The sequence below is a fragment of the Bacillus cereus group sp. MYBK222-1 genome (assembly GCF_051916425.1).
GTDB lineage: Bacteria > Bacillota > Bacilli > Bacillales > Bacillaceae_G > Bacillus_A > Bacillus_A paranthracis.
On sequence record NZ_JBQAGP010000003.1, the window covers coordinates 1 to 56026 of the forward strand.

Here is a 56026-nt window from a genome sequence, read left to right on the forward strand (position 1 = left end):
GTATTAGGCACGCCGCCAGCGTTCATCCTGAGCCAGGATCAAACTCTCCAATAAAGTTAGTTTGTCTAGCATCTAAAATAAAAATTGACGTTTCACGTTGTTTGTTTCGTTCAGTTTTCAAAGAACTACTTGGTCACTCATTTGCGACTCCCTTATGTTAACATCTTCGTTTTTCGATGTCAACTAAGTTTTTCAATTTCTTTTTTGTCGTTTTCTGCGTTTCCGCATCAGCGACGGTTATTAATATATCATGCAGAAAAATGAAATGCAACACCTTTTATAAACTTTTTTTAAATTAACTACATTTCTTTTTTAATATCATATACTTAAACGAAATATCTCTTTCATTTCTAAGAGATTCCTACATATATTCTATATAAAGTCACTCTATCCAAAAACGTTTCTTTCTATAATAAACGTTTTATTTATATACGATACCATACAAGGAGGAATATATATGGACTATACCGATTTATTAATCAAACTAGGTCTCTCGGCTATTTTAGGGTTCGCCATCGGTTTAGAGCGCGAATTAAAACGTAAACCACTTGGTTTAAAAACGTGTTTAGTTATTTCTATCATTAGTTGCCTCCTGACCATTGTTTCTATTAAAGCAGCTTATAATTTACCACATACTGATCATATGAATATGGACCCACTTCGACTTGCCGCTCAAATTGTATCAGGGATTGGTTTTTTAGGTGCCGGTGTTATTTTACGTAGAGGAAACGATAGTATTGCCGGATTAACAACTGCTGCTATGATTTGGGGCGCATCTGGTATTGGTATTGCTGTTGGAGCTGGATTCTATATCGAAGCGATTTTCGGAATGTGTTTCCTTATGATTAGCGTTGAACTTATACCATTAACAATGAAATTTGTAGGGCCTAGATCATTTCGTCAACGTGATATCGCAGTAAAACTTGTTGTGCGAAATATGGACAATATCCCGGTTGTAATTGAAGAAATAAAAGAAATGGATATAAAAGTGAAGAATATGAAGCTTAAAACATTGGAGAATGGCTCGCACTATTTGCACCTTAAATTATGTATCGATCAAAAAAGACATACTGCTGATGTTTACTATGCTCTCCAGCATCTTGAAAGTGTTCAACAAACTGAAGTGGAAAGTATATAACGTAAAACAAACTCTCTTTTAAATTAGAGAGTTTTTCTTTTTTCTATAATGGCAACAATGAATGTAGTCCTGCAAAGTAAGGAGGAATAGGCAATTGAAATCCCGTCCGAATTTAGTAGATACATTTCGTGATTCCATTATTTTTCGTTTAATTTGCTTTATTGTTATACTTACTGCTTTTTCCGGCTTTCTTATACATAGATTAGAACCATCACACTTTACCACATGGTTTGATGGAATTTGGTGGTCAATCGTTACAATTTTCACTGTTGGCTATGGTGACTTTGCCCCTCATACACTAATCGGGAAACTTATCGGTATGAGTATTATTTTATTAGGAACTGGATTTTGCTCTTATTATATGGTGCTGTTTGCTACTGAAATGATTAATAAACAATATATGAAAATTAAAGGAGAAGAAGCTGCGACTTCTAACGGTCATATGATTATTGTCGGCTGGAATGAACGAGCAAAACATGTTGTAAAACAAATGCACGTACTACAACCAAACCTTGATATCGTTTTAATTGATGAAACACTTTCTTTACTGCCAAAACCATTTCATCATTTAGAATTTATAAAGGGGTGCCCCCATCACGACCAAACGTTATTAAAAGCTAATATTACAACGGCACACACCATATTAATAACAGCCGATAAAGAAAAAAATGAAAGCTTAGCGGATACACAGTCCATTTTAAATATTTTAACTGCAAAAGGGCTCAACCCAAACATTCACTGCATCGCTGAACTTCTTACTTCTGAACAAATACAAAATGCAACGAGAGCTGGCGTGTCAGAAATTATAGAAGGAAATAAATTAACGAGCTATGTATTTACCGCTTCTCTTTTATTCCCTTCCATTTCAGGTGTACTATTTTCACTTTACGACGAAATCTCTGATAATAAATTACAACTGATGGAGCTTCCTATGTCCTGCACCGGACAAACTTTTGCGAATTGTAGCTATACTCTTTTAAAGCAAAACATTCTCTTACTAGGTATAAAGCGCGACGAACAATATATGATTAATCCAGTTCATTCCTTTGTTCTCATTGAAAGCGACATACTCATTGTTATTCACCATTAGTAAAATGACGCTCTAATTCTTGCATGAGCACTTTCCCAATATTGATATATTTTCTTTTTACATCTCCATCTGGATCTTTCGGCTCAGCAAATTGATCCATTCCACTCGTTCCAGCTGTTAAAGTATTTACATGATCATCTAGTTCGTCTTGATATACGTGCGAAAGAATATACGGCGTTCCAAGACGAACTATTACGCCTGGTACATCTAGTTCTCCATCAATAGCTGTAAATGGCACTCGCAGAAATTGATAGCCATCTTCTTCATCAATTTTATAATCAAAGCATCCTTTATCATAATCCCAATTGCCACCAATGCTATATCCGAGTGGCTTCATTATTTCTTCTAACTTATATAACGCATATGTACGTCCTTCTAAATTTGAATGAATCGGAATCAAGTCCATCCCTCCTAGACTTTTTCTTTAGCATACCCACTCTAGTTTGAATATACTGATGGACTTTTCGATGAAATAATAAAAAGCGGCCGGATCCGGCCGCTTTTTATTATTTTAAACGCTCTTCTAATTCTGCTTTTAATTCTTCAAATCCTGGTTTACCAAGTAAAGCAAACATGTTTTTCTTGTATGCTTCTACTCCTGGTTGGTCAAATGGATTTACGCCTAATAAGTAGCCGCTCATCGCACATGCTTTTTCGAAGAAGTATACAAGGTAACCAAATGTGTACTCATTTAATTCAGGAATATTTACGATTAAGTTTGGTACTCCGCCATCGCTATGTGCAAGTAGTGTACCTTCGTATGCTTTCGTGTTTACGAAGTCTACAGTTTCACCAGCAAGGTAATTTAATCCATCTAAATCGTTTTCTTCTGATTCGATTGTTAGTTCATGTGTAGGTTTACCTACTTTTAGCACTGTTTCAAATAAGTCACGACGACCTTCTTGAACGTATTGACCTAATGAATGTAAGTCAGTTGAGAAGTTTGCTGAAGATGGGAAAATACCTTTTTGATCTTTTCCTTCACTTTCACCAAATAACTGTTTCCACCACTCAGCGAAGTATTGAAGTGCTGGCTCATAGTTAACAAGCATTTCAATTGTTTTTCCTTTATTGTATAGAGCGTTACGAACTACTGCGTATTGGTAAGCTGGGTTTTCTTCTAGTTCTGATGTACCGAAGTCCTCACGACCAGCAGCTGCACCTTTCATCATCTCTTCAATATTTAAGCCACTCACTGCGATTGGCAATAAACCAACTGGCGTTAATACAGAGAAACGTCCTCCAACATCATCTGGAATAACGAACGTTTCGTAACCTTCATTATCAGCTAATGTTTTTAATGCACCACGCGCTTTATCTGTCGTTGCATAAATACGTTTGCGAGCTTCTTCTTTTCCATACTTTTCTTCTAATAACTTACGGAAAATACGGAATGCTAGTGCTGGCTCTGTTGTTGTACCTGATTTGGAAATAACGTTAATAGAGAAGTCTTTACCTTCTAGTACATCCATTAAATCTTTCATGTAAGTGGAGCTAATGTTTTGTCCAACAAATAGCACTTGTGGAGTTTTACGTTGTTCTTTAGAAAGTGTGTTGTAGAAAGAATGGTTTAACATTTCAATTGCTGCACGTGCTCCTAGGTAAGAACCACCGATACCTACAACAAGTAAAATGTCAGAGTCATTTTTAATTTTTTCTGCGCATTTTTGAATGCGAGCAAATTCTTCTTTGTCATATTGAAGCGGAAGGTCTACCCACCCAAGGAAATCGTTCCCAGCTCCAGTTTTTTCGTGGATTGCGTGATGTGTTACTTTCACTGCATCACGTAAATAAGTGATTTCATGTTCACCGATGAAGGATAACGCTTTAGAATAGTCGAACGTTACATGTGTACTCATCTTTTTCCCTCCAATTATGGATATGTATTTCTGTATTCACTTTAGCGAAACTGAAGTTGTAAATCAAGCGATTCACCCCTTGTAAACGTAACCAATATATATTTTTTAAAAAAAGTTCATTTTTTGCATAAAAATTCGCATTTTTCGGTATAGATGTATATACATCCTATTTCGAACATTTTTTATGTATAAAAACAACATAACTACCCCATTCTATAAAAGAGTTAATTAACTCATCACTTGCTCATGCTTCACAATTAAGGGGGGCTTTTTCATGAGTACTTTGCAACGTATCGCATTAGTCTTTACTGTAATTGGCGCTGTAAACTGGGGATTAATTGGGTTCTTCCAGTTTGACTTAGTGGCAGCCATTTTCGGTGGACAAAACTCAGCTCTTGCACGTATTATTTACGGCATCGTCGGTATTTCTGGGCTGATCAATCTTGGTTTACTCTTTAAACCATCAGAAAATCTTGGTACTCACCCAGAAACGAACGAAATTCGCTAGTCAGTATGTCCTTACTCACCTTCGACATACGAATATGATTGCATGCAATCATATTTGCAAATATATATCATAAGAAAAAGTAAAAGAGGAACGCTCATATGCGCTCCTCTTTTACTTTGTTAACTCAGACTCTTCAATCCATTCTGTTAGCTTTTCTCGCAGCGTATTAAATCCGTCCTTAGATGGATTCGGTATAAGAATCCGTCCTTGTTTTCTTTTCGCCGCTTTTAACGATAAACTCATTTTTCTGTGTTCTTCATCAATTGAAAGTACTTTTACTTCTACTGTATCGCCGACTTTTAAAAAGTCATGAATATCCTTTACATATCCATTTGTAATTTCAGATATATGCACAAGTCCTTGTGTTTCTGCATCTAACGCTACAAATGCACCGTAATCTTGAATCCCAGTCACTTTCCCTGTTACAACCACTCCTGTTGTATATTGTTCTGACATATGAAACACTCCCATACGTTTACCATTTTCTCTACAATTGTAGATAGCAAAGCAGATGATTTATTGTTAAATATCCGATTAGTTAATACGTACCGTAAGTAAAGCTACTCAGGATACGCATACCTTATATTAGTAAATTATACCACTATGACAGAGCTCATTCAAAATTCATGAAAAAATTTCCTTAAGTAAGTATAATTCTCCAATATTAGGATAGAATACTAACACATGGCTTTCTAGTATTCCCCCCCTTTTATGGACAAAACGTATTGTGTTTTGTCCTTTTTTTATTCTCTATAAACCGTTCCATTCTCTTCATTGCTTCCATAAGCTGTTCAAGCGATGTTGCATACGAACAACGAATAAACCCTTCGCCACTTTCGCCAAATACACTTCCAGGTACAACAGCCACTTTTTCTTCTAATAATAACTGTTCTGCAAATTCCGCTGAAGATAGTCCAGTTGAAGAGATTGAAGGAAAGACATAAAATGCTCCGCCCGGCACGTGACACGTTAATCCCATTTCATTGAAAGATGTCGTCATAAAATTACGGCGTTTCTTATAGCTATCTCTCATCCGAATTACTTCATCATTCCCGGCACGTAACGCTTCAAGTGCTGCGAACTGAGACATCGTTGGGGCACACATCATAGAATATTGGTGAATTTTGAGCATTAATTCTGAAAAATGAACAGGAGCTGCAATCATACCAAGACGCCATCCTGTCATTGCAAATCCTTTTGAAAATCCCGAAATTAAAATCGTATGCTCGCGCATATTTTTAATACTCGCGAAACTTGTATATGCTTCGTCGTATACAAGTTCTGCATAAATTTCATCAGATAATACGATTAAATTGTACTTCTCAACAATCACTGCTATTTCTTCAAGCTCGGACTTGTTTAACATTGCACCTGTTGGGTTATTTGGTGAACAAAGTAAAATTGCCTTTGTCTTCGCTGTAATAGCTGCCTCAATTTGTTCTGGTTGTACTTTAAATTCATTTTCTAAAGTAGTCGCCACAGGAACTGGAACGCCTCCAGCTAATGTCACAAGCGGGGCATAAGAAACGAAACTTGGCTCAATAATGAGTACTTCATCATCAGGATTTATAATGGCGCGCATCGCTACATCTAACGCCTGACTTGCTCCAACTGTAACAATGATTTCATCGTTTGGATCATAAGAAACTGCAAATTGTTTTTTTAGATACTTTGCTATTTCTTGACGGAGCTCCAATAATCCTGCATTTGCTGTATATGACGTATATCCTTGTTCTAAAGAACGGATACATGCTTGCCTCACATTCCAAGGTGTAACGAAATCAGGCTCTCCTACTCCAAGCGAAATAACACCTTTCATATTTGCTGCTAAATCGAAAAACTTTCGAATACCAGATGGTTGTAAAGATTCCGCTGCTCTAGATAGTTCAAATTGCTTCATGGTGTCACCACAATTCGCTTATCATCATCGTTTTTTTCATAAATAATTCCCTCATGTTTATACTTCTTCAAAATAAAATGCGTTGTCGTAGAAACGACAGATTCAATTGTTGCTAATTTCTCAGAAACAAACATCGCCACTTCTCCCATTGTCTTTCCTTCTAATGTAATAGAAAGGTCATATGTCCCTGACATTAAATACACAGATTTCACTTCTGAATAACGATAAATTTGCTCAGCAACCGCATCGAACCCAACGCCGTGCTTTGGCGTAACTTTCACATCAATCATTGCCGTTAAACCTGTATGTTCTTTCACCTTCGTCCAATCGATATGTGTTACATAATCCACGATAATCTTTTCCGCTTCTAATTTTTCAACCATTTTCTTTACTTCTTCTACTTCTATATTTAACAGCTTCGCTAATGTATCTACAGATAATCGACTACTTTTTTCAAGACAAGCTAATAATTCTAATTCTTTTTCTGTCACCATATAAATCATCCTTCCTTTTCGTTTGTGTCTAAATTATACAAATAGCCTTTCCAGTTTGAAAAGAAGATTTTTTTAGTGAATTATGTCAAAATAAAGTGAAACTTTAATCCATGGAAAGGTTCACCCCATGGATTATTAGCCCGCTCCAATCGGGCTTTTACGAGCAGTTGATCTCCCACCTCACTTCTTTGTCTCAACCCTCTTTTTAGGTGGGAGTCTTACTGCTCGTTAAAGCGGGGTGAAGTGAAACTTTACTCAGTAGAAAAATGCATGATAAAGCGAAAGGGGATGGAATCGTGAAACCAAAAGTTTATATTGCTGAACCAGTTCCAACATTTGTAGAAAACTATTTATCAGAACACTGTGATTATGAAAAATGGGAGCAAAATGAGAAGGTACCTCGTGATGTTCTACTAGAGAAAATACAAGATAAAGATGGTTTATTAAATTTCGGATCTGCTATTAATGAAGAATTATTGGAGGCGGCTCCTAACTTAAAAGTAGTAAGCAACATTTCTGTCGGTTACGATAATTTTGATTTACAAGCGATGGAAAAGCGCAATGTCATCGGAACAAATACACCTTACGTACTAGATGATACAGTAGCTGACCTCGTTTTTGCTCTTATGTTATCTGCTGGTCGTCGTGTTTGTGAACTCGACTCCTACGTAAAAAATGGTAAATGGAATGCGGAAATTGGAAAAGAGCACTTTGGGCTAGATGTACACCATAGTACAATCGGCATTATCGGTATGGGCCGAATTGGTGAAGCTGTTGCAAAACGAGCGAAATTCGGATTTGATATGGATGTTCTTTATTATAACCGTCGCCGAAAAGAAGAAGCTGAACAAAAATTCGATGCTACATATTGTGATTTACAGACGCTTCTAAAGCAGTCTGACTTTATCGTTCTTCTTACTCCATTAACAGATGAAACGTACCATCTTATCGGAGAAAAGGAATTTTCATTCATGAAAGAAACAGCTATCTTCATTAATGCTTCTCGCGGGAAAACAGTAGATGAAGAAGCGTTAATCGATGCGTTAACAGAAAAGAAAATCTTTGCAGCAGGCATCGATACTTTTACACAAGAGCCGATTCAAAAAGACAATCCGCTCTTATCCTTACAAAATGTTGTGACCTTACCACATATCGGATCTGCAACATTAAAAACTAGGCAACAAATGGCTATGACCGCCGCTGAAAATTTAGTTGCAGCGTTACAAGGAAAAACACCGCCTAATATTGTTCGCGGGTAATACTGAATATACGAAAGGCAAGATGACATCGTCATCTTGCCTTTTTTTGTTAACATATTTTTTTCTGCCTTGGAAATGATATGAACAAAAATCAATGGAGTGACAAAAAATGAATCACGAATCTACTTGTCCTTATTTCACTTTTTCCACTCGCGGCACTACTGTTCATTACGAATTGTATGAACATGAAAATAAAACAGAACGTCCTACTTTCGTACTCGTTCACGGCTTTTTATCTTCCTCATTCAGCTACCGCCGTCTTATTCCTTTATTATCGAAAGAAGGAACAGTCATTGCTCTTGATTTACCACCGTTCGGGAAGAGTGATAAGTCTCATCTATTTAAGTATTCTTATCATAATTTAGCAACGATTATAATCGATTTAATTGAACACTTATCTCTCTCAAACATTGTGCTAGTTGGACATTCTATGGGCGGTCAAATTTCACTTTACGTAAACCGTATACGTCCTGAATTAATTTCAAAGACAATTTTACTATGTAGCTCTAGCTATTTAGCACGCGCAACTTTACCTTTACTGTACTCTTCTTATTTACCGTTCTTTCATTTATACGTAAAGAATTGGATTATACGGCGCGGCATTGTTCATAACTTAATGAATGTCGTTCATGATCATTCATTAATTGACGATGAAATGAAGGCAGGTTACTCTGCTCCTTTTTATGACAACCGTATATTCCCCGCTTTAACTCGTATGATACGAGATCGTGAAGGTGACTTATCTTCAACTGAATTACAAAAAATCGAAACACCTACTCTACTCATTTGGGGTGAAAAAGATCGGGTCGTCCCTGTACATGTAGGTCATCGTCTGCACAAAGATTTACCGAATTCGAAATTTATTTCTTACGAAAACACAGGACATTTACTACCTGAAGAAAAACCGGAACATGTTTATGAAGAAATTATGGCTTTTTCTGCGCAGTAATATAAAAAGGCTGTCGGAAATTCCGACAGCCTACAATGAACAACTTCCGCCTTCTTTTATTATAAGTAATTCCACAGCTAACTTCTCACATTTTTCAAGCGCAGGTACTTCCTCAAAAGACATAAAGTATATATGTTGAATCTTCTTTGCGATGTATTTTGAATCATCAAACACACTTGCGACGTTCACAACATCGCTCGCTTCTGTTTCATAAAACTCCGGTCCCATTTGAAACGGATCCCAATTCTTCACAACCTCTATCATCTTTTCATATGTACCCATTCGCTTCCCGCCTTTTCACTTTTTAATACTTTTCTTTATCCTATCACATCAGCTATTCTATAAGAAGAGAGAGAACTTTCATAACTTAACGGTTTTACAGAAGAAGGGGGCAAACTTATGCAACTATTTCATAAAGCAGTCAATCGCCGTGGAACTCATAGTACAAAATGGGATACATATAAAAACGAAGAACTTATCCACGCGTGGATTGCTGATATGGATTTTGAAGTACCACAACCAATTCAAGCTGCTTTAAAGAAACGTATCGAGCATCCTATTTTCGGCTATACACTTCCTCCCGAAAATATTGGCGATATTATTTGTAACTGGACAAAAAAACAGTACAACTGGGATATTCAAAAAGAGTGGATTGTCTTTAGCGCCGGAATCGTTCCAGCTCTTAGTACGAGCATACAGGCCTTCACAAAGGAAAACGAATCCGTTCTCGTACAACCACCTATTTATCCCCCATTTTTCGAAATGGTCACAACAAACAATAGACAATTATGCGTAAGTCCATTACAGAAACAAAATGATACATATGCGATAGACTTCGAGCATTTAGAAAAGCAATTTCAACAAGGCGTCAAACTTATGCTTCTTTGCAGTCCTCACAACCCGATAGGTCGTGTTTGGACGAAAGAGGAATTAACAAAGCTTGGATCTTTATGTACAAAATATAATGTAATCGTTGTCGCAGATGAAATTCATTCCGATATTATTTATGCAAATCATACACATACACCGTTCGCTTCTTTATCTGAAGAACTAGCAGCGCGCACGATAACTTGTATGGCTCCAAGTAAAACATTTAATATCGCTGGATTACAAGCATCGATTATTATCATTCCAAATGAAAAACTCCGTCAAGCCTTTACATCTATCCAATATAGACAAGGCTTCCACGGATTAAATACATTTGCCTATACAGCGATGGTAAGTGCCTATACAGAATGTAATGATTGGCTAAATGAAATTCGATTATATATAGAAGATAATGCTCAATTTGCTTGTAAATATCTGAAAGATCACATACCTACTCTTTCCGTAACGAAGCCAGAAGGTAGCTTTTTATTATGGATTGATTGCTCTCGCCTACAGCTTTCTCAAAATGAGCGCACTAAATTGCTCGAAGAAAAAGGAAAAATTATTGTTGAGCCTGGTGAGAAATACGGATTAGGCGGCGAAGAACATATTCGAATTAACATCGGCTGTCCAAGGTCTGTTTTAGAAGAAATTTTAAATAGGCTGCGCCATACGTTTTCATAATAAGAAAGGAGACTGTTTGGGACAGCCTCCTTTGTCAACTTTTGTCGGTAAGTCGATATATTTTAAAAATCGCCGATATATTTTGAGTTACGGTCGATATATTCCAATAATCGCCGATATATTTTAAGTTACAGTCGATATATTCCAATAATCGCTGATATATTTTCACTTACACTACACAAAAAAGCTACCGCGCACGGTAGCTTTTACTTTTTCTTCATATCCGACGCTTTTTTTACAATAACACCACAAGCAATTCGATCACCTGATTTACCTGTCGGTTGTGTCATGCCATCATCAGCGTTTTCTGTAATAATAATAGACGCTCCATCTTTTCTATGAATCGTCGTTTTTCCTTCTTCAAGCGTTATATGCGGCGCATCAATTTCTGCTTTAATCTTTCCAGAACCATCTGCAATTACGTTCGGTAAATCACCGTTTTCTGCACCCTTCGGATTGAGTAGTCCATGCTTTTTATCATCTGGATTAAAATGATTTCCAGCTGATTCAAAACGAGGTGCTTTACACTCTCCAATTTCGTGTACATGTAGTCCGTGCGGGCCAGGTGCGAAACCTTCCCCTTTAATCGTAATTTTCACTCCGCTTGTTTGCTGAGTTACTTTTGCAGTCCCCACTTCATCACCTGAAGCATTATGTAATTTCACTTCAATTTCTTTCGGCTTTCCTTGGTCACAACCTGCCATCAGAAATAGTAAACAACAACTGAAAAAAAGCCGTTTTTTCATTTTATTCCCTCCAAAATACATTCTGCCCTTAGATTGTCCGAGCATAGAGGGAAACATACAAAAATGAGTTACTGTTTCTTTTCAGCTAACAGCTTTTCTTCAACTTTCTGTAATCGCTCTGCTTCTCGTTTTGATACACGAACGAACATACGCCACGTAGCAATCGCACCGATAATAAATAGAACACAAACAATCCCTGGAATAATATATTCTGTTTTATCTTCCGGAAAGTATAAAGGCATCATAACGAACACTCCTTAATTATAGGATTCGAAAAACATCAGAATTTTCTGTTATATACATTTAAATTATAGTTGAACCTATCCATATTCTCAAGGGGCGTTCCGAAAGCGAATGATTTCTTTGACTCCTTCTCCTACTTTCCTTACTATAAACTTGAGGTGAAAAATATGAGAGAAACATTTGAAATTGGCGAAATCGTTACTGGTATTTATAAAACGGGAAAATACATTGGCGAGGTTACAAATAGCCGCCCTGGCAGTTACGTCGTAAAAGTATTAGCTGTTTTAAAACATCCGGTGCAAGGTGACTTACATAACGTAAAACAAGCTGACGTACCATTTTTCCACGAAAGACGTGCTTTAGCTTTTCGTGAACAGACGAACATTCCAGAGCAAATGGTGAAGAAATATGAAGGAGAAATTCCAGATTACACAGATTCACTCAAATTAGCATTAGAAACTCAAATGAATTCATTTTCTGAAGATGATTCACCTTTTGCGGTTCGTAGTCTAGAAACATTAGAACAGTTAAAAAAGGACTACAAACTTTAAAAAAACAAAACGACCAAATTACATACTGTGCAATTTGGTCGTTACTGTGTACTCACTTTCTTTAACACTTTTGAAAAATCAACGAGTTCCCCTAATGTTGGAGGTGCTGGTTTCACTAAATACTCTTTATCTTTTTCTACTAATTTAAAAATATTATACGTCGTCATCGCATCATCTAGCGCACAATGATGCTTACCCGTCCCTACTTTTCCATACGCTTCAATCGCTTTCCACAATCCTGTTTGATTTCTCTCACCAAAAAACTTCTTATACTCAAGTGATAAATCACGACACTGTCCTTGGAAAGGAAAATCTACTCCCGCTTTTTCACAATTATGCTTCAACACTTTCATATCCATATTTCCCCACGTAACAATGGTCGGTTTACATCTCTTTTCATATTCTGCAAGTTTTTCAACGAGTTCTGGAAACGAAATTCCTTTATCTACGACTTCTTGTTTAATCCCTAAAAACTTCTTACATCGATCCGTTAAAGAAGGAAAAGTCTTCGGCCTAACATGAGCTGAATACGTATCTTCTACCTTACAGCCAACAACCGAAACGAGTCCTACCTCAATAATCTCCGGGAAAAATCCTTTTGGTTTTTTTCTGTGCTGGGGCATCGTAAACTCAAAATCCAAAAATAAAAATTGTTGTTCATTCATACGATCCCTTCCTTATCATCTTTGTCATTCCTTTCTATTTGACACTCCTACACGAACAAGCTCGAATGCTAATTCCATTTTAAATATTCAGATTGGATGTATCTTATATATATGTCAAATGCCCGCAAATATTTTTAAAAATAAGAAAAAGTAACCTTTGCAGAAAATATAACAAAATAAACCCTTTCATTTACATCCGACATTTTTCTACTTTATAATGACGTTATGTGTGTTTCATCTAGTTAATTTTTGACACACTAAGAAAAGTGAATGAAAGGAGATGAGAGTTTTGCACGAAACAACGCAAGAGCTCGCAAACTGGCAGTATTATTTTGCTATCGCAGTCTTTTTAATTACATATGCCATTATTATTTCTGAAAAAATTAATCGCGCTGTCATCGCACTTCTTGGCGCAGCACTCATGGTAATTATGGGGGTCGTTGATTTACACAACGCCTTTACGAAACATATTGAATGGGGGACGATTACACTACTCATCGGTATGATGATTTTGGTGAACATTACGAGTAAATCGGGTGTCTTCCAATACGTTGCCATTAAAGCGGCAAAAGGAGCGCAAGGAAATCCAATTAAAATTTTAATTTCCCTTTCCTTACTTACTGCGCTTGGTTCCGCGTTTTTAGATAACGTTACAACTGTACTTCTTGTTGTTCCAGTTACTTTATCTATTACGCGCATACTGCAAGTAAATCCTGTCCCTTATTTACTTTCTGAAATTATTTTTTCAAACATTGGGGGAACAGCAACATTAATTGGTGATCCACCTAACATTATGATTGGTTCTGCCAATAAGCATTTAGATTTCAATGCTTTCTTACTAAACTTAGCGCCAATCGTAATTATTATCATTGGTGTGACAGCGACAATACTTTACTTCATGTACCGCAAACAATTAATCGCTGATCCTGTACAAGTTAAAAAATTAATGAGTTTAGATGAAAAGCAATACATTAAAGATCCAGTATTAATGAAAAAATCTTTAACAGTACTTGGACTTACAATTGTAGGTTTCATGACTCATTCCATTTTCCACGTTGATGCAGCTATCATCGCTTTAACTGGTGCTACTGTACTTATGTTAATCGGTGTGAAAGAACATGAAATTGAAGAAGTATTCGCAAGTGTAGAATGGGTAACAATCTTCTTCTTCGCAGGACTATTCGTACTCGTTGGAGGACTTATCGACATCGGTCTTATTAAAATGTTAGCTCAAAAAGTAATTGGCATAACAGGCGGAGATATTTCTTACGCATCTATCCTTATTTTATGGGTATCTGGTATCGCCTCTGCAACAATTGATAACATTCCATTCGTTGCAACAATGATTCCTCTTATTAACGATATGGCTGTCGGATTAGGTTTATCACCTGCTGACGCACAAATCGACGTATTATGGTGGGCATTAGCATTAGGTGCTTGTCTGGGCGGAAACGGAACATTAATCGGCGCTTCTGCTAACGTAATTGTCGCAGGTATCGCAAGCCGCGAAGGACATAAATTTAGCTACATGGACTTCTTAAAAGTCGGTTTCCCAATTATGATCGTTTCATTAATCATTTCTCATATTTATATTTATGTACGCTACCTTATGTAGCACAAAAAGCGCTCTGATAACCAGGGCGCTTTTTTCATTACACATATTTAAATTAAACTTACTCATTATACCTCACCGGCTCATTTCGAATGATAAACAAGTGAATCGGCAAGAACACTGAAAATGTAATTACATGAATAATCGTAAATAATATAGAGTTCGTTCCATATCTGTCTAAAATAGCGTAGATAAGATAAATAGACAACACAATGGATACAGCTGTTGCTATTAAATATAAAATTGGTACGAAATTAAAAATGAAACATGCGACATATATGCCGAATACTTTCCATCCTGCTTCTTCTTTCAAGAAATCGGGTAATTTATCTTTCGCTAAATCACCCCATATTTTACTATTTAAAAAAGGAATAAATGCTAGAACTCCATCCGTTGCACCGTCATTTTTCGCCATCGTATACAGTGCAAAAGCCGTTAACAAATACGCAATAACTGCCCAAATCAATATAACAAGAATAAACGCAAAACTAAGAGCAAAGAAACCTGCTAGTAAGCCTTGATCTTCCATCTTATCCTCTCCTCTCTACTCTCAACATATTTCATTGCATTGCAAGTTATGTTTTAAAATTCAACCAAACTCTCTGTATAATAATAGGAGTAAGATAATAAGAGAGGAGAACAACCGATGCATCCATTTGTAAAAACATTACAAGAGCATTTCATAGCTCACAAAAATCCGGAAAAAGCAGAACCGATGGCACGTTATATGAAAAATCACTTCCCATTTCTCGGTATTCAAACACCTGAAAGAAGACAATTATTAAAAGACGTCATCCAAATACATACTCTCCCAGATCCAAAAGACTTCCAAATTATCGTACGTGAGCTGTGGGATTTACCAGAACGAGAATTTCAGGCAGCCGCACTCGATATGATGCAAAAATATAAAAAGTATATAAACGAAACGCATATTCCCTTCTTAGAAGAACTTATTGTAACAAAATCTTGGTGGGACACTGTCGATAGCATCGTCCCTACATTTTTAGGCGATATTTTTTTACAACATCCCGGATTGATTTCTGCCTATATTCCAAAATGGATTGCATCAGATAACATATGGTTACAACGCGCCGCTATTTTATTCCAGCTAAAATATAAACAAAAGATGGATGAAGAACTTCTTTTTTGGGTTATTGGACAACTACATTCTTCGAAAGAATTTTTCATTCAAAAAGCGATTGGATGGGTCCTTCGTGAATATGCAAAAACAAAGCCCGATGTCGTTTGGGAATACGTGCAAAATAACGAGCTTGCTCCACTCAGCAGGCGTGAAGCAATTAAGCACATTAAAGAAAATTACGGAATAAATAACGAAAAAATAGGCGAGACTCTATCATAGATAGACGCGTTCCTCTATTGAGATTTAAAAAAGAACGTGTTAGAATATGTTCATTATTATTAATATAAGTAGCGATGACGGACTTATAAGTACTTGCACAAAAAGCGATTCAGGGATAGTGAAAGCCTGAAGCCGCAAGGAAACGGCAGTCTCGAGCAATACGTGATAAAGTGGATGCACCTTTTGTGTATCAACTAGGGTGGAACCGCGGGCAAACGCTCGTCCCTAGGCAATTAAGCCTTGGGATGAGCGTTTTTTTATGTTTTTCAAAGCATATACTGCTCGTTTCACAAGTTACCTGAGCACGTCATCGCCAATACGTTAACTTTCAAAAGGAGGATTTTATTATGTATTCAATGGAACAAGTAGTAAACTTAGCGAAACATCGCGGTTTTGTTTTCCCTGGTTCTGAAATTTACGGTGGTCTTGCAAACACTTGGGATTACGGTCCACTTGGAATCGAATTAAAAAATAACGTTAAAAAAGCTTGGTGGAAAAAATTCATTCAAGAATCTCCATACAACGTTGGTTTAGACGCAGCTATTTTAATGAACCCAAAAACTTGGATTGCTTCTGGTCACGTTGGTAACTTCAACGATCCAATGATCGACTGTAAAAAATGTAAAGCGCGTCACCGTGCTGACAAATTAATTGAAGATGCATTAGATGCAAAAGGCATCGAAATGGTTGTTGATGGTCTTACTTTCGACCAAATGGCTGACTTAATGAAAGAACATGAAGTAAAATGTCCTGATTGCGGTAGTGAAGAATTCACTGAAATCCGTCAGTTCAACTTAATGTTCAAAACATTCCAAGGTGTTACAGAGTCTAGCACAAACGAAATCTTCCTTCGTCCAGAAACAGCACAAGGTATTTTCGTAAACTTCAAAAACGTACAACGCTCTATGCGTAAAAAACTTCCATTTGGTATTGGCCAAATCGGTAAGAGCTTCCGTAACGAAATCACGCCTGGTAACTTCACATTCCGTACACGTGAATTCGAACAAATGGAACTTGAATTCTTCTGTAAGCCTGGTGAAGATTTAGAGTGGTTCGCATTCTGGCGTGAAACTTGTAAGAACTGGTTACTTTCACTTGGTATGACTGAAGAAAGCATGCGTCTTCGTGACCACGGTGAAGAGGAATTATCTCATTACAGTAACGCAACAACTGACATTGAATTCAAATTCCCATTCGGTTGGGGCGAACTATGGGGCGTTGCATCTCGTACAGACTTCGATTTAAAACGTCACATGGAACACTCTAACGAAGACTTTAACTATATTGATCCACAAACGAATGAGCGTTACGTACCGTACTGCATCGAGCCATCTTTAGGTGCTGACCGCGTAACATTAGCGTTCTTATGTGATGCATATGAAGAAGAGCAATTAGAAAACGATTCTCGTACAGTTCTTCGTTTCCACCCTGCTTTAGCACCATACAAAGCAGCGATCTTACCATTATCTAAAAAGCTATCTGAAGGTGCTACTGAAGTATTTGCAGAACTAGCTAAAGACTTCATGGTAGACTTTGACGAAACTGGTTCTATCGGTAAACGTTACCGTCGTCAAGACGAAATCGGTACACCATTCTGTATCACTTATGACTTCGACTCAGTTGAAGACAAAGCTGTTACAGTACGTGACCGTGACACAATGGAACAAGTGCGTATGCCAATTAGCGAACTAAAAGGTTTCTTAGAGAAGAAAATCCAGTTCTAATTATAAGAAAAAGAGGCTGCTCATTAGAGCAGCCTCTTTTTTTACTTTTCACGTTTTTCTTTAATTGCTACTGTACATCTTGAAATACATAATAAATCGTCATTCTCATCAATGATACGTACATCCCAAACCATCGTTGAGTTTCCTCTATGTATCGGTGTTCCGATTGCTGTTACAATTCCATCTTTCTTTGAGCGAATATGGTTTGCATTAATTTCTAGACCGAAGCAAATACATTTCTCTTGATCAATTAAATTGTATGAACCGACGCTTGCTACTGTTTCCGCCAACGCAAGAGATGCACCACCATGTAAAAAACCAAACGGCTGATGTGTACGTTCATCAACAGGCATCGTAGCAACTACCTTATCTTCTGTCATCTCTAACAACTCAATTCCAAGCGAATCCATTAAAGTTTTTGCCATATCGTTTCCCCCTTCTCTCACTTTAATTAAATGTATAATTTTACCTATTTACTTTCAAACTACGTATAACACTTATATAAGGAGGTTTCACCTAAATGAAACAGAAATTTTTTATACTATCGCTTATGTTCTCCTTGCTGACTATTGTACCAAATTGTGCACTAGCAGCCAAAGCATCCAACCTGACAATCGATGTTCAGACTGTCACGCAAAAAGGTAAGAAACCTTATATAGAATATCAAATCAATAGGCCTTCGTTTCATAACTTTTCCGATTCTAAGTTTCAAAATAAGCTAAATTCCTATTACAAAAAATCTACTGATAAATTTAAAACAAAATTAGAAAAAGACGCAAAAAAATATTATAAAGAAACAGAAGGATCTAGTACACCATTTCATCCGTACGTGGCGAATGTTGATTATAAAGTCTCCTTAAATAAATCACCTTTGCTCAGCCTATATTTGAATTACTATCAATATACAGGCGGAGCACACGGTCTTTATACGTGGAAGGCTAACACATTTGATTTAAAAGAAAAAAAGTTACTACACTTAGACGATTTATTTCAACAAGAAGATACATATAAAGACGTAATTCGTGCTGAGATTGTAAGACAAATTAAACAAAATGAAAGTATTTATTTTCCTGATGCAACTGAAAAAGTCATGAGCACGAAAAAGTTTCACTTCTTTTTAGAACCGAACAATCTCGTCATTTATTTCCCTTTATATGAAATTGCGCCTTATTCAAGCGGCATTCCACAATTTCGTATTCCATATACGTTGCTAAGAGAGTATTTGAAGCCTTCTTATCAAAATATTTTAATTGACAACAAGTAAATCGCTACGATAATGTTAACTTAAAAACAACAGGAGGTTAACATTATGAGGAGATTTCATGTTTTAGATTTAGCATTAGCCGCCATGTTCGTCGCTCTTATGGCCATTGGTGCAAATATTGTATCTTGGGCACCATTCCTGCAAGTAGCGGGCATCCCATTATCTATGCAACCATTTTTCGCAATTTTAGCAGGGCTTCTTCTTGGAAGTAGACTTGGTGCATTATCAATGACTGTTTACATGCTAGTTGGAGTAGCAGGTGCACCAATCTTCGCTAACTTCAAAGCTGGATTTGGAGCACTTTTAGATCCTACTGGTGGCTTTATTATCGCATTTATTATCGTTGCTTACGTATCAGGAAAACTCGTAGAACAAAAGGAAAAACCAACATTTCGTACATTTGCAACTGCCTCTTTCACAGGAATCATTTTAACTTATATTATCGGTACTACTTACATGTACGGGGCAGTCAATCTCTTTATGGGCGGTAATATGAGCTATAAAGCTGCTTGGATGATTATGATGTGGTTTGCAGTAAAAGATATTGCATTTACAATTATCGGTGCTATTATCGCACCTCGCATATACTATGCTGTGCGTCGTTCTGCTTATCAGCATTCTCATTCGACGATTTCATAAGAAAAAGGAGTTGTTCCTACTGGAACAACTCCTTTTTTATATTAAGACTCTTGATTCGTTTGTTCTTCTAAAATTTTCTTCATCATTACGACCATGTCATCACGTAATTCTGGGTGTTGCAGTGCCATTTCGATTGTCGTTTGAACAAATCCTAACTTTTCACCTACGTCATAGCGCTTTCCTTCGAAGTCGTAAGCGAATACACGTTGAATTTCGTTTAAACTTTGGATAGCATCTGTTAACTGAATTTCGCCACCAGCACCAACATGTTGCTGTTCTAAGAACATAAAGATTTCAGGCGTTAAAATGTAACGTCCCATAATCGCTAAGTTTGAAGGTGCTGTACCTTGCGCTGGCTTCTCGACGAAATTGCGAACTTGGTAACGACGACCTTCTTGTTCTAATGGATCAATAATTCCATAGCGATGTGTTTCCGACTCTGGAACAGTTTGTACACCAATAACAGAAGAAAGTGTTTTTTCATACTCATCCATTAATTGACGTAAACATGGTTTCTCAGCTTGGACAATATCATCACCTAGTAGCACTGCAAACGGCTCATCACCAATGAATTTACGTGCACACCAAACAGCATGTCCTAGCCCTTTCGGTTCTTTTTGACGGATGTAATGAATATCTACCATTTTTGAAGAAGCTTGTACTTTTTCAAGCAACTCATATTTTTTCTTCTCCAATAAGTTTTGTTCTAGTTCAAATGCGTTATCAAAATGATCTTCGATAGAACGCTTTGTTTTACCAGTAACGATAATAATATCTTCGATACCCGATTTCACTGCTTCTTCTACAATGTATTGGATCGTTGGTTTATCTACTATCGGTAACATTTCTTTCGGCATTGCTTTCGTTGCTGGTAAAAAACGTGTTCCTAATCCAGCTGCTGGGATTATCGCTTTTCTTACTTTTTTCATCACAAAATACCCTCTCTCCTGTCGGAATCAATAGCAATCATTTCCTACATAAAACAAAAGGGAGATTTCGCTCCCTTTTGTTCCTTACTACTTAAAATTACTTTGTATTATAAACGATTCATAATGTCTTCTTTAATAGTAAGTAACTTTTGTTCACTATTTTGTAAAGAACTATCTTTTACACCAAAGTAGAACTTAATCTTCGGTTCAGTTCCAGATGGACGTAGGCAGAACCATGAACCATCCTCTAATTGATATTTTAACACATTTGATTTCGGTAAGTGAATCTCTTCTTTATGTCCATCTTGTAAAGATGTAACGATGCTTGCTTTATAGTCTTCAACTGCCACGACTGTTAAGCCCGCTACTTCTTTCGGAGGATTTTCACGGAACGTTGCCATCATCTCTTGGATTTTTTCCGCTCCATCTTTTCCTTTTAGCGTTAACGACACAAGGTCTTCACGGAAGAAGCCGTACTTCTCAAATACTTCTAATAGACCATCGTATAACGTTTTACCTTGTGATTTGTAGTATGCAGCTACTTCACATGCGAATAGGACAGATTGTACTGCATCTTTATCACGGCAGAATGGGCGGATTAAATAACCATAGCTTTCCTCATAACCGAATTGGAATTCATATTGTCCGCTTTCTTCATACTGTCTAATTTTCTCACCGATAAATTTAAATCCAGTTAACGTATCAACTGTATCTAAACCGTATGTTTTCGCGATTGTACGACCGATTTCAGACGTTACGATTGTTTTTAATACGACACCGTTCTCTGGTAGCGTTCCGTTTTCTTTCTTTTGAGATAATAAGTAATCAAGCATTAATGCACCTGTTTGGTTACCAGTTAATACTTGGAACTCACCATCGTGATTACGAACTGCTACACCAAGGCGATCTGCGTCAGGATCTGTTGCGATTAATACATCCGCTCCTACCTTCTCACCGTCACGAATTGCATATTCAAATGCTGCATGCTCTTCTGGGTTCGGTGATTTTACTGTAGAGAAGTTCGGATCTGGTAACTCTTGCTCTTTTACAACTGTTACATCTGTAAATCCAACTTCTTTTAAACCACGGCGTACAGAAATATTTGATGTTCCGTGTAGTGGTGTGAAGACGATTTTCAAATCTTTGCCGGCCTTTTCCACCATTTCTTTATTAATAATGACATTGTTCAATTCTGCAGCATATGCATCATCGACTTCTTGTCCAATAATATGTAATAAACCGTCAGCTTTTAATTGCTCCACATTAGCAACCTCAACTGTTAACTCGTCTTCTACTGCGTTTACGTAGCTAATTAATTCATCAGCTTCTTTCGGAGGCAACTGTCCACCATCTTCACCGTATACTTTATAACCATTATATTCAGGCGGATTATGACTTGCAGTAAGAACGATTCCACTCACTGTATGTAAATGACGAACTGCGAAAGAAAGCACTGGCGTTGGACGTAAGCTTTCAAACACATATGTTGTAATGCCGTGTGCACCTAGTGTAGCAGCAACTTCCATTGCGAACTCAGGTGATTTATGACGAGAATCATAGGCTACAACAACACCGCGTTTTTTCGCTTCCTCACCTAACTTTTCGATAAAGCTTGCTAATCCTTTTGTCGCTTTACGAACTGTATATACGTTTAAACGGTTCGTACCAGCACCAAGTTCACCACGCATACCACCTGTGCCAAACTCTAGATTTTTATAAAAGCTATCCTCGATTTTCTTCTCATCTTGCTTCATATTTTCTAGCTGTTCTTTTAATTCTGCATCTAATTGTGCGTAAGAAAGCCAGCGACTAAATTCTTGTTTCCAATTCATTCTTCTCTCTCCTCTCGCTCGTCATACCTTTATTATATGAAAAAAACATGCTGTATCTCAATATTTTATAAAATCTAGCAGGATTTTACTAGGAATATTTGTATACACTATTGTTAAATACTCCACTAAAGGGAATGAGGATTATGCGCGAATGGGGCTTGTCAGAAGAGCTCAAAATACAAACAAAGCAAATGATTGAAATTGCTGAAAAAGAACTATCGATTATGAGGAGCGCAATCGATAAAGAAGACGAATGTATTTTATGCAAAATGGAAGATATTCATCATATGTTAGCAAATGTACAAACATTGGCAGCTACATACTATATTCAAGCATATTTATCACCTTATACGGAAAGTTCATCTTTTATTACGACAGCTATCCAACATTTAAGCGCCCGAAAACATGGCGCTCTTATCGTTGTGGAACGAAACGAGACGCTTGAAGCTTTCATTCAAACTGGAACGACATTAAACGCTCATTTAACCGCACCATTACTCGAATCAATATTTTATCCAGGTAACCCTCTTCATGATGGAGCCGTTCTCGTTAAAAATAATCATATTGTCTCAGCTGCCAATATTCTTCCGCTCACGAAAAGCACAGAAGTTGATCCTGAACTAGGAACACGTCACAGAGCTGCAATTGGCTTATCAGAAAAAAGCGATGCCCTTATTTTAGTTGTCTCTGAAGAAACGGGCCGCACTTCCTTTGCTTTAAACGGGACTTTATATACAATTTCTCTATAAAGTAAAATTACATCGGCCGTAACACCATATATCAATAAAAAAGGCTGTTCCAAAATGTAGGAACAGCCCTCTCTTACGATCTTATTCTTCGCCGAAACGTTCAACAAGCGTTGCAAGTGTACGTACCATTGCACCTGTTGCTCCAGCTGGACCTAAATCATGTGCTCCTGATGATTCAGATGTTCCAGCGATGTCTAAGTGTACCCAAGGTGTATCTTCAGCAAATTCACCTAGGAATGTACCAGCCATAACCGCATGTCCTTCGCGGCCTGGTGAGTTATTTAAATCAGCAAACTTACTGTTTCTCACGCGTTCTTTATCACGATCAAAAATCGGTAATTGCCAAATCGATTCATCTGTTTCCATAGATGCTTCTAGCACTTGCTCAAACAACTCTTCATTGTTTGTCATTGCACCCGTCGTATGATTTCCAAGTGCAACAATTACACCACCTGTTAATGTCGCAACATCAATTAAATAGTTTGCACCTAATTTTTTCGCATACGTAATACCGTCAGCTAATGCTAAGCGACCTTCTGCATCTGTATTTAATACTTCAATTGTTTTTCCGCTCATAGATGTGATTACATCGTCTGGCTTAAATGCGGTACCACTTACAACGTTATCTGTTGATGGAATAACAGCGATCACATTTTGCTCTGGGCGAAGTTCACCGATAATTTCCATCGCACCTAATACAGCAGCCGCACCGCCCATATCACCTTTCATACCGACCATACCTTCACGTGGTTTTAAAGAATAACCACCTGTATCGTATGTGATTCCTTTTCCAACGAATCCAATAACATCTGTCCACTCTTCTTTTCCTTTATAAATAAGAGCGATCATTTTTGGTGGCTCTACACTACCTTGGTTTACTGCAAGTAACGCACCCATACCAAGCTCTTCCATCTCTTCTTTCTCAAGAACTTTATAATCCATATCATACTTCTCCGCTAACTCAACAGCATACTCAGCAAGCTTCGTCGCTGTTAATACGTTTGGCGGCATATTTACAAGTGTACGAGCTGAATTTGTTGCACGTCCATGTACGTAGCCAACTGTTAATGCCGCTTCAATTTCCTGTGCATCTTCCGCTGTAATAGCCGTAAACTTCTCTAACTCTACACGATCCTTTTTATCTGATTTATACGTTTGTAACTCATATGTACCAAGGCCTTGTACTTCTGCCGCAATATGAGCGACATCAATCGCGTCTAATTTCTCTGTTACGAAAGAATCAAGTAAGATTGCTGCATCTTGTACTTTTGCTGCTTGCAGTGTTTTAAACGTCTTACCAAGAGCCGAACGTAATGTTTCTGTCGTATAAGATTCTTTCTTGCCTAAACCAACGAAATAATAACGTTTCACTTCTGTTTTTCCTAAACTATGTACTTTTGAAATAGCTTTCTTCTTCGTAGAAAGTTCTTTCTCTTCTAATAAAACTTGTAATTGTCCTTCAAACGCTTTGTCCAGCTCTTGTACAAAGCTACTCGTTTCCTCTTCTTCAAATAAGGCAACAATCACCGCTTCATGGCTTGCTAATTCTTTTTGTACTTGGAACATGTTCAGACCCCCTAAATTTCTCTACTCTACCTTTATTATAACTTTATTTTCGATAAAATGCGACAATTCTAACTTCTGTTATACCCTATATAAAATAAAAAAAGTCTAGCGTACTTACCACTAGACTATCTTTGTTTTAAATATTGACCACGAAACACTTGCATCGTCTCATCCTGGTTTAACATCGTTAACTCTTCTTCTGAAAACTTACCATTTCCTATCTTAACTACATATACATTTACTTTTTTCTTACCCCATTGGCTATAAACATCTTTCACTGTATCATAGTACAAATCAAGACGGTTTCCTTTTATTGCACCGCCCTTATCAGCTACTACACCATACCCATAACCTGGTACGAATAAGATTGTTCCAATTGGGAATACGCGTAAGTCCGCTGCAATTGTGGAATATAAATCCCGTTTCGCCTTAACACCTGAATATGTAATACCATACTCCGGATGTCCCGGCCTCTTACCAGTTGACTCAATTCCCGACGTATAACCTGTTGCAGTCATTTCAATTGAACGATATTTAGACCAGTCGTTTGCCTGCTCTAAAGCATTTATCACTTCGTTACTCGGAGCAACATTTCTTTTAACTTCTGCTGCATGTACTTCTTTTGCACTCGTTCCCTCATATTTCTTTACAATCTCTAATAAAGAAACTCCTGTGAAAGCATTCCATGTTACGCATAATGCAATTGCAAGTAAACAAGTCATCATAATGCGAATACAATATCGTTTTAACATTTTTATATGCCACACTCCTTCATCGTTAATCATTCCCTATACGATGAAAGAATATGCAAAAAAATAATCTCCAATTGCATTGGAGATTAAAACATTTGATATCCGCTTTTCCGAAGTTTCTTAATAACGATTCCCGCTAAAGCAGCACCAATCAATCCAGTAGATAAAATAAACACATCTGCTTGTCCTAAATGCGATACACTTGTCCCAAATGAAGAGAATGTTTCTTTTGGCTTTGAAAAATAATCCCACATACTCGCCTTATTAATAATAAGCATACAAACAATCGGATATACAATAACCATTACCCATGTCGCTCGCAATATCATGTTGAGTAAAAATCCAATTCCAAAAAACAAAATGAAAAATAACATCATTGAAATAAGTAATACCGGTATACTCACTCTTTCTCCCTCTCCTTCGTATGTGCCGTAAATACGTGATAGGCTGTATAACCAAACTGCTCTCCTGGATTTAATGTTTTGTCCATTTCAAGATGTAATTCTGATTGTCTTTCTAACAAATATGTAATAAGTACAGACGTATTTGGATCGTCCGCAATCGTATCTGGATGTAGAAACGCTACTTCAGACAATTCCTTCTCCTGTACAATAATCTCTTCCCCTTCAGGCTCCAAAAGGAAAATAATCATATTATCACTAATCTCATTGCGAATTACGCCCGATCTAACACCAATGATCCCCTTCACATGAGCGACAATACCTGTCTCTTCTAACACTTCACGTTTCACAGCTTCATCAACGGTCTCACCTTCATTTACAAAACCAGCCGGTAAAGACCATTTCCCCTTTAACCCACTGTATTTTTTCTTAACGAATAACCACCTGCCATCTTTTGTAGCTACTAGGCCACTGACAGCTAACCATACTTTTCCTCGCTTCTCCATGATGTCATACCCTCCTCTATTAGAACGGACAGAATATTCTTTCTTTTTTATATATTATACTATATTTTTTAAATGAAAAAAGCAGAAACAGCTCTTAGCCGTTTCTGCTTTTTCTACTATATATTAAAAGAACTTTAATTTACCTTTTTTAAGAACTAATAAAGGTCCACCTAATAAGAATAGGTAACGGTTATCGATCACTTTCTTCATGAAGGAAGCTTTCCAACCTGTTAACTTTTTGCCCATAACAACGCCCATTGCATCGTCATGACCTAAAGAACATACAGATCCTTTATTGTCGAATACGAATTTCTTCATTTCGCCTTTACCACGAACTAACACAGTTAAGTTGTGCGCAATGTTGTAACCTTGTTGAATTGCGATTTGTGCTGTTGGTGGGTATGGACGGTTAATTTCTTCGTTAATGATTAACGCTGCGTCACCAACCATGAATACATCTTCGTATCCTGGAGCGTGCATGTACTCATCAACTTTTACACGTCCGCGCATTGCTTCAAAGCCAGACTCTTCCACAATACCGTTACCACGAACACCTGCAGCCCAAACTACTGTTTCAGACTTAATTAATTCAGTATCATCACCGTTTGCAACGATAATACCTTCTTCAGTTGCTTCTTTAATTGCTGTACCGATGCGGAATTCTACACCTTTTTTCTCAAGTTGTTTCACAGCGTATTCTACTAATGCTGGATCGAAACCTGGAAGTGCTGTTGGAGCAGCTTCTACACAGATAATACGTGCTTTTTCACGTGGTACATTGTACTGTTTGCAAAGTTCAGGAACACGGTTTGCAAGCTCACCTACGTACTCGATACCAGTAAATCCAGCACCACCAACAACGATTGTTACTAACTCATCGCGCTTTTCATCTGCATATTTAGCGAAGCTAGCTTCCATATGCTCACGAATTTGACGAGTTGCATTAATGTTAGCGATTGAGAATGCATGCTCTTTTAATCCTGTAATTCCGAATGTTTCTGATTCGAAACCAAGACCGATTACTAAGTAGTCATATTCTAACTCGCCGTCTTTTAAGATAATGCGTTTTTCAGCTGCTTTAATTTCTACTACTGTATCTTGTACAAAGTTCACTTTATTTGTATCAATAACGTCTTGAATATCTAGACAGATTTTTTCATCTTGTAATGTACCAGCTGCGCTCTCGTGTAACCAAGTCGCTTGGTAGTGATAGCTGTTGTTGTTTACTAACGTAATTTCAGCTTCATTTACAGATAATGCTTTTTGCAGACGAACAGTCGTAATCATCCCGCCATAACCTGCACCTAAAACTACGATTTTTGGAGTCTTCACCAAATCACAACCCTTTTCTTTATATAATAGTAATGAAAAATAATACCAAGTACTAAAAACTCTATTTGTCAAGAATGTGGAATTTATCACATTCTATATCATAACAAAACACAGTCAAAAAATCGTACGAATTTTGTCATAGAAATTTAACATAATACTTCCCTATATTAGTCGGTTTTATTCCAGAATTCAAGCGTCTGGAGAATTATCAATATTTTAAAATAACATAGCGTTTTCAAGGGTTTTTCAGCCTTTTTTTCATGTATTTTCCTTTCTGTATATTTTATACAATGTAAAAAACATCTATGCGAAAACTTACACACAATTCAGTCGTTTTCAGAAGTATTATGCACTCAAATATGCTATCATTTATTTGAAAGTATCATCATTTGCAGGATTTTCGTGTACATATGAACAATATATGAAATCAATATCAAAATTCCATCTATAGGGGGAATGAAAGTGGCAGAAAATCAAAAAGTTTACGACATAACAATTATTGGTGGTGGGCCAACAGGACTATTCACAGCATTTTATGGTGGTATGAGACAAGCAAGTGTAAAAATTATTGAAAGCTTACCTCAGCTTGGAGGACAATTATCCGCGCTCTATCCTGAAAAATACATTTATGATGTAGCCGGATTCCCGAAAGTGCGCGCACAAGAATTAGTTGATAACTTAAAAGAGCAAATGAAGAAATTTGATCCAACCGTTTGTTTAGAAGAAGCTGTTGATACGCTTGAGAAACAAGCTGACGGTATATTTAAACTTGTTACGAATAAGCAAACTCACTATTCTAAATCAGTAATTATTACTGCTGGCAATGGTGCTTTCCAACCACGCCGCTTAGAATTAGAAGGAACAGCAAAGTATGAAAAGAAAAACTTACATTATTTCGTTGATGATATGAATAAATTTGCTGGTAAGCGCGTCGTAGTATTTGGCGGCGGCGATTCAGCTGTTGACTGGACAATGATGTTAGAGCCGATCGCTGACAAAGTTACAATTGTTCATCGTCGTGATAAATTCCGTGCGCATGAACATAGCGTAGAAAGCTTAATGAACTCTCGTGCAGAAGTAAGCACACCATACGTTCCAGTAGAACTCATTGGTGATGACAAAATTGAACAAGTCGTTCTTCAGCATGTAAAAACGGAAGAAAAAATTATCATCGATGTTGATGATGTAATCGTAAACTACGGCTTCGTTTCTTCTCTTGGCCCAATTAAAAACTGGGGCTTAGATATACAAAAAAACAGCATTCTCGTGAACTCGAAAATGGAAACAAATATTCCTGGTATTTACGCTGCTGGTGACATTTGTACATATGAAGGAAAAGTAAAACTCATTGCTTGCGGCTTCGGTGAAGCACCAACAGCAGTAAACAATGCGAAAGCTTACTTCGATCCAAACGCAAAACTTCAACCGATGCACAGCTCAAGTATGTTTTAATATAGAAATGAAAAGAACTCCTTTTATGCGAAGGAGTTCTTTTTTATTACGCTATCGTTCCCTTCCAAAATATGTTACAATAAACAAGAACAAACGTTCTATTCAATAAGGGGGATATTTAAAAATGAAAGAACCTACTATCGTAAAAAAAGAAGCTTTCCAAGCAATCGGTGTTTCGATTACGACGACCAACGAAAAAGAGGCATCTACTGAAGGGAAAATTCCCGGGCTTTGGAACCGGTACTTCCAAGAACAAATGATGCACCACATTCCAAATCAACAAACGAAAGAAACATTCGCTTTCTACTCAAATTACGAATCAGATGAAACGGGTACATATAAATACACAATTGGCATGCCTGTTTCTTCATTAGAAGACGTTCCTGCAAATATGACAACTTTAACAATACCTGCCGCTACGTATGCGGTATTTACAACGAGAAAGGGACCAATTGCTGAAGTCGTTTGCGAGGCTTGGGACTATATTTGGAAATGGTCAAAGGAAAACAAACGTGCTTTTACAACAGACTTTGAGCTTTATGATGAAAGAGCGTTAGATCCAACTAACGTACAATTAGATATTTATATTGCATTAGCCTAAACGACAAAAAAGAAGATACCAAATGGTATCTTCTTTTTTGTCGTTAAATAGCCACTGTGCAAATCCAACATAATTGTCTACAATGAGAAAGTGCAGTATAGAAATATTAGAAACTGTATAAAGTGAAACTATACTCAGTGGTGGGGGGGTATTCATCCCCCACCACTGAGTATTAGTTGAACCAATCGGACGTTTACGGGCAGTTAGTCTCCCACCTAACTTCTTTGCTCGAGCCAAATTTTGAGGTGGGAGTTTTACTGCCCGTTAACGCGGGATAAAGTGATTGTTAACAAGTTTTTTAGTTTAAATTTGTCGCATAGAAAGGAAGCAATATGGAGGAACTACAACAAAATAAATCTGCTTTAGAAGGAAGCGGAAAACCGTTATTAAAAAATACGAATTTCCTTTTTCTTTGGGCAGCTACTCTTTTTTCAAGTTTCGCTTTAGCCTTTTTTACTTTTTCACAAACGTGGTACATAGCAAAAACATTAAACCTTGAGGCATCACTCGGTGTTGTTTTCGTAGCTCTTAGTGTTCCAAGGCTTATTTTTATGATTATCGGCGGCGCTGTAGCTGATAAATTCCCGAAAAAAAACATTATGTTTTATTCTAATATTGTTCGTGCTATTCTCGTCGCAACTATCCTTACATGGTTCATCGTAGGTGATGTAACACTATATACATTTGCTTTATTCGCTTTATTCTTTGGACTTGCTGATGCTTTTTTCTGGTCGGCTGATGGATCTATCTTGCCTGAACTTGTAGAAAAAAGCCGTTTAACACAAGCAAACTCACTTACACAAATGACAAACCAAGCATCGGTCATCTTAGGTCCTGTACTTGGCGGCATTCTTATTAAATTTACGAACTATGAAACGATTTTCTCGATTACAATTTTATTACTCATTGTCGCAGCCATACTCGTTCAAAAAATACAATTTACGATGCCAGAGCAGCAAAATACAGACAAAAGCATGTTCACTTCTATTAAAGAAGGAATTTTATATGTAAAGGAATCTCCATTCCTTTCAACTTTCCTTATTTGTAGCGCCTTTCTAAACTTATTTTTAATCGGTCCGATGCAAGTCGGTTTCCCGCTTTTCATTAAAAATGTTCTACACGGTGACTCGCTTCAATTCAGTTACTTAGAAGCATCTGTAGGAGGCGGAATGGCAATAGGCGCAGTCATTGTCGGTTTAAAAAATATTAATCGGAGACGCGGTCTATTTTGCATTATCATGATGCTACTGTCTGGCGTATTCTTCTTATCCATCAACTTTAGCACCGTACTTTGGCAAGCATTATTAGCTGGTATGTTTTACGGTATTACAATCGCAATGGCTATCGTTCCGCTTATGGCGATGATTCAATCGACAGTGAAAGAAGAAATGATGGGACGTGTAATGAGTTTACTTATGCTATCATCAATGGGCTTTATCCCGCTCTCTTATGCATTCACATCTATCGCGCTTGCAATAGGAATTCCAATCGTAACCGTTATGAAAAGTGGTGCAATCGCCGTTATCGTCTTTGTACTATTTGTAGCGATTCGTGTTCCAGTTGTAAGAAAGTTTGATTAACTACTTGGAGTCATGCATTTACGCATGGCTCCTTTTTAAACGGATCAAATAACGGTATCCCCTTACTTCTTCTCACAGCTGCTCCCCATTCTAATCCAACCTCTAAAAATAAATCTCGCACTGTACTATATAAAAGAGCCTTAACATTTTTACGGATTTCTCCGTATTTATACGCTCTCACAACACTTTTTACGCGCCAAATGAAATTTCCATACACTTCTTCATCAGCTAATATTTGCTCCAGTAAAACACCTTGCTCTAATAATCCGCTCTTTTTATAAGCAAGCTCCACCTTACTCCAAAATATATTAATCTTCTTCGGATTACTCGTCATCGGCAGAAGTGCATATATAAAAGGCTTCGGTATATCATGACGGCAATACGTCTCATCAAGCTCGTACGTTCCTTTTCTATTCTCTTTTATTTGTGGAATGTTTTTAGAAAGAATTGTTTCCCCCTCATATTTTTCCCCCATTCCACTACAGCCAGCTGCATCATTCTCACTTTCACATGCGGACAATTTCATACGGTCATCCATGCGGTCAATTGCAGATATAAGAAATACATATAAGTTCGCACTATACCCGCCGCGTTTATGTCTTTCTTTCGTTGCAACACGCTTTATAATTCCTAGTTCCTCTAACTTTGCAATGGAGCGGCGTACTGTACGAATACTTTTTCCAACATTCGTCGCAATCGTCTCCATTAACGGACAAGCAACCCCCACTGTTTTCTGTTTCTCATTCACTGCATACTTTCCTAAAAAATGAATAATGGTAGCATCTGTTTTATTCAATTGAAATCGGTAGCATTTCAAAACTTGTTTTTGATATGTATTAAACTCTTCTTTACTTCGAAATTCACTATATGGTTTCATTAAGTTATATAAGCTTCCCATTTTTATCACCTCATTTATAAGTAAGAGGCAGGAAGGGGATTTGGCGTGCTATTTAATATTTTTTTAGTGGAGATGAAAATATGATCGTAATTAGCGCTTGTTTAGGTGGTATCGCTTGTCGGTATGATGGAAATGACAATCTCGTTTCAAAAATAGGGGATTTGCTGCAACAAGAAGAGACACTCCTCATTTGCCCCGAAGTATTAGGAGGATTGCCAACGCCTCGTCCCTCAGCTGAAATTATTGGCGGGAATGGCGATGACGTTTTGGATGGAAAAGCGAAAGTGATGACAAAAGACGGTGAAGATGTCACGGAAGCTTTTGTAAATGGTGCTTATAAAGCATTAGAACAAATGAAAGATTTGCGCCCAGAATATATTATTTTAAAAGAACGCAGTCCCTCTTGTGGTAGTTCCACAATTTATACAGGAGAATTTAACGGGAATAAACAAACTGGTTACGGGGTAACAACTGCTTTATTCAAAAGACATGGATTTACAGTCATTTCAGAAGATGATTTTGAAAATATAAAAAGGAATTGACCCTGTTCGTCAATTCCTTTTTTCTTTCTTATTTTGCACCTAATTTTTCTTTCACTTTCGCAGGAAGCTCATCTTTCTTAACTTCTTCCCAAGCCGAAACACCTTTTTTATCTGAGTGGTATACGCGTAGGAATGCATCTTTACGTAAGTTTTTTTGAGCTGTGAATTCTAATTCTTTCTCTTTACCGTCTTTATCGAATCCTTTTAATTTATACTCAAAATATTTGTATGGCTCTCCGCTATCAGACTTCTCATTTTTTTCAATTCCATCAGCTGTGATTTGAACATAGTACTGATCTTTCCCCATACGGTTAATATCACAACCAACTAAAAGGCTTGCGAATACAACTAAAATACTAAACAGTGCAATATATCTTTTCATTTCCTTCACCTCATATGTTTTTTCTTATATTGTTATCTTAAAGCCCAAAGCTTAAAGAAGAAATTCAAAAACATGACATGAACATTACACTTTTGTAAGATAATAATTATTGCTTCACTTTAGAAACCGTCATGCCGTCACCAATTGGCATGAGTACAGATTCTAAATTTAGATGAGTTGCTACTACTTCATTATAAAAAGCCTTAAGGGAAATGAATGAATCATCTCCCTTAAGGCTTTTTATCCTCTATCTCTTTACTGCCAATTTTTTATATACCTATTACCGCCAATAACGTCTTTCACGCCACTTTCGCCACTTATCACGTAATTTCCTTATACCGTTTATTACACCTTCTATTATGCATTCTATTATAATATCTATCACAAGGTATCTTATACATCTAAAAATAGGACCTATAACGTACTTCAATATAAATTCAAAAATATTTTCCAGCATATATCCCCTCTTTCTATTCTTCAATTATAACTGGAAAAAAGAGAACTTTAAAAGAAGCTTAAATAAATAATCATGCAAGATTTGACCAACTTAAAGCTACTTCAGCAGCTATTTTTTGTATCAACTAGCAATTTCGTTTTCAATATGTGAAAAAGGATTTCTAAATGATGAAGTGAATATATATTTATTGTTCTCTAACTTTTGAACGAAAGTTTTTTTACATAAGTTTCATTCTGTCCTAATTTAAAGGTTTTGAGGGGAGAAATAATATGAATCCTATTTTATTAGATGTTCCGTTACAAATAGAAACAGATAGACTCATTCTTCGAGCGCCACTTCAAGCAGGTGAAGGGAATGTAGTACATAAAGCTATTAAAGATTCAATTCATGAATTAAAGCAATGGTTGTCTTTATTCCAGTCCATTCCTACTGTTGAAGAAACGGAAATTCTTCTGAGAAATGCCCATATAAATTTTTTGAACAGAGAAAGCTTTCGCTACCTTATCTACCATAAGAAGACGAATAATTTTATTGGAACAGCTAGCCTTCACCGAATTAATTGGAATGTTTCTAAATGTGAAATTGGATACTGGGTTAACACGCAATTTAGTGGCAGTGGATACATAACAGAAACAGTACGTGCGTTAACAAACCTTGGATTTCAGTTATTCAAATTTAGAAGGATTGAAATCCGATGTGAAGCTAGTAACACGAAAAGTCGTGCGATCCCTGAAAAATTAGGTTTTGAGCTTGAAGGGGTATTACGTAATGAAGATGTTTCAGCTGACGGCAAACAACCAGCTGATACTTGCATCTATGCAAAGATAAATTAGTTTAAGATTTTAAAATTTGTTATACAAATATCTTAAGGCACGTTTCTAAATTTAGAAGGCGGCTTTTTGATTTTTTACTGTAAAAGAAAAGACCTTTTTAGCGATTGCACTCCATCGCTAAAAAGGTCTTTCTCTATTTCAACTAAAAACTTAGCACTCTTCTGGCTTACCAGCATTCGTCGCTGTACGGAAAGATGATCCACATCCGCATGATGCGATTGCGTTTGGATTATCAATTGTGAATCCGCCGCCAAGCATAGATTGTTTATAATCAATTTTTACTCCTTTAACAATCGGAGCACTTTCTTTATCGATAACAAATTCGACACCGAAAAACTCAAGAACTGTGTCGTCTTCTTTTGGTTCTACTTCAAATCCTAAGCCGTAAGAAAGACCACTACATCCGCCGCCGTGTACAGCAAGGCGCACGTACTTCTCTCCATCTTCAGCATCTTTTAACATATCTTTAATTTGGAAAGCTGCTTGTTCTGTTACTTCAATCATGAAATACACCATCCTTTCTGTTCTCGTTCTATTATACATCTTTACGCTTCTATCTTGTACTCATACACTCCGTGGCAAATTACTTCTGCTGGTCCTTTCATTAACACGTTGCCTTCTTCTGTCCATGCAATCATTAAATCGCCACCAGCTAAATGAACTGTAATTTCCTTACCACGTTCCATTTTTCCATTTAAAATAGAGGCTACAACTGCAGCGCACGCCCCTGTTCCGCAAGCTTGTGTTACACCAGATCCACGTTCCCAAACGCGGAAGTTCATCTCTTCCTCATTCAAAATCTCAATGAATTCAACATTTACTCGTTCTGGGAACATTTCATGTGTCTCAAGAACTGGTCCAAGTGTTGTAAGAGGTGCTTGTTCTACATCATCCACAAAAATAACTGCATGCGGATTTCCCATTGAAACAGCTGTAAATGCATAACGATGGTTATTGTATAAGAAGTTTTCACGAATAAATGGTGTTTCACCTTCGCCAAGCATCGGTATTTCTGCACGCGTTAAACGCGGTGCTCCCATATCAATTTTCGCTAACGTAACTTTCCCTTCTTCTACCGTTACTTCAGCCGTTACAATGCCAGCTAACGTTTCAATTGTGAAAACTGTATCTTCTACTAGTTTATGCTCATACGCATATTTCGCTACGCAGCGTAGACCGTTACCACAGCTCTTTCCTTCTGATCCATCATTATTAAACATGCGCATTTTCACCGGCGCTACGTCAGACGGACAAATTAAAATCATTCCATCTGCTCCAATACCAGTATTAATATTTGAAACCTTTTCCGCCACAAGAGCTAAATCTTCTTCAGGAATTCGTTCTTCAAACATATTTACATATATATAACTATTGCCAAGACCATGCATTTTTGTAAAAGAAAATTGGCTCATTTGTATTCACTCCAAAAATAATTTGTTATTTCAAGTATAAAATGCACGCTTTTAGAACACAATATGAATGTCCCCCGTTTCTCATATTTGACAACATTTGGCGATGAGCCATTCTTGCGCAAATTGTGTAAGAAAAAAGCCCTTCTAAAAAGGGTCTTTTTTATTTATATACAATATTATCCTCCCCTGCGAAATAAAATTTTATCTAATAGAAAAAGAAAAAGGTGCTGCCGATTGCAACACCTTAAAACATTGGATTTTCATCCAAATACTCATATACATTATTAACAAGTTCTTCTACTGTAGCCCCTTGTACCACTTCACCATTTACAAGAGCAAACGGTCCTTCAAAACAAATACCACAATATCCTAAACAACCATACTCCATTACATCTAAATTCGGATCTTTTTCTAATTTCTCTAAAGCGGCTTGTGAACCACTCGCAAGGTTACCTACACAAAATTCAATTAATGGTTTAATCAAAATTCTCCCCCCTGTACTACAAAACAAATTACTTTCTGACTTCATCTATAAGAAAAAAACTAAGCTGTTTCTTGTTGTTTTCATTACACCTTCTAAACTATTTAGTTACTTCATTATTTCACTTCAAAATAGATGATTCCTTCTATATAACATGCTATTTACGATGAAATGGTAACTAAATAATGCAGATCGTTTACTCTACTTTTCTTCTTATTGTACAACAGAGTATTCATTCATGCATTGTTATTTGTTCACAAATTCGATATAATTTGATTGAGTAAAGTCAAAATATTTTATTAATATAAAATTTTATGATTAGGGGATATTTCAACAGAAAAGGGGTAATCCATCATGAAACACCTCGTAATATTAGGTGGCGGCTACGGTGGAATGAGAATTCTGCAACGGCTACTTCCAAGCAATCAACTTCCGGATGATGTACAAGTGACATTAATCGACAAAGTACCATATCATTGCTTCAAAACTGAATATTATGCATTAGTTGCGGGTACTATTTCAGAAACGCATATTCGTATACCGTTTCCTGAACACCCACGCCTCAATATTCAATACGGCACAGTAACAAATATTGATCTCAAAGAAAAAGCTGTTCATCTCGATGGCGGCGAAGCAATTCAATATGATGATTTAATTATTGGACTTGGCTGTGAGGATAAATATCATAACGTTCCTGGGGCGAAGGAATATACACATAGCCTACAATCGATTGAACAAACACGTAAGACATATGAACAATTAAATAGTCTAGAACCAAATGCAACAGTAGCAGTCGTTGGTGCTGGATTAAGTGGCGTTGAAGTTGCAAGTGAACTTCGCGAGAGTCGTTCTGATTTAAAAATCTACTTATTTGATCGAAAAGATAGAATTCTATTCCCATATCCAGAGAAATTAAGTAGATATGTAGAAGAATGGTTCGTAAAACATAAAGTTACTATTATACGAAACTCTAACATTACAAAAGTAGAGCCAAATATTGTGTACAACCACGATGAACCACTTGAATGTGATGCAATCGTCTGGACAGCTGGTATTCAAGCAAATGAAGTTGTTCGAAACCTTCCAGTTGAACAAGATGGTAGCGGACGGGTTGTTTTAACAAAATATCACAATATTCCAAATAACGAGCACGTATATGTTGTAGGAGATTGTGCAGCACTTCCACACGCACCATCTGCACAACTTGCTGAAGGTCAAGGGGAACAAATTGTCCAAATATTATTAAAACGTTGGAATAATGAACCACTTCCTGACGAACTACCTGTCATTAAATTAAAAGGTGTTCTCGGCTCTCTTGGTAAGAAGCATGGCTTTGGTTTGCTAGCAAACCAACCATTAATGGGACGTGTACCAAGGTTACTAAAATCCGGTATCCTCTGGATGTACAAATATCATAACGGTTAATACTTTACAGGCTGTCTCCTAATTAGGCAGCCTCTCTTATTCGTTAAAATATAATTATCAGACACATCTTTCTCAATATGAATCATGATTTATTTTTCATTTTCATATTAAAAACTACCAATAAACAGTGTATGCTATTGATAAGTTGTTTTATTTCCTTTAAGGCCGAATTCATTCGGTCTTATTTTTTGTGTGGTAAATACTTTTACAGGAGGCATTTCATTTCACTTATGAACGTAACGAAACTAAATGATCGCATAGAAGCGAAGAAGAAAGAATTGATCTATCTCGTTGAAAAGTACGGATTCACTCATCATAAAGTAATTTCTTTCAGCCAAGAATTAGATCGTTTACTTAACTTATTAATAGAAATCAAGACGAAGAAAAAACGTTGCTCTTTATAACCGTTACCTTCTCTTTTTTGATACGATAGAACTAGAATCAGAAAGGAGCCATCTATGTTTATATTAAAAGACGTTACATATAAAGATATACTGCACATTCCTTATTTACAGATTCAAAAAGAAAAAATCACATGTATTATCGGCGAGAGTGGGAGCGGAAAAAGCACATTGCTCCGTATGTTAAATGATCTACAATCTCCAACATCTGGAACAATTGAATATAACGGAAAGCTAATTTCTGATTATCCCCCTATTCAATTACGACGTGACGTAGTCATGCTTGGGCAAACGCCACCTATTTTCGATGGAACCATTAAAGACAATCTATTAATGGGACTTCGTCTTTCTGAAAAGCCATTTCCAAATGATGCTGCCTTGCGAAGTGCATTAACGACTGTTAGCTTGGAAAAAAATTTAGAAGACAACGCTGATTCATTATCAGGTGGCGAAAAACAACGACTTGCTTTTGCACGTATCGTACTTATGGATCCACCTGTCTATTTATTAGATGAACCAACTTCGGCGTTAGATAGCGATACAGAACGACGCGTTATGAAGCAATTCACTATGTTAGCAAAAGAAAAGAAAAAAACAGTCATCTTCATCACACACTCACAACAGCTTCCAGAAGAAATTGCAGACGATATTATTGAGATTAGTAAAGCAAACGGTGCAACTAGAAAGGAAGTGCTCTCAGTTGAAGGGCGTGATTGAACTCCAAATTTGGCAACTTGCCGCTGCATATATTTTCATTCTTATTTTAATTGGGCTTGTGAAGTTAAAAGGAATACCTCGCGAAAAACAAATCGCGCTCGCAACATTCCGTATGACGATTCAGCTCGTACTTGTTGCCTATGTCCTTACATACGTATTTGAAAACAGTAATCCATTTTATACAATTGCTCTCATTACTTCTATTACTACCTTTGCAATTTTTAATATTTATAAACGAGTGAATATCCCAATGTCTAAAGAATTAAAACGAGTAGCCGCCCTTTCCATGGTAGCCGGATCAATTGGGCCACTTCTACTATTTATCTTTGTTATTATCGGACATGATCCGTGGTACGCCCCGCAATATATCGTTCCGATTACAGGAATGTTAGTTGGGAATGCAATGACTGGTGTTTCTCTCGGTGCAAATACGTTCTTAAACAATATGAAATCGCAAAGAGGTCAAATTGAAGGAGCACTTATGCTCGGTGCCACACCGAAAGAAGCAGCTGCTCCGCTCATTCGAGACGCTTTTGACTCGGCTATTTTACCAACGATCAATTCTATGGTCGGAATGGGGATTATAAGCTTACCGGGCATGATGACTGGTCAAATCTTATCTGGTGTATCACCATTTACAGCCATTCAATATCAAATCGCAATTATACTCGGTATTTCAGGAAGTACCGCTTTTGCTGTCATTATCTTTTTACAGCTTGGATATAAAACATTCTTTAATAAGAGGTGTCAGTTGAAGGATATTGACTATGGTGGACGGTAATCTAGCTTTTTGCTCGGTAAATGATGCACCTTTCTCGGTGAGTGAAATTATATCGACGATTTTTCGAATATATGTATCATAACTCAAAATATATCAACGATTTTTGAAATATATCGACGATTCGACAAGGAATATCGACTTACCGACAAAAAATGACATAATAAAAAGAGGAGGCCTATACGCCTCCTCCTTTTATTTACTTACGCCTTCTTAACGAATTGTGATTTTAACTTCATAGCTCCGAAACCGTCGATTTTGCAATCAATATCATGATCGCCATCAACTAGACGGATACTTTTTACTTTCGTACCGATCTTCACAACTGAAGAAGTTCCTTTTACTTTTAAATCTTTAATGACAGTAACAGCATCGCCGTCTTGAAGAACGTTTCCGTTCGCATCTTTTACAACTTTTGCACCATCATTATTTTCAGCTTCTGCTTCTTGGCCCCACTCATGAGCACATTCTGGACATACGAAAAGAACGCCATCCTCATACGTATATTCTGAATTACATTTTGGACAATTTGGTAAAGTAGCCATAAATTCATTTCCTCCGTTCATTATTTATACGTAAAAATCAAAATTGATGTTTACATCTCGATAAATAAAATTTGTATAGCATTTCTATATAGTGCCATAGTCTCACGTTATTGACAAGCCTACCTCAAATTCTCATTTTTTATTGTATTTTACAAAATTTCAATTCGTATGGTGTTTCCAAGTAAAAAAGAAGAACCTTCACAAGATCCTCCTTTTCAAAATGAACGAGTTCTGACTAGAACCCCCAACCATTTTCTTCAATATAAAATTGATACTCTTCTAGCTCATCTTCACTTAACTTCTTATTATTCTCATATACTTCTTGCCATTCAAAATAGTCTTCACTAAAATAAACAGCAAATTTAATTTTCACGTTCTTCTTCTCTGCATAATCATAACCAGTAAATTCTACTACATCATAATCTTGTTCTTTCTTCACAAACTTCCAAGTTGGATTATCCGTCATAATCTCTAAAGTCACACCTTCACTACTTGAACGAACGACATTTTTAATATTTGGCTCAGTTGGTAAAAGTGAGAGTCCGAACATAGCTCCACCAAACATGATTCCAACTATAACCTGGAAACCAACCATACCAGCAAAACTAGCGCCACCCTTTGATTGTAAGTAATACGCCTTCTCATGATCTGGCATATCTTCTCCCTTATGTAATACACGAACAGCGTGCTTATAATATAAACGGTTTCCTTGCCATCCAGTAAATATCATCGTTCCTAACTGAAGAACTAAACTACATGTTAAATAAATCCCATCTGGAATATCTATAAAAGGAGTTACAACGATACTAGGTACCGCCAATAACGTAAGTATAATAAACAACTTATACATTTTACGATAAGCTAACCAAAAAGTTGGGAAGAAAAAGGCTACCCAATTCCACGTATTCCCTTGCGCTGGATTTTCTACTTTGCCCCACTTAAAGTCATAATAAGCTGTATTCTTTTGAACAACTTTATGCAACTCTTGCGGAGAAATTTTTTCTTGTAAAACAGTGTCCTTCACGTACATCATCCTTTTCTCATATCTACATACGTGTATTTTATAGAAATAAAAAGAAGGAATCTAACAAAAAGTACATATATTTCATAAAAATGAACAGAAATCGAATATATTCCTACAATTTACCGTTTATTATTCCATTTTTCTTTTTAATATATTAGAATACTTATGAATGATAGGTTTAATACACTAAGTTAATTATTTTATATATTCACTAAAAAGGATGCATCAAAATCATTTTATACATCTTTTTTAGTGAATATATACTACTATTTTAAAACAAACATCTCGATTTAAGAGAACTCACAAATTAGCTTTCTACTATTTCAAACATATTTCCACTTACGCAACTAATGAATAATGCATTATTAACTTCCTCAATTGATACAATAAAATCTATTGCTACAACATTTTTAGGCAGTTTAATTATATCTTTTACCTCGCCACATGCAGCATCAAGTATTATCAATTCTAAATTTGAAGTTGCAATATAAATTTCTCGATCTTTATATAACAGAACCTCTGTAATATCATGTAGAGTCGTATTGTTCCAAATCACTTTACCTGTTTGAATATGAATACCACAAATTCTGCCTTCTCCTAAGGACAATACCATCATCTCTCCGATAAGAAATGGAGGCAATTCAATTTCAAAAGGCATATTTATTTCATATAACTTTTGAGCGCTCTTATGGTCATAACATTGTATTTGTTTACTTACCTCTTCATAATCATACTCAGTTCTTGTTAATAATATTTTTGATCCCTGTGATGCAATGTAAGAGTACTGTACCTCATCAAAGGCTTTTTCAAAAATTAAGTTACAACCTTCTTTTCCATATTCCCACTTTTGTAATGAATCTATTGCTACACATATAAAATGTTCATTAGTTAAAGTAACTGGTTCATTTGGATTACAATCTTCCATCATTTGTTTCCATCGTGTAGAAGCATCTAATAATTGAATGGCAATTGCAACGTTACTATATGCATCAACTTCCGCATCTTCATCCAAAGGATTCCCTGCTAACACATAGTAATCTGAGCCAAAATGGCATTGCAACTTCTCTCCTCCAACTCGGACATTCTTTTCCCATACTTTCACTCCACTTTCAAGCTCTAATAAAACATTGTAGCCTTCCTGTGTCATAACTAATAAACGTGGTAATTCTTCCTTCGTAGTTTTTACAACTTGTATAATATGCCCTTCTATTTCTAAATTCCATAGAAACTCCCCAGAACTTGATGAAATAGCGTACAATTTCGCAATATTTTCTCCAAATCTATTCGCATGCCAAATAATTGTGACATCATTCACAGTTATGCAATTACAATCTTCTACTAGTGGAAGATGACACTTCCAAACCTCTTCTTTCGTTTCACTATCGAGTTTACGAATTTCGTGGCTGTTTTCCTCCACATAAAAGATACTCTTCTCATTATGAGATAGTACCGGAGTAAATATCGGTTCAACCTCTACCCCCTTTAAATAATTCCAGTTTAATTCATACTTACCACTTGTAGAATGATATGTTCGGTACATAATTGCGTTATTTCTATTTACAAGTTCAGAAAGAAATGGCTCAATTTCTAAAATTCTATGATACGCATCTTTTATTCGGAAAGAATCAACTCCACTTATGTAAATCTGCTCTATCTCCTTTTTAAGAAACGAAAAGATTACTCGTAAAAATTGCTCGCTATCAACACTAGCTAACTTTTTTCCTCTCTGATTAATAATGAGAAAGTTCCCATCCTTCTTCTTAAACTCTACCTTTTTTTCATATCTATCTAAAAAAATCACAGCACCATCATCTTTAAAACATTCACCCCATGCGTCAAACAACTGACAAATCGGGTCGATTATGTCTGTTTTTTCTTGCAACACAATTCTATCATCTATACTAATTACTATTTCTCCGGCATTTTCTGTCGGCAGTTTATTTAGTTCGATTTGAAACTTTTTCATTATTTCCTCCCTCTATTGCTCGTTATTCAAACTAACTATAATATATGACATAAGATTCTTAAAACTATTATTTGAGGTGACCCAATATGAAGACTACAATTTGGACAGAAGATGATTATTTAAAACTAGCACCCATTAACGACGAACTAATCAAAAAAGCAGAAGAAGTACTGAACGTAAAGCTTCCGGAATCATACATAAACCTTCTAAAAGAACAAAATGGAGGAACACTGCGCCTTGATGCTCACCCTACTTCAGAGCCGAATTCTTGGGCAGACGATCACGTTAATGTTTCTGGCTTATATGGCATTTCTTTTGATGAAAATGAATCTAGTATTTTAGAGAGTCATTATTTAATTCAAGAATGGGAAATGCCTGAGAATCTCGTACTTTTATCTGGGGACGGACATACATGGATTGCATTAGACTATCGAAATGTAGCTGAAAATCCTCCAGTTATATTTATTGATAATGAAGTTGAGCAAATAATTGAATTAGCACCTAACTTTGAAAGTTTCTTACAAAACTTAACTACATATGAATATGACGAAGAGTAAACCTTATTCTAAAGCGGTACAAAATTCCATTGCAAATTTACATGCTGCTTTAAAACTGCTTGGATTTAAGAAAAAAAGACATACATTTTGCAAAGCTGAAAACGGATTTTATAAACTCATTAACATACAAAAAAGTCAATTTGGAGATGACTTCTATATACATATAGGAGTTCATCCTATCGGTCTCCCGCAGCTTATCACGGACCAATTACTAATTAAAGAAAACATCTCAATATTCGATTGCATTCTGCGAACGAGAATAGAGCCTATACATATGAAACAGAACCAGTTATTGCATAATGTTTCACATGAAACTATCGACATTCCGAATTATCTTTCTACTATTTTCGACTGGTTTCAAGTGTGGGCATCTTATGAGAATTTAGTAAAAATAAATATACATTCCGTTACTCCAGTACTAGCCGTCGTTCCAATATTACAGGAAAAAGCGTTTTTGCTTCTTACTTGTTTCTCTTTCTACAATTTAAAACAGTACGAGCAAGCTAATCACTACTTACAGCAATATTTGCAATGTGCTGTACATCTGAATACCGAGGAAAAAGAGCCCGTATTCTTTCACGAAGTTGACATGTATATGAAAAAACTAGTAGAAAACGCAATGTAACTTCACATTGTGCTTTCTGCTAGTGCTTTATCACACTTTTATATCCTTCTCCTACAACTCCCAAGTAATATTCATCTCTTTAAAAGATACTTTACTAACTTCTAACCCTTCACTATCATCCGTTCCAATCATTGCTACCTCATCTTTAGACAATATAATTTCCTCATTTTTACTTTGGATTTTTCTCTCATACACGATTTGTAAAAGCTCTATTTGTTCCTCTGTTAGCTCATACTCTTCTTCCAATCTTTCCATCGCTGATTCCTTATCAAGTAATGGCGTTTCTAATAAGAATCCGCCGTGCTCTTCCATCTCTTCAAATGAATCAATTGAATACGCACCGCTATCCTCAATCCAAAATGCAGTTGTAATAAAAGGAACTGTTTCACCTTCTACTTCTTCTAATACGTATTGAAGAGCTTCTTCTTTCGCAATATCTATCACTTCCGAAGGTGCTCCTTCAAAATAATTTGCCACATCAATCCACTCATCCATTCTCTCACTATTCACATCTTGAAGACATACGATCGTATAATCCGGATGAAACGTAATTGTCCCTCTTCCGCCTTGACTATCTTGCATACTATAGTTACATCCATCCCATGAACTTTCATGTAAAAAGTCCGGAGCATGCGCTACATTAATAGCATGAGCAATCGAATTTAAAACGCACCCTTTCCATAACTGTTCTCTATCTATATGTAATTTATATTTACTCATCGTCTTCCTCCACACACATATTTTTTCTATTATCTTTCCTCTACATAATACTTGTAAAGCCTTTCCCACCTACTACATAATACGAAAGACGCCCTTTCAAAAAGGCGTCTTTTTTACAGTTGAAAATTTACTAATAAATAAAATGAATTGTTTAATACATGAATTCCAATTGGAACGAGTAAATTGTTTGTTTTCTTATAGGTGTAGGCTAAACTTATGCCTATACCAAAAATATATAAAATACTCCCTACTGTAAGGGGATGCCCTAAAGTAAATATGAAAGCACTTATAACGGCACTACTAAGTGTAGAGAAGCGCTGAGATAATTTCATAAAAAACATACCTCGGAATACAAGCTCTTCCCAAATCGGCGCAAAAATCGTGAGTACAACTACATATAAAATGATTTCATTTTTAGTAGGCTCTATTACTATATTAGATTCCCCCACACGAAGCCCATGTGGTAAAACTAAATTTAATACTGCAAGATATATAAGCAGTACGATCATTGTCATTATTATTGTTACATAATGTTTTGAGTTATTGAATTGTATTGATTTTAGTAAATGCACACAGTAATTTCTTGCCGGTGCATACATTACAATAATCATACAAAACGTGAAGGGTGAAATGAGATGATTTACATACCACGGATATAATGAGGAGCCATATAAAAAGTTCAAATAACCAATTCCATACATGGTCCCAAAAATAATTACGATCATACCGATTACTTCTAGCATACTCATTTGTACATTCTTTTCTTCATATGTAACTAATTCCGTGTCCACTATATCCCCTCCAGTATAATTAAACCTTTTAAACCATTATATACCAAATTAAACGTAAAAAAAGACAATACACTCAACTGTATTGTCCATTTTCTTCCCTACCATTTCTCTCTACACGTCTCAATTAAGTGCAGCAAATACCTCTTCGTCATATCTGCCCTTCTCCACCTTGAGAGCATTCTCTTTTCTTTTGGATTTTGCCGTATTCTCGCTACTTCTTTTAATAAAAGCTCCCACTCTTCCGCTGAATGTTCTAATAAGTATTGCAATCCTCTATCTTTTGAAACGATTGTTTTATAATTTAGTGTATATAAAATGCGCCCCATCGTAACGACCGCTGATTCTACCCATTCTTCTATAAAGAATAAATATGGCTGCTTCGCCTTCCCACTCCAGTACTGTTCTACGTTGTATTTCATCGTATTTACTACATCATCCCACCTTATTTGGAACGAAAGGTCTTCTGCTTCTTTCCCGCTCACTGTAATCCCTTGATTTTTCAATGTCCACCATGTGACTGCATTAATATCCCAATGTCCTATATTCGCCTTACCATCTGCACAATACACGTACTCATTCATTTCATCATTGTATTTTCCTAAATCAACAAGCGGAATATACATACCATCCATTCTTTTCCCTAACGTACTACCACTAAGTTTCTTATGAAGCTCTACAAGTTGCTGTTTTTCAGCTTCATTCACGGGATCACTTATTACCGTGACAAAATCAACATCACTCGTTTCTGCATGAAATGCACCGAGTGCGATGGATCCGTAAATATATACGCCAACTATTTTTTCATCTAAAAAAATTTCTTTTAACCCTACTATGTACTGCTCCATCAACTGCTCTACTTCTTTCGGTAACGCATGCTTTACTACATTCTCCACATCTATCCCTCCAATAAAAAAAGCCTTTGCAAATTCGCAAAGACTTCCTGCTTTATAAATATTTCTCGATTTCTTCGTAAACATCCTTCAAACGAGGATTTCCTTCTCCAACAATTTCTCCATTTACAAGAACGACCGGATAAAATAAATCTTCCTCTACTACGCGCTCCGCGAATGCTTTTTTATCTTCATCTTCTTGTTCTTCTTGAAAATCAATATACTCGAAATTAAATTTATTTTCTTGTCCTTCATATTTACGACCAATCGCCGCTTGTAACCACTCAAACGTTTCTGTTGAAGATGGCATTCCAACGCAGCTCGCACAAATTACTTTCGTCCCATACACTTGCACATTAACCATTTCTTCTCCCCCACTTCTTGTTCTAACAGTATATTCAGATGCCTTAGCACATAAGCACATCATTTTACAAACTTATTCCATACCCCTATACTGAAAAAACACGTTGTAAACATGATAAAAAATTTCGGCAATAAAACAAGAACAGAAAAAATAGATTTTCCCCTCTATCTTGATTATAATAAAACTGATGAAAGGAGTCGATAAAAATGGAAAACCCACATATGCAAGAACAAGTACTAGAAGTATTAGATAAATTACGTCCATTCTTACTTCGCGATGGCGGAGACGTTGAGTTAGTAGACATTGAAGAAGGTATCGTAAAATTACGCCTTATGGGTGCATGCGGAAGCTGCCCAAGTTCTACAATCACACTAAAAGCTGGTATCGAGCGCGCGTTACTTGAAGAAGTACCAGGCGTTATCGAAGTAGAACAAGTATTTTAATTAAAAGCGGAAGCGGCTCGTTCAGAACAGGAGGTCATTGGAGCTCCTGACGAAGAGGCGCTTTTTGCCTCACAGGAAGGCGCGAAATGGCCGACTGTTCTAGCCGCTGGAGCTGGATATTATCTAGTGGCTCGTTCAGAATCACTTCCTAGAAAGAGACCCATTTGGGTCTCTTTTTTTATTCAAATCACATTTATCCGTTAACATCATAAAACAAAATTGGAAATCCTTCTCAAAAAATGCGATAATTAATACTATATAGTGGATCGTTCACACATATAAAGTAAAAAACATAGGGGGACGACACATGCCAAAAATGGGGAACACGTTTTTAACAATTCAAGAACTAGAAAAGAAAAAAGAGTATTTATTAGACCTTTCATCCGTTATACCGACATGGAATGCGAGCTATCAATTTTTATTTAAAGAAATCCAGCAAGAATTATTGAGTAAAGTAAATGAAAAAATCGAAAAACATCAATTCATTTTAAATATATGTGCAGATCAACAGGTAGGGGCATAATGTATTACATACAATTGTGGTATATAAAAAAGAGACCTCAATCGGTCTCTTTTTTATATTTTTAAGACAGCCAATCTAATTTTCTAATCCCAAGCTTATCAACTGGTAAACGGAGTGAGCCATAAAAATGCCTCATAAATTGCTCTGAGCGGTTCACATCGTGTAAAATGGCTTCTAAGCGATCTCTATATATGCTTTTTTGTTCTTCGTTTCCAGTTTGGTAATATCGTTCAACTGTTTCAAAATAGTGAAGTGGGAATAAGAGCCTTGCAAATAATAAGCGCCAGCCAAATGAGGATAGCGAATAATTCCGTTCATAATCTGTAACAAATTGAACGATTGTTTGATCCCAGTCTTTCTTTTTTTCAATCATCATATAGCGAATCCATTCTGCTATATCTCGAGTTGGGTGATCATACACCCAATCAAAAGGGAGTTTGAGACGCTTCGTTTGATGCCATAATAAAGGTGTGAATCGTTCTTGGCAAATTGTCGCTGCATCAGTTAGTTGCGGCGTATCATCCATTTCTGTATCAACAACATATTGAATGGCATTTTCTGCAACCCCTAAGTAATACGGGAAGGATTCAATAAACAATTGATCGAATACGTCTGTAGGGTGGTTCATCACTTGTGATTGCCAAAACTTTTCTAACTGATCGAGTCTCTTTTCCCATAACGCTTTCCATTCACCAATGCGGCTTAATTGCTCAATTTCTTCTGGAAAGAATGCACCTCGTTTATGGAATATAGAAAGCTCACTTCCTAATGACGTAGCATGTCGTTCTAACGCGCGCATACCTTTTAATAAGCAGTAATTTTGTTCTTCTATCTCACTTACATAGTAGCCGTGTATAGTCGGAACGAAAGTCGCTACAGTTATATCCCCTTGCTGGTTCATATAGTCACTGAGCTTTTTCATCTCTACAAGTACTTCTTCCTCCATTTCTCCAATTGGAACAAGTACATAAATTTTGTTGCGAATCCAAAAGCTTTTATAGGGGCCAAGGGGGATTAATTCTTTAACATGCATGTGATAATGCTCATAAATATGATGAATCATCGCAGTCGCCACCTATGGTTTTTCTTTATATATATGAGCTTGTGCTCGCCTTTCATTCCTATGCACATGATAAAGCAACGAAACGTATACAAATACTAAAAAGAAAAAAAGGTGATAAACATGAAAGAATCAAATCAACTACAAGAAAGAGCATTACAACTATTACAAGAACGCGGTGTAACAATTGACGATATTGCTGAGCTTGTTCATTTTCTTCAAAAAAAATATCATCCAAATTTAGAGATGTCAGAATGCCGTTATAACGTTGAGCGTGTATTATCAAAACGTGAAGTACAAAACGCACTGATTACAGGTATCGAACTCGATGTTCTCGCTGAAAAAGGAATGTTAAGTGAGCCGTTACAAGATATCGTAAAACGTGATGAAGGCTTATACGGAATTGATGAAGTGATCGCACTTTCTATCGTTAATGTGTACGGCTCTATCGGTTTCACAAACTTTGGATATATCGATAAATTAAAACCTGGTATTTTAGAATACTTAAATGATAAATCAACTGGAAAGGTGCATACATTCCTTGATGATATCGTTGGCGGAATTGCTGCCGCTGCTTCAAGCCGTTTAGCGCACAGAGCTGAGCATTCGGAGTGAAATACGAAAGACCGTCAGTGTCATACTGACGGTCTTTCGTATTCCATGAGCATAAATTCTCTTCCTCGGCTTACAAAAATAGGGCCTTGTTGAAAACCTATATGTTTATAAAGCGTAATCGCTCTTGTATTAAATGTCGCTACGCTAAGTCGAAACGTTTTCGGCTTACATTCTTTAACAGCAAACGCTATCCCAGCTTGAAAAAACATTTTCCCTAGCCCTTTCCCTGTTAACTCCGGCTTCATGCCAAGTCCGATATCCATTACATCTTCTCCACCATATAAATGAGCATCTCTTCCCCCTGGCACTTGTGCATTTTCCCCAAAACAAAAATAGCCGATAAACTCTCCCTTATCGTCACAACAACCATAATACGTCCCATCTAATAATTCTTCTATTACTTCTTCCTCGCCTGAAAAGCTATATAAATTATAGGGTTCTTCGTACGTCCACGTATTTATCTCATTTGCTTCTTCTACCGTTAACTTATGTATATCCATCCTTCTCTCCCCTTATCAAATACTTTATATATACTCATTCATTTTTCGCGCCTCATTTCCCTTCAATTGAAATATGCACAATTGCATACGCACACCCGTGGAAGAAATGGTACAATTTATTCGAATCGCTGTTGCTACACTTCTTGATCAAAGAAAAGGCGTTAAAACGGATATTAGCGCCTTATCAAACTCAAGCAATTGGCACATTTTGTCATCTTGAAAGACACTCGAAAGAGTGTCTTTTTTTCTATACCTTACAAGGACTTACTCATTTCAAAGCATAAACACATAAAATAATATAACTCTTTACACGCATGAATCCCTTTCTAAACGTTGCGAAGTAGACTTAAAATAAAAAAGCACTCTTGGCTAGAGTGCTTTTTACTTTCAAACAAGGAGGTTACATAATATGGATAGTACTCTCGTATTTAACTTCGGCATTGGTATTATCATCATTTTATTTGTTTTCTTTGTTCTTTGTATGAGCGGGGTGTAGAAAGACGATTTGAGGCGTCTTTTTATACATATGTATTACTTGACTTTCGTAAAAGAAGTAACAATAATGGTTACAGAGAAACCATTCACATATCCACAAATAGGAGGAAGAACAATGAAACATGTAATCGTTTATGCACACCCAAATACAGAAAGCTTCAACCATGCGATTTTAGAAACGGTAAAAAGTGAATTAGAAGAAAAAGGTCATGAAGTACGGGTTCGCGATCTATATGAATTAAACTTCAATCCAGTATTAGGCGCTTCCGATTTCATCTCATTTTCTCAAGGAAACACACCAGCAGATATTAAAGAAGAGCAAGAGCATATCTCTTGGGCTGATAGCATTACGTTTATTTATCCAGTTTGGTGGGCGGGACTTCCTGCTATTTTAAAAGGATACGTTGACCGTGTATTTAGCCACGGCTTCGCTTATGCTTACGGTGAAAATGGCATCGAGAAGTTATTAAGCGGTAAAAAAGGATTATTATTATCTACAATGGGAAATACGAAAGAGGCATACCTAGCCGGCGGTATGTTTGACGCAATGAAAAAAACAGCTGATGTTGGTATTTTTGAATTTACAGGCATTGAAACAATTGAGCATACATTCTATACAAGTGTCCCTTCTGTGGATGATAGTGTGCGTAAACAATATCTTGAAGAGGTTAAAGATGTTGTGAATCGTGCATTTTAATAAAAAAACTCCGGCTTTAACAACCGGAGTTTTTTATTTCATCATTAATTTCGGAATATATCTTTGAAGAATGCTTTCTAATTCATTCATATCTTCCTGTCTAATAAGTAAATTCACATTGTCATTCATTTTTTCTCGACCGCGATATAAAAATATATTTTCTTTTGGATTTTCCCATGTTGATGTTTTATAGCCTTTTAATTCTTCGTATGAATAAAAGTTTAATCCGTCTACTACACCTTTTTCATATATTTGTACACTTTTAATAAGATGGATGGCTATTAAAGTCATAAAACAACTTGCTACAGCATGAATACCTAGCTGAATGAGAAACTGTTCAACTGTATGAATATCGCCACTTACGTACCGAGCATATATATACATACATTGTCCAATGAAATATGCTGGTCCAAGTAATACAATCCAACGTCTTTTCACCCGAGGGTACATTGCAATCAGTTTTCCTGCGCTTTTTTTCATTTCATTTATTTTATATATTTTCCATAGAACAAAAAACAAAACACACAATGTAAAAACAAATATAATACATGACATCCAGTACATTCTTATTCTCCCCCTTACATCATTACATTTAAATTTTACATTTTATATACTTATAGTACATATGCAATTATGCATAAAAAAACAGGTAACCTCTTTCGGTTACCTGCGTTTCCTTACATCTTCTCAATCCACTCCGTCAAGTTATGCACAACTTGCGTCGGTTGTACTTCATATTCTGTTAACTTCTCCACAGTTGTGACTCCAGTGTGGACAAGAAGCGTATGCATACCAGCATTTATTCCTGCTAAAATATCTGTATCGTAGTTATCCCCAACCATTAAGGCTTCATTCTTTTCTATGCCAAGCACTTTCAAAGCTTGTTCCATAATGATTGATTCTGGTTTTCCGATAAAGATTGGATCCACACCTGTTGATACTGCTACAACTGATGTTAATGAACCGTTACCTGGTAATAACCCGCGCTCAGTCGGAATGGCAATGTCTCCATTTGTAGAAATAAATGTTGCGCCGTTACGCACAGCAAGACAAGCTTTTGCTAATTTTTCATATGTGATGTCACGATCTAAACCAACAACAACGAAATCAGGATTTTCATCCACAAGTTCAAATCCTTTTTCCACAAGCGCATCATGTAAGCCTTCTTCACCAATCATATATACAGTTGCGTCTTGTTTACGTTCGTAAATGAAGTTTGCTGTTGCCATACTCGTTGTGAAAACTTGCTCTGCTTTCGCTGGAATATCGAAACGAACAAGTTTTTCTGCCACTTGTTCTGGTTTACGAGTTGAGTTATTCGTAACGAATAAATATGGAATGCCGCGCTCTCCTAATGCTTTTACGAAGTCGCTTGCTTCTTCAATTTGTTCTTCTCCGCGATACATTGTACCGTCTAAGTCAATTAAGTAACCTTTATACATCGATTATGTCTCTCCTTCTATGCTAACGTTCTCACCTTATCATACCACTCTTATATTACCCGCTTTTCCAAAAGAAAAAAACGCTTTACCTTAAAGCGCCCCATAACGTTCATTTTTTCTCTTTTATTTGGTAAGAACAACTACAATCGCCCTCGCACATATTTGCTAGCGTCTTTACTTCTGCTCCTGCAAATAAACGATTATACATCTCTTTTTCATCTTCACATACTTGCGGGAATCTCTCAGCGATTTCCTTTAACGGACAGTTTTGTTTTTCAATTATGAAAGAGTTCTCTCCATCTCTCTTAATTTGAACCATATAACCATTTTTCTCTTGCATAGCTGCTATCTCTTGCACTTTATATGCTAAATTCTTTTGGTTACTCACACGCTTTTGTAACTGTTCTTCCATACGCTTCGTTCTCTCTTTTAAAACGTAACGAAGTATTTTTTCATCGCCCATTCGCGCTAAATCTTCTAGCATATCAATTGCAAATTGCTTATACTCTTTCGGGAATGTATCTTCTCCCTTTTCGCTTAATCCATACAAATAAGTTGGTCTTCCGACATGTTGCCTTACCATCTTGGAATAGATGAAACCATCCTTCTCAAGATTACTTAAATGTCTTCGAATCGCCATTTCTGTAATCTCTAAAACTTCAGCTAGTTCCGCTACCGTGTGCTCTCCCTTTACTTTCAACAACTGCACAATTTCATCTTTCGTCGTACGTGCTTCCCCCATGCTTCACCCTTCTCCCTCACATACAATATAAGACCCCCAAAAGGCATTCTTTGGGGATCTTATAAGCATAATTATTCTGGTACAAATGCAGATACAGGCCCTAATTCCTTCTCTAAATAACTGCGAATATTTGCTGGGTATTTTTCTACCACTGCAATATGTTTTTGAATCGTCTTATATAATTCATCATGATTCATTTGAATATAATCTTGCGTAAGCATTTTTCGAAGAAGGATAATTTCTTTCATTCCTTGTCCATCTTCTGCACTTATCACTCGCTCGTCCATTAAAATATCAATAATATCTTCATAGCTTCCTGGGTCGCGCATAATAAATCCATCGATCATCGCATTTCCTACATCTAATACACAATCAATAATTAAATGAGCTATGCGTTCTAATGCGTAAAATTCAAACTCGGTTTCATATATCTTTTTCTCTTGAAATGTACTTGTTGCTCGTTCTAAACATACTAGCATTTGTTCTATTTTCTTTCTGTCTACAAAATACATGAATGTCACCTACCTGGAAATTAAAGCATTTACATTTTAATTGTAACGCTTTCTTCTGAAAAAATCGACAATTTTTCGAATTCACCTTTTCCTCGTTATTTGTTATAGTTATATTTGTATGATTTTTGAAATTGGAGGAATGGAATCTTGGAACGTGAACTCGCACTAGAAATTGTCCGTGTAACAGAAGCAGCAGCATTAGCATCCGCACAGTGGATGGGCCGCGGAAAGAAAAACGAAGCAGATGATGCAGCAACTACAGCAATGCGTGATATGTTCGATTCAGTAAACATGGCAGGTACAGTTGTAATTGGTGAAGGAGAACTTGATGAAGCACCGATGTTATATATTGGTGAAGAACTAGGAACAGGTAACGGTCCAGAAGTAGATATTGCCGTTGACCCATTAGAAGGTACAAACATCGTTGCAAAAGGTCTTGCAAACGCAATGGCAGTTATCGCAATCGCAGATAAAGGAAACCTTCTTCATGCTCCTGATATGTACATGGAAAAAATCGCGGTTGGTCCAAAGGCAGCTGGTAAAATTAGCTTAGATGATCCAATTGAAAAAACAATTGAAATTGTAGCGGAAGCTAACAATAAAAAGATTCGCGATCTAACGGTTATCGTTCAAGAACGTGAACGTCATCAAGATATTATTGACCGTGTTCGTGCAAAAGGTGCACGCGTAAAATTATTTGGTGACGGTGATGTTGGTGCGTCAATCGCAACAGCACTACCTGGAACAGGTATCGACTTATTCGTAGGTATTGGCGGAGCTCCAGAAGGCGTTATTTCTGCAGCAGCATTAAAATGCCTTGAAGGTGAAATGCAAGCTCGCTTAGTTCCAATGAACGAAGAAGAAGAAGCTCGTTGTCGTGAAATGGGATTAGAAGATCCTCGTCAACTTCTTATGTTAAACGATTTAGTATCTGGTGATGATGCAATCTTCTCAGCAACTGGTGTATCTGCTGGTGAGTTATTAGACGGCGTGAAATTCCTAGGCGGAGATTTAGCTGAAACATACTCTATCGTAATGCGTTACAAAACAAGAACAGTACGATTCATTAAAACGCATCACCATTTAGATCATAAGCCACACTTAAACTTAGATATTTAATAAAAGGAGCCATGTGTATGGAAGAACGTTTCTTTCTGTACGACGACACTGTCGCTACAAAAACTCGTTTCGTTAGCTTTATGGGAGAAAATGAGCGTCATGATTTAGCGCTACTATACTCCGATCGTCATTACGGTAAAACAATTGTCCTTGATATGCAACGTAATAAATTTGCAATCATCGGCACTGACGATTTAAACGAACCAGGCTACTTAGAGCACGCATTTTCTATGACTGAAGAAATTGCAGAAGAACTACGCTCATTTTTATTTGAACTTATATAATTTATCTTAGGCACCAGCTTTTTAGCTGGTGTTTTTTCACTTTAAGTATTTTGAATTTTCAATCATCCGTGTTATAATGAAAAATAAATCTATTTGGATAGAAAGGACGTTATCTACGTATGCCAACATTTACTTTGTAATGGACCAGCAATTGGATAGCATTACTCTCAAAAAAGCACCACGCTTTTTCAAGGGAGTAGTCTGCCCATTCCCATTACAAAGGAACGTATTGCATCTGTAGTATGATGTTTACGGAGGTTCCTCTTTAGGGAACCTCCTTTTATTTTTGTCTTTTTCTCCTGTCTTCATACTACAAGACATCCAAATAGCTGTATTACGTTTCTTTACCACTACTATAAGAGGTGAAGGAAAATGCAGAAAGTACAAATTTCTTGGAGTTTATATGAAAACGAGCAAAACACAATCGAAAAGTATTGTAAAAATTGCAGACGCACTACCCTATTTACTGATACAAATATTCGTAGACATAACGCCAACGGAAAAAACATATACCGCTTTGCCATTTATAAATGT

The 56026-nt window shown here is 36.6% G+C and carries 67 protein-coding genes and 1 pseudogene (1 of these 68 cut by a window edge); 31 read left to right on the top strand and 37 right to left on the bottom strand.

The features are described 5' to 3' along the window. Window positions 1-457 precede the first annotated feature (457 nt). Window positions 458-1138: an MgtC/SapB family protein gene (locus ACTFR9_RS15920; RefSeq protein WP_046198668.1), complete on the top strand. Its 681-nt coding sequence runs from the start codon at window positions 458-460 to the stop codon at window positions 1136-1138. Between the two features lie 94 nt (window positions 1139-1232). Further along, entirely contained in the window at window positions 1233-2228 is a 996-nt protein-coding gene (locus ACTFR9_RS15925) for a potassium channel family protein (RefSeq protein WP_000842328.1), read from the top strand. Here the strand turns inward: ACTFR9_RS15925 and ACTFR9_RS15930 are convergent. Both ACTFR9_RS15930 and ACTFR9_RS15935 read right to left on the bottom strand, forming a co-directional pair. Continuing rightward, window positions 2215-2628, bottom strand: a complete 414-nt coding sequence (locus ACTFR9_RS15930) for a YugN-like family protein (protein ID WP_000612285.1) — start codon at window positions 2626-2628, stop codon at window positions 2215-2217. The genes ACTFR9_RS15925 and ACTFR9_RS15930 overlap by 14 nt on opposite strands. Before the next feature lie 106 nt (window positions 2629-2734). After that, window positions 2735-4087, bottom strand: a complete 1353-nt coding sequence (locus ACTFR9_RS15935; protein ID WP_000103660.1) for a glucose-6-phosphate isomerase — start codon at window positions 4085-4087, stop codon at window positions 2735-2737. A 274-nt stretch (window positions 4088-4361) separates the two neighbouring features. Between ACTFR9_RS15935 and ACTFR9_RS15940 the strand changes: the two genes are divergently transcribed. Continuing rightward, the gene (locus tag ACTFR9_RS15940; protein WP_000105788.1) at window positions 4362-4595 is read left to right on the top strand and encodes a DUF378 domain-containing protein; all 234 of its coding nucleotides are present in this window, start codon (window positions 4362-4364) and stop codon (window positions 4593-4595) included. A gap of 111 nt (window positions 4596-4706) precedes the next feature. Here ACTFR9_RS15940 and yugI read toward each other — a convergent pair whose 3' ends face one another. The 3 genes from yugI to ACTFR9_RS15955 all read right to left on the bottom strand — a co-directional run bounded on the left by yugI (window position 4707) and on the right by ACTFR9_RS15955 (window position 6989). Beyond that, window positions 4707-5051 carry a S1 domain-containing post-transcriptional regulator GSP13 gene (yugI, locus tag ACTFR9_RS15945; protein WP_000003767.1) on the bottom strand — a complete coding sequence of 115 codons (345 nt, stop codon included), beginning with the start codon at window positions 5049-5051 and terminating at the stop codon, window positions 4707-4709. Between the two features lie 253 nt (window positions 5052-5304). Next, entirely contained in the window at window positions 5305-6495 is a 1191-nt protein-coding gene (locus ACTFR9_RS15950; protein WP_000808515.1) for an aminotransferase, read from the bottom strand. Beyond that, window positions 6492-6989, bottom strand: a complete 498-nt coding sequence (locus tag ACTFR9_RS15955; RefSeq protein WP_000255699.1) for an Lrp/AsnC family transcriptional regulator — start codon at window positions 6987-6989, stop codon at window positions 6492-6494. Before ACTFR9_RS15955 ends, ACTFR9_RS15950 begins: the two co-directional genes overlap by 4 nt. A gap of 266 nt (window positions 6990-7255) precedes the next feature. On the opposite strand from ACTFR9_RS15955, the gene ACTFR9_RS15960 reads away from it, so the two are divergent. Both ACTFR9_RS15960 and ACTFR9_RS15965 read left to right on the top strand, forming a co-directional pair. After that, a complete protein-coding gene (locus ACTFR9_RS15960) occupies window positions 7256-8248 on the top strand; it encodes a 2-hydroxyacid dehydrogenase (protein ID WP_000543730.1) in 993 nt (330 codons plus the stop codon). Window positions 8249-8357: 109 nt separating this feature from the next. Continuing rightward, the gene (locus tag ACTFR9_RS15965) at window positions 8358-9197 is read left to right on the top strand and encodes an alpha/beta fold hydrolase (RefSeq protein WP_001015188.1); all 840 of its coding nucleotides are present in this window, start codon (window positions 8358-8360) and stop codon (window positions 9195-9197) included. Between the two features lie 30 nt (window positions 9198-9227). Here the strand turns inward: ACTFR9_RS15965 and ACTFR9_RS15970 are convergent, their stop codons facing one another. Then, window positions 9228-9479: a DUF1871 family protein gene (locus tag ACTFR9_RS15970; RefSeq protein ID WP_000537634.1), complete on the bottom strand. Its 252-nt coding sequence runs from the start codon at window positions 9477-9479 to the stop codon at window positions 9228-9230. 117 nt (window positions 9480-9596) lie between these two features. Between ACTFR9_RS15970 and ACTFR9_RS15975 the strand changes: the two genes are divergently transcribed. Next, a complete protein-coding gene (locus ACTFR9_RS15975) occupies window positions 9597-10748 on the top strand; it encodes a MalY/PatB family protein (protein ID WP_001175833.1) in 1152 nt (383 codons plus the stop codon). 206 nt (window positions 10749-10954) lie between these two features. Here ACTFR9_RS15975 and sodC read toward each other — a convergent pair whose 3' ends face one another. Continuing rightward, the gene (gene sodC, locus ACTFR9_RS15980) at window positions 10955-11494 is read right to left on the bottom strand and encodes a superoxide dismutase [Cu-Zn] (protein ID WP_000746515.1); all 540 of its coding nucleotides are present in this window, start codon (window positions 11492-11494) and stop codon (window positions 10955-10957) included. Window positions 11495-11562: 68 nt separating this feature from the next. Next, window positions 11563-11739 (bottom strand): hypothetical protein, encoded by a 177-nt coding sequence (locus ACTFR9_RS15985; RefSeq protein ID WP_000982760.1) that lies wholly within the window; start codon window positions 11737-11739, stop codon window positions 11563-11565. 165 nt (window positions 11740-11904) lie between these two features. On the opposite strand from ACTFR9_RS15985, the gene ACTFR9_RS15990 reads away from it, so the two are divergent. Continuing rightward, complete coding sequence (locus ACTFR9_RS15990; RefSeq protein WP_001209341.1) at window positions 11905-12288, top strand: kinase-associated lipoprotein B; 384 nt, start codon at window positions 11905-11907, stop codon at window positions 12286-12288. Window positions 12289-12329: 41 nt separating this feature from the next. Here the strand turns inward: ACTFR9_RS15990 and kapD are convergent, their stop codons facing one another. Further along, the gene (gene kapD / locus ACTFR9_RS15995) at window positions 12330-12953 is read right to left on the bottom strand and encodes a 3'-5' exonuclease KapD (protein ID WP_001005369.1); all 624 of its coding nucleotides are present in this window, start codon (window positions 12951-12953) and stop codon (window positions 12330-12332) included. 289 nt (window positions 12954-13242) lie between these two features. On the opposite strand from kapD, the gene ACTFR9_RS16000 reads away from it, so the two are divergent. Further along, window positions 13243-14568: an ArsB/NhaD family transporter gene (locus ACTFR9_RS16000; RefSeq protein ID WP_000545225.1), complete on the top strand. Its 1326-nt coding sequence runs from the start codon at window positions 13243-13245 to the stop codon at window positions 14566-14568. A gap of 58 nt (window positions 14569-14626) precedes the next feature. On the opposite strand, the gene ACTFR9_RS16005 is transcribed toward ACTFR9_RS16000, so the two are convergent. Beyond that, on the bottom strand, window positions 14627-15094 hold the full coding sequence (locus ACTFR9_RS16005; RefSeq protein WP_000390057.1) for a hypothetical protein: 468 nt from the start codon (window positions 15092-15094) through the stop codon (window positions 14627-14629). 117 nt (window positions 15095-15211) lie between these two features. Here ACTFR9_RS16005 and ACTFR9_RS16010 point away from each other — a divergent pair, with 117 nt between their 5' ends. Next, the gene (locus ACTFR9_RS16010) at window positions 15212-15925 is read left to right on the top strand and encodes a DNA alkylation repair protein (RefSeq protein ID WP_000553332.1); all 714 of its coding nucleotides are present in this window, start codon (window positions 15212-15214) and stop codon (window positions 15923-15925) included. A gap of 347 nt (window positions 15926-16272) precedes the next feature. After that, entirely contained in the window at window positions 16273-17649 is a 1377-nt protein-coding gene (locus ACTFR9_RS16015) for a glycine--tRNA ligase (protein ID WP_000287154.1), read from the top strand. Window positions 17650-17690: 41 nt separating this feature from the next. On the opposite strand, the gene ACTFR9_RS16020 is transcribed toward ACTFR9_RS16015, so the two are convergent. Beyond that, the gene (locus ACTFR9_RS16020) at window positions 17691-18074 is read right to left on the bottom strand and encodes a hotdog fold thioesterase (RefSeq protein ID WP_001140608.1); all 384 of its coding nucleotides are present in this window, start codon (window positions 18072-18074) and stop codon (window positions 17691-17693) included. A 95-nt stretch (window positions 18075-18169) separates the two neighbouring features. Between ACTFR9_RS16020 and ACTFR9_RS16025 the strand changes: the two genes are divergently transcribed. Together ACTFR9_RS16025 and ACTFR9_RS16030 are read left to right on the top strand one after the other, a co-directional pair. Continuing rightward, window positions 18170-18913: a DUF3298 and DUF4163 domain-containing protein gene (locus tag ACTFR9_RS16025; protein ID WP_000810360.1), complete on the top strand. Its 744-nt coding sequence runs from the start codon at window positions 18170-18172 to the stop codon at window positions 18911-18913. A gap of 45 nt (window positions 18914-18958) precedes the next feature. Then, complete coding sequence (locus ACTFR9_RS16030; RefSeq protein WP_001252157.1) at window positions 18959-19552, top strand: biotin transporter BioY; 594 nt, start codon at window positions 18959-18961, stop codon at window positions 19550-19552. A gap of 41 nt (window positions 19553-19593) precedes the next feature. Here ACTFR9_RS16030 and galU read toward each other — a convergent pair whose 3' ends face one another. Then, on the bottom strand, window positions 19594-20481 hold the full coding sequence (gene galU / locus ACTFR9_RS16035) for a UTP--glucose-1-phosphate uridylyltransferase GalU (protein ID WP_002163486.1): 888 nt from the start codon (window positions 20479-20481) through the stop codon (window positions 19594-19596). Window positions 20482-20588: 107 nt separating this feature from the next. Then, on the bottom strand, window positions 20589-22313 hold the full coding sequence (locus ACTFR9_RS16040; protein WP_001104210.1) for a phospho-sugar mutase: 1725 nt from the start codon (window positions 22311-22313) through the stop codon (window positions 20589-20591). A 143-nt stretch (window positions 22314-22456) separates the two neighbouring features. Between ACTFR9_RS16040 and cdaS the strand changes: the two genes are divergently transcribed. Further along, window positions 22457-23062: a sporulation-specific diadenylate cyclase CdaS gene (cdaS, locus tag ACTFR9_RS16045; protein WP_001209528.1), complete on the top strand. Its 606-nt coding sequence runs from the start codon at window positions 22457-22459 to the stop codon at window positions 23060-23062. An 81-nt stretch (window positions 23063-23143) separates the two neighbouring features. Here cdaS and pepA read toward each other — a convergent pair whose 3' ends face one another. The 5 genes from pepA to ACTFR9_RS16070 form a co-directional block, all read right to left on the bottom strand. Beyond that, complete coding sequence (gene pepA, locus ACTFR9_RS16050; protein ID WP_000487970.1) at window positions 23144-24628, bottom strand: cytosol aminopeptidase; 1485 nt, start codon at window positions 24626-24628, stop codon at window positions 23144-23146. Window positions 24629-24753: 125 nt separating this feature from the next. Beyond that, complete coding sequence (locus ACTFR9_RS16055) at window positions 24754-25380, bottom strand: 3D domain-containing protein (RefSeq protein ID WP_193635214.1); 627 nt, start codon at window positions 25378-25380, stop codon at window positions 24754-24756. Window positions 25381-25466: 86 nt separating this feature from the next. Next, the gene (locus tag ACTFR9_RS16060) at window positions 25467-25784 is read right to left on the bottom strand and encodes a YuiB family protein (protein WP_000027014.1); all 318 of its coding nucleotides are present in this window, start codon (window positions 25782-25784) and stop codon (window positions 25467-25469) included. After that, complete coding sequence (locus ACTFR9_RS16065; protein ID WP_000415311.1) at window positions 25781-26287, bottom strand: NUDIX hydrolase; 507 nt, start codon at window positions 26285-26287, stop codon at window positions 25781-25783. The genes ACTFR9_RS16060 and ACTFR9_RS16065 overlap by 4 nt, the downstream gene beginning before the upstream one ends. Window positions 26288-26410: 123 nt before the next feature. Further along, the gene (locus ACTFR9_RS16070; protein ID WP_000856615.1) at window positions 26411-27619 is read right to left on the bottom strand and encodes an NAD(P)/FAD-dependent oxidoreductase; all 1209 of its coding nucleotides are present in this window, start codon (window positions 27617-27619) and stop codon (window positions 26411-26413) included. Window positions 27620-28081: 462 nt separating this feature from the next. On the opposite strand from ACTFR9_RS16070, the gene ACTFR9_RS16075 reads away from it, so the two are divergent. From ACTFR9_RS16075 to ACTFR9_RS16085, 3 genes are all read left to right on the top strand, one after another. After that, window positions 28082-29071: an NAD(P)/FAD-dependent oxidoreductase gene (locus ACTFR9_RS16075; protein ID WP_000829779.1), complete on the top strand. Its 990-nt coding sequence runs from the start codon at window positions 28082-28084 to the stop codon at window positions 29069-29071. 124 nt (window positions 29072-29195) lie between these two features. After that, the gene (locus tag ACTFR9_RS16080; protein WP_000662717.1) at window positions 29196-29672 is read left to right on the top strand and encodes a GyrI-like domain-containing protein; all 477 of its coding nucleotides are present in this window, start codon (window positions 29196-29198) and stop codon (window positions 29670-29672) included. A gap of 332 nt (window positions 29673-30004) precedes the next feature. Beyond that, window positions 30005-31252: an MFS transporter gene (locus ACTFR9_RS16085; protein ID WP_000391922.1), complete on the top strand. Its 1248-nt coding sequence runs from the start codon at window positions 30005-30007 to the stop codon at window positions 31250-31252. A gap of 10 nt (window positions 31253-31262) precedes the next feature. On the opposite strand, the gene ACTFR9_RS16090 is transcribed toward ACTFR9_RS16085, so the two are convergent. Further along, window positions 31263-32150, bottom strand: a complete 888-nt coding sequence (locus tag ACTFR9_RS16090) for a helix-turn-helix domain-containing protein (RefSeq protein ID WP_000535251.1) — start codon at window positions 32148-32150, stop codon at window positions 31263-31265. An 80-nt stretch (window positions 32151-32230) separates the two neighbouring features. On the opposite strand from ACTFR9_RS16090, the gene ACTFR9_RS16095 reads away from it, so the two are divergent. Then, window positions 32231-32692: a DUF523 domain-containing protein gene (locus tag ACTFR9_RS16095; RefSeq protein ID WP_000635515.1), complete on the top strand. Its 462-nt coding sequence runs from the start codon at window positions 32231-32233 to the stop codon at window positions 32690-32692. A 28-nt stretch (window positions 32693-32720) separates the two neighbouring features. Here ACTFR9_RS16095 and ACTFR9_RS16100 read toward each other — a convergent pair whose 3' ends face one another. Both ACTFR9_RS16100 and ACTFR9_RS16105 read right to left on the bottom strand, forming a co-directional pair. Next, complete coding sequence (locus ACTFR9_RS16100) at window positions 32721-33074, bottom strand: YxeA family protein (protein WP_000833137.1); 354 nt, start codon at window positions 33072-33074, stop codon at window positions 32721-32723. A gap of 106 nt (window positions 33075-33180) precedes the next feature. Continuing rightward, window positions 33181-33270 (bottom strand): annotated as a pseudogene (locus tag ACTFR9_RS16105) (methyltransferase); the annotation flags it as partial. Window positions 33271-33800: 530 nt separating this feature from the next. On the opposite strand from ACTFR9_RS16105, the gene ACTFR9_RS16110 reads away from it, so the two are divergent. Then, window positions 33801-34364, top strand: coding sequence for a GNAT family N-acetyltransferase (locus ACTFR9_RS16110; RefSeq protein WP_001068204.1), 564 nt, complete (start codon window positions 33801-33803; stop codon window positions 34362-34364). Between the two features lie 150 nt (window positions 34365-34514). Here ACTFR9_RS16110 and ACTFR9_RS16115 read toward each other — a convergent pair whose 3' ends face one another. The 3 genes from ACTFR9_RS16115 to ACTFR9_RS16125 form a co-directional block, all read right to left on the bottom strand. After that, complete coding sequence (locus ACTFR9_RS16115; protein ID WP_000573822.1) at window positions 34515-34868, bottom strand: HesB/IscA family protein; 354 nt, start codon at window positions 34866-34868, stop codon at window positions 34515-34517. Window positions 34869-34909: 41 nt separating this feature from the next. Further along, window positions 34910-35776 (bottom strand): diaminopimelate epimerase, encoded by an 867-nt coding sequence (dapF, locus tag ACTFR9_RS16120; RefSeq protein ID WP_000077414.1) that lies wholly within the window; start codon window positions 35774-35776, stop codon window positions 34910-34912. Between the two features lie 244 nt (window positions 35777-36020). Next, window positions 36021-36260 carry a YuzB family protein gene (locus ACTFR9_RS16125; protein WP_000595026.1) on the bottom strand — a complete coding sequence of 80 codons (240 nt, stop codon included), beginning with the start codon at window positions 36258-36260 and terminating at the stop codon, window positions 36021-36023. A 351-nt stretch (window positions 36261-36611) separates the two neighbouring features. Between ACTFR9_RS16125 and ACTFR9_RS16130 the strand changes: the two genes are divergently transcribed. The 4 genes from ACTFR9_RS16130 to ACTFR9_RS16145 all read left to right on the top strand — a co-directional run bounded on the left by ACTFR9_RS16130 (window position 36612) and on the right by ACTFR9_RS16145 (window position 39581). Next, window positions 36612-37682, top strand: coding sequence for an NAD(P)/FAD-dependent oxidoreductase (locus tag ACTFR9_RS16130; RefSeq protein ID WP_000682081.1), 1071 nt, complete (start codon window positions 36612-36614; stop codon window positions 37680-37682). A gap of 230 nt (window positions 37683-37912) precedes the next feature. Beyond that, window positions 37913-38086: an aspartyl-phosphate phosphatase Spo0E family protein gene (locus ACTFR9_RS16135; protein WP_001103328.1), complete on the top strand. Its 174-nt coding sequence runs from the start codon at window positions 37913-37915 to the stop codon at window positions 38084-38086. 54 nt (window positions 38087-38140) lie between these two features. After that, window positions 38141-38800 carry an ABC transporter ATP-binding protein gene (locus ACTFR9_RS16140; protein ID WP_000470273.1) on the top strand — a complete coding sequence of 220 codons (660 nt, stop codon included), beginning with the start codon at window positions 38141-38143 and terminating at the stop codon, window positions 38798-38800. After that, window positions 38784-39581, top strand: a complete 798-nt coding sequence (locus ACTFR9_RS16145; RefSeq protein ID WP_000679250.1) for an ABC transporter permease — start codon at window positions 38784-38786, stop codon at window positions 39579-39581. The genes ACTFR9_RS16140 and ACTFR9_RS16145 overlap by 17 nt, the downstream gene beginning before the upstream one ends. Before the next feature lie 200 nt (window positions 39582-39781). On the opposite strand, the gene phnA is transcribed toward ACTFR9_RS16145, so the two are convergent. From phnA to ACTFR9_RS16160, 3 genes are all read right to left on the bottom strand, one after another. Next, entirely contained in the window at window positions 39782-40123 is a 342-nt protein-coding gene (gene phnA / locus ACTFR9_RS16150) for an alkylphosphonate utilization operon protein PhnA (RefSeq protein WP_000212737.1), read from the bottom strand. A gap of 235 nt (window positions 40124-40358) precedes the next feature. After that, on the bottom strand, window positions 40359-41153 hold the full coding sequence (locus ACTFR9_RS16155; protein ID WP_000289355.1) for a DUF2628 domain-containing protein: 795 nt from the start codon (window positions 41151-41153) through the stop codon (window positions 40359-40361). A gap of 301 nt (window positions 41154-41454) precedes the next feature. Beyond that, on the bottom strand, window positions 41455-43113 hold the full coding sequence (locus ACTFR9_RS16160) for an outer membrane protein assembly factor BamB family protein (RefSeq protein ID WP_000714461.1): 1659 nt from the start codon (window positions 43111-43113) through the stop codon (window positions 41455-41457). A gap of 86 nt (window positions 43114-43199) precedes the next feature. On the opposite strand from ACTFR9_RS16160, the gene ACTFR9_RS16165 reads away from it, so the two are divergent. After that, entirely contained in the window at window positions 43200-43670 is a 471-nt protein-coding gene (locus ACTFR9_RS16165; RefSeq protein WP_000858819.1) for an SMI1/KNR4 family protein, read from the top strand. Continuing rightward, window positions 43657-44295: a DUF4304 domain-containing protein gene (locus tag ACTFR9_RS16170; RefSeq protein WP_033671962.1), complete on the top strand. Its 639-nt coding sequence runs from the start codon at window positions 43657-43659 to the stop codon at window positions 44293-44295. The genes ACTFR9_RS16165 and ACTFR9_RS16170 overlap by 14 nt, the downstream gene beginning before the upstream one ends. Before the next feature lie 51 nt (window positions 44296-44346). On the opposite strand, the gene ACTFR9_RS16175 is transcribed toward ACTFR9_RS16170, so the two are convergent. The 4 genes from ACTFR9_RS16175 to ACTFR9_RS16190 form a co-directional block, all read right to left on the bottom strand. Then, window positions 44347-45015, bottom strand: a complete 669-nt coding sequence (locus tag ACTFR9_RS16175) for a hypothetical protein (RefSeq protein WP_000049698.1) — start codon at window positions 45013-45015, stop codon at window positions 44347-44349. Window positions 45016-45128: 113 nt separating this feature from the next. Continuing rightward, on the bottom strand, window positions 45129-45806 hold the full coding sequence (locus tag ACTFR9_RS16180; RefSeq protein ID WP_000379265.1) for a CPBP family intramembrane glutamic endopeptidase: 678 nt from the start codon (window positions 45804-45806) through the stop codon (window positions 45129-45131). Between the two features lie 98 nt (window positions 45807-45904). Beyond that, window positions 45905-46699: a nucleotidyltransferase domain-containing protein gene (locus tag ACTFR9_RS16185; RefSeq protein ID WP_001998554.1), complete on the bottom strand. Its 795-nt coding sequence runs from the start codon at window positions 46697-46699 to the stop codon at window positions 45905-45907. A gap of 52 nt (window positions 46700-46751) precedes the next feature. Continuing rightward, window positions 46752-47060, bottom strand: a complete 309-nt coding sequence (locus ACTFR9_RS16190) for a YuzD family protein (RefSeq protein ID WP_000248590.1) — start codon at window positions 47058-47060, stop codon at window positions 46752-46754. A 206-nt stretch (window positions 47061-47266) separates the two neighbouring features. On the opposite strand from ACTFR9_RS16190, the gene ACTFR9_RS16195 reads away from it, so the two are divergent. Together ACTFR9_RS16195 and ACTFR9_RS16200 are read left to right on the top strand one after the other, a co-directional pair. Next, on the top strand, window positions 47267-47503 hold the full coding sequence (locus ACTFR9_RS16195) for a NifU family protein (RefSeq protein WP_000431159.1): 237 nt from the start codon (window positions 47267-47269) through the stop codon (window positions 47501-47503). Between the two features lie 307 nt (window positions 47504-47810). Then, window positions 47811-48026 (top strand): hypothetical protein, encoded by a 216-nt coding sequence (locus ACTFR9_RS16200; RefSeq protein ID WP_001125487.1) that lies wholly within the window; start codon window positions 47811-47813, stop codon window positions 48024-48026. 61 nt (window positions 48027-48087) lie between these two features. Here the strand turns inward: ACTFR9_RS16200 and yutH are convergent, their stop codons facing one another. Continuing rightward, window positions 48088-49089 carry a spore coat putative kinase YutH gene (gene yutH / locus ACTFR9_RS16205; protein ID WP_000581273.1) on the bottom strand — a complete coding sequence of 334 codons (1002 nt, stop codon included), beginning with the start codon at window positions 49087-49089 and terminating at the stop codon, window positions 48088-48090. 120 nt (window positions 49090-49209) lie between these two features. Here yutH and ACTFR9_RS16210 point away from each other — a divergent pair, with 120 nt between their 5' ends. Further along, window positions 49210-49701, top strand: coding sequence for a phosphatidylglycerophosphatase A family protein (locus ACTFR9_RS16210; RefSeq protein WP_000665103.1), 492 nt, complete (start codon window positions 49210-49212; stop codon window positions 49699-49701). A 20-nt stretch (window positions 49702-49721) separates the two neighbouring features. Here the strand turns inward: ACTFR9_RS16210 and ACTFR9_RS16215 are convergent, their stop codons facing one another. Further along, the gene (locus tag ACTFR9_RS16215) at window positions 49722-50201 is read right to left on the bottom strand and encodes a GNAT family N-acetyltransferase (RefSeq protein ID WP_000351179.1); all 480 of its coding nucleotides are present in this window, start codon (window positions 50199-50201) and stop codon (window positions 49722-49724) included. A 610-nt stretch (window positions 50202-50811) separates the two neighbouring features. Here ACTFR9_RS16215 and ACTFR9_RS16220 point away from each other — a divergent pair. Then, the gene (locus ACTFR9_RS16220) at window positions 50812-51393 is read left to right on the top strand and encodes an NAD(P)H-dependent oxidoreductase (protein ID WP_000683421.1); all 582 of its coding nucleotides are present in this window, start codon (window positions 50812-50814) and stop codon (window positions 51391-51393) included. 33 nt (window positions 51394-51426) lie between these two features. On the opposite strand, the gene ACTFR9_RS16225 is transcribed toward ACTFR9_RS16220, so the two are convergent. From ACTFR9_RS16225 to ACTFR9_RS16240, 4 genes are all read right to left on the bottom strand, one after another. Continuing rightward, on the bottom strand, window positions 51427-51957 hold the full coding sequence (locus ACTFR9_RS16225; RefSeq protein WP_000289887.1) for a hypothetical protein: 531 nt from the start codon (window positions 51955-51957) through the stop codon (window positions 51427-51429). Between the two features lie 113 nt (window positions 51958-52070). Beyond that, on the bottom strand, window positions 52071-52835 hold the full coding sequence (locus tag ACTFR9_RS16230; protein ID WP_000276467.1) for a TIGR01457 family HAD-type hydrolase: 765 nt from the start codon (window positions 52833-52835) through the stop codon (window positions 52071-52073). A gap of 109 nt (window positions 52836-52944) precedes the next feature. Then, a complete protein-coding gene (locus ACTFR9_RS16235) occupies window positions 52945-53577 on the bottom strand; it encodes a helix-turn-helix transcriptional regulator (protein WP_000503354.1) in 633 nt (210 codons plus the stop codon). A 71-nt stretch (window positions 53578-53648) separates the two neighbouring features. Next, window positions 53649-54089 carry a DUF86 domain-containing protein gene (locus ACTFR9_RS16240; RefSeq protein ID WP_000274001.1) on the bottom strand — a complete coding sequence of 147 codons (441 nt, stop codon included), beginning with the start codon at window positions 54087-54089 and terminating at the stop codon, window positions 53649-53651. A 147-nt stretch (window positions 54090-54236) separates the two neighbouring features. Between ACTFR9_RS16240 and glpX the strand changes: the two genes are divergently transcribed. From glpX to ACTFR9_RS16255, 3 genes are all read left to right on the top strand, one after another. Further along, on the top strand, window positions 54237-55208 hold the full coding sequence (gene glpX / locus ACTFR9_RS16245) for a class II fructose-bisphosphatase (RefSeq protein ID WP_000439092.1): 972 nt from the start codon (window positions 54237-54239) through the stop codon (window positions 55206-55208). 17 nt (window positions 55209-55225) lie between these two features. Further along, window positions 55226-55492 carry a DUF3055 domain-containing protein gene (locus ACTFR9_RS16250; RefSeq protein WP_000392610.1) on the top strand — a complete coding sequence of 89 codons (267 nt, stop codon included), beginning with the start codon at window positions 55226-55228 and terminating at the stop codon, window positions 55490-55492. Between the two features lie 372 nt (window positions 55493-55864). Then, on the top strand, window positions 55865-56026 hold the start of the coding sequence (locus ACTFR9_RS16255; RefSeq protein ID WP_001174556.1) for a hypothetical protein. It continues 336 nt past the right edge of the window; 162 of the gene's 498 nt are visible here — the first part of the coding sequence; the start codon lies at window positions 55865-55867; the stop codon falls past the right edge of the window.

Bases quoted from the DNA above. Each gene is read 5' to 3' on its own strand.
- ACTFR9_RS15920 (WP_046198668.1), top strand. From the start codon at position 458: ATGGACTATACCGATTTATTAATCAAACTAGGTCTCTCGGCTATTTTA.
- ACTFR9_RS15935 (WP_000103660.1), bottom strand. From the start codon at position 4,087: ATGAGTACACATGTAACGTTCGACTATTCTAAAGCGTTATCCTTCATC.
- ACTFR9_RS15940 (WP_000105788.1), top strand. From the start codon at position 4,362: ATGAGTACTTTGCAACGTATCGCATTAGTCTTTACTGTAATTGGCGCT.
- yugI (WP_000003767.1), bottom strand. From the start codon at position 5,051: ATGTCAGAACAATATACAACAGGAGTGGTTGTAACAGGGAAAGTGACT.
- ACTFR9_RS15950 (WP_000808515.1), bottom strand. From the start codon at position 6,495: ATGAAGCAATTTGAACTATCTAGAGCAGCGGAATCTTTACAACCATCT.
- ACTFR9_RS15955 (WP_000255699.1), bottom strand. From the start codon at position 6,989: ATGGTGACAGAAAAAGAATTAGAATTATTAGCTTGTCTTGAAAAAAGT.
- ACTFR9_RS15960 (WP_000543730.1), top strand. From the start codon at position 7,256: ATGCATGATAAAGCGAAAGGGGATGGAATCGTGAAACCAAAAGTTTAT.
- ACTFR9_RS15965 (WP_001015188.1), top strand. From the start codon at position 8,358: ATGAATCACGAATCTACTTGTCCTTATTTCACTTTTTCCACTCGCGGC.
- ACTFR9_RS15970 (WP_000537634.1), bottom strand. From the start codon at position 9,479: ATGGGTACATATGAAAAGATGATAGAGGTTGTGAAGAATTGGGATCCG.
- ACTFR9_RS15975 (WP_001175833.1), top strand. From the start codon at position 9,597: ATGCAACTATTTCATAAAGCAGTCAATCGCCGTGGAACTCATAGTACA.
- sodC (WP_000746515.1), bottom strand. From the start codon at position 11,494: ATGAAAAAACGGCTTTTTTTCAGTTGTTGTTTACTATTTCTGATGGCA.
- ACTFR9_RS15985 (WP_000982760.1), bottom strand. From the start codon at position 11,739: ATGATGCCTTTATACTTTCCGGAAGATAAAACAGAATATATTATTCCA.
- ACTFR9_RS15990 (WP_001209341.1), top strand. From the start codon at position 11,905: ATGAGAGAAACATTTGAAATTGGCGAAATCGTTACTGGTATTTATAAA.
- kapD (WP_001005369.1), bottom strand. From the start codon at position 12,953: ATGAATGAACAACAATTTTTATTTTTGGATTTTGAGTTTACGATGCCC.
- ACTFR9_RS16005 (WP_000390057.1), bottom strand. From the start codon at position 15,094: ATGGAAGATCAAGGCTTACTAGCAGGTTTCTTTGCTCTTAGTTTTGCG.
- ACTFR9_RS16010 (WP_000553332.1), top strand. From the start codon at position 15,212: ATGCATCCATTTGTAAAAACATTACAAGAGCATTTCATAGCTCACAAA.
- ACTFR9_RS16015 (WP_000287154.1), top strand. From the start codon at position 16,273: ATGTATTCAATGGAACAAGTAGTAAACTTAGCGAAACATCGCGGTTTT.
- ACTFR9_RS16020 (WP_001140608.1), bottom strand. From the start codon at position 18,074: ATGGCAAAAACTTTAATGGATTCGCTTGGAATTGAGTTGTTAGAGATG.
- ACTFR9_RS16025 (WP_000810360.1), top strand. From the start codon at position 18,170: ATGAAACAGAAATTTTTTATACTATCGCTTATGTTCTCCTTGCTGACT.
- ACTFR9_RS16030 (WP_001252157.1), top strand. From the start codon at position 18,959: ATGAGGAGATTTCATGTTTTAGATTTAGCATTAGCCGCCATGTTCGTC.
- galU (WP_002163486.1), bottom strand. From the start codon at position 20,481: ATGAAAAAAGTAAGAAAAGCGATAATCCCAGCAGCTGGATTAGGAACA.
- ACTFR9_RS16040 (WP_001104210.1), bottom strand. From the start codon at position 22,313: ATGAATTGGAAACAAGAATTTAGTCGCTGGCTTTCTTACGCACAATTA.
- cdaS (WP_001209528.1), top strand. From the start codon at position 22,457: ATGCGCGAATGGGGCTTGTCAGAAGAGCTCAAAATACAAACAAAGCAA.
- pepA (WP_000487970.1), bottom strand. From the start codon at position 24,628: ATGTTCCAAGTACAAAAAGAATTAGCAAGCCATGAAGCGGTGATTGTT.
- ACTFR9_RS16055 (WP_193635214.1), bottom strand. From the start codon at position 25,380: ATGTTAAAACGATATTGTATTCGCATTATGATGACTTGTTTACTTGCA.
- ACTFR9_RS16065 (WP_000415311.1), bottom strand. From the start codon at position 26,287: ATGGAGAAGCGAGGAAAAGTATGGTTAGCTGTCAGTGGCCTAGTAGCT.
- ACTFR9_RS16080 (WP_000662717.1), top strand. From the start codon at position 29,196: ATGAAAGAACCTACTATCGTAAAAAAAGAAGCTTTCCAAGCAATCGGT.
- ACTFR9_RS16085 (WP_000391922.1), top strand. From the start codon at position 30,005: ATGGAGGAACTACAACAAAATAAATCTGCTTTAGAAGGAAGCGGAAAA.
- ACTFR9_RS16090 (WP_000535251.1), bottom strand. From the start codon at position 32,150: ATGGGAAGCTTATATAACTTAATGAAACCATATAGTGAATTTCGAAGT.
- ACTFR9_RS16095 (WP_000635515.1), top strand. From the start codon at position 32,231: ATGATCGTAATTAGCGCTTGTTTAGGTGGTATCGCTTGTCGGTATGAT.
- ACTFR9_RS16100 (WP_000833137.1), bottom strand. From the start codon at position 33,074: ATGAAAAGATATATTGCACTGTTTAGTATTTTAGTTGTATTCGCAAGC.
- ACTFR9_RS16110 (WP_001068204.1), top strand. From the start codon at position 33,801: ATGAATCCTATTTTATTAGATGTTCCGTTACAAATAGAAACAGATAGA.
- ACTFR9_RS16115 (WP_000573822.1), bottom strand. From the start codon at position 34,868: ATGATTGAAGTAACAGAACAAGCAGCTTTCCAAATTAAAGATATGTTA.
- dapF (WP_000077414.1), bottom strand. From the start codon at position 35,776: ATGAGCCAATTTTCTTTTACAAAAATGCATGGTCTTGGCAATAGTTAT.
- ACTFR9_RS16130 (WP_000682081.1), top strand. From the start codon at position 36,612: ATGAAACACCTCGTAATATTAGGTGGCGGCTACGGTGGAATGAGAATT.
- ACTFR9_RS16135 (WP_001103328.1), top strand. From the start codon at position 37,913: ATGAACGTAACGAAACTAAATGATCGCATAGAAGCGAAGAAGAAAGAA.
- ACTFR9_RS16140 (WP_000470273.1), top strand. From the start codon at position 38,141: ATGTTTATATTAAAAGACGTTACATATAAAGATATACTGCACATTCCT.
- phnA (WP_000212737.1), bottom strand. From the start codon at position 40,123: ATGGCTACTTTACCAAATTGTCCAAAATGTAATTCAGAATATACGTAT.
- ACTFR9_RS16155 (WP_000289355.1), bottom strand. From the start codon at position 41,153: ATGTACGTGAAGGACACTGTTTTACAAGAAAAAATTTCTCCGCAAGAG.
- ACTFR9_RS16160 (WP_000714461.1), bottom strand. From the start codon at position 43,113: ATGAAAAAGTTTCAAATCGAACTAAATAAACTGCCGACAGAAAATGCC.
- ACTFR9_RS16165 (WP_000858819.1), top strand. From the start codon at position 43,200: ATGAAGACTACAATTTGGACAGAAGATGATTATTTAAAACTAGCACCC.
- ACTFR9_RS16170 (WP_033671962.1), top strand. From the start codon at position 43,657: ATGACGAAGAGTAAACCTTATTCTAAAGCGGTACAAAATTCCATTGCA.
- ACTFR9_RS16175 (WP_000049698.1), bottom strand. From the start codon at position 45,015: ATGAGTAAATATAAATTACATATAGATAGAGAACAGTTATGGAAAGGG.
- ACTFR9_RS16190 (WP_000248590.1), bottom strand. From the start codon at position 47,060: ATGGTTAATGTGCAAGTGTATGGGACGAAAGTAATTTGTGCGAGCTGC.
- ACTFR9_RS16195 (WP_000431159.1), top strand. From the start codon at position 47,267: ATGGAAAACCCACATATGCAAGAACAAGTACTAGAAGTATTAGATAAA.
- ACTFR9_RS16200 (WP_001125487.1), top strand. From the start codon at position 47,811: ATGCCAAAAATGGGGAACACGTTTTTAACAATTCAAGAACTAGAAAAG.
- yutH (WP_000581273.1), bottom strand. From the start codon at position 49,089: ATGATTCATCATATTTATGAGCATTATCACATGCATGTTAAAGAATTA.
- ACTFR9_RS16210 (WP_000665103.1), top strand. From the start codon at position 49,210: ATGAAAGAATCAAATCAACTACAAGAAAGAGCATTACAACTATTACAA.
- ACTFR9_RS16215 (WP_000351179.1), bottom strand. From the start codon at position 50,201: ATGGATATACATAAGTTAACGGTAGAAGAAGCAAATGAGATAAATACG.
- ACTFR9_RS16220 (WP_000683421.1), top strand. From the start codon at position 50,812: ATGAAACATGTAATCGTTTATGCACACCCAAATACAGAAAGCTTCAAC.
- ACTFR9_RS16225 (WP_000289887.1), bottom strand. From the start codon at position 51,957: ATGTACTGGATGTCATGTATTATATTTGTTTTTACATTGTGTGTTTTG.
- ACTFR9_RS16230 (WP_000276467.1), bottom strand. From the start codon at position 52,835: ATGTATAAAGGTTACTTAATTGACTTAGACGGTACAATGTATCGCGGA.
- ACTFR9_RS16235 (WP_000503354.1), bottom strand. From the start codon at position 53,577: ATGGGGGAAGCACGTACGACGAAAGATGAAATTGTGCAGTTGTTGAAA.
- ACTFR9_RS16240 (WP_000274001.1), bottom strand. From the start codon at position 54,089: ATGTATTTTGTAGACAGAAAGAAAATAGAACAAATGCTAGTATGTTTA.
- ACTFR9_RS16250 (WP_000392610.1), top strand. From the start codon at position 55,226: ATGGAAGAACGTTTCTTTCTGTACGACGACACTGTCGCTACAAAAACT.